51 protein-coding genes and 1 pseudogene (2 of these 52 cut by a window edge) are annotated in these 57671 nt (G+C 58.8%); 23 read left to right on the forward strand and 29 right to left on the reverse strand.

From position 1 onward, the window contains the following. Nucleotides 1–713 carry the 3' portion of a tripartite tricarboxylate transporter substrate binding protein gene (locus ABIE13_RS04175; RefSeq protein ID WP_354441424.1) on the forward strand. 268 nt of this gene lie to the left of the window's left edge, so the window shows 713 of its 981 coding nt (coding positions 269–981); its start codon lies off the left edge, out of view; its stop codon occupies nt 711–713. Between the two features lie 105 nt (nt 714–818). On the opposite strand, the pseudogene ABIE13_RS04180 reads toward ABIE13_RS04175, so the two are convergent. Further along, nucleotides 819–1152 (reverse strand): annotated as a pseudogene (locus tag ABIE13_RS04180) (SMR family transporter). Between the two features lie 158 nt (nt 1153–1310). On the opposite strand from ABIE13_RS04180, the gene ABIE13_RS04185 reads away from it, so the two are divergent. Beyond that, nucleotides 1311–3419, forward strand: a complete 2109-nt coding sequence (locus ABIE13_RS04185) for a midcut-by-XrtH protein (protein WP_354441426.1) — start codon at nt 1311–1313, stop codon at nt 3417–3419. 177 nt (nt 3420–3596) lie between these two features. Here ABIE13_RS04185 and rng read toward each other — a convergent pair whose 3' ends face one another. The 9 genes from rng to ABIE13_RS04230 all read right to left on the reverse strand — a co-directional run bounded on the left by rng (nt 3597) and on the right by ABIE13_RS04230 (nt 12078). Further along, a complete protein-coding gene (rng, locus tag ABIE13_RS04190; protein WP_354441427.1) occupies nt 3597–5090 on the reverse strand; it encodes a ribonuclease G in 1494 nt (497 codons plus the stop codon). Between the two features lie 229 nt (nt 5091–5319). Next, nucleotides 5320–5922 (reverse strand): Maf family protein, encoded by a 603-nt coding sequence (locus tag ABIE13_RS04195; protein ID WP_354441429.1) that lies wholly within the window; start codon nt 5920–5922, stop codon nt 5320–5322. A 6-nt stretch (nt 5923–5928) separates the two neighbouring features. Continuing rightward, nucleotides 5929–6399, reverse strand: coding sequence for a 23S rRNA (pseudouridine(1915)-N(3))-methyltransferase RlmH (rlmH, locus tag ABIE13_RS04200; protein WP_354441431.1), 471 nt, complete (start codon nt 6397–6399; stop codon nt 5929–5931). Nucleotides 6400–6417: 18 nt separating this feature from the next. Then, nucleotides 6418–7116 carry a ribosome silencing factor gene (rsfS, locus tag ABIE13_RS04205; protein WP_354441433.1) on the reverse strand — a complete coding sequence of 233 codons (699 nt, stop codon included), beginning with the start codon at nt 7114–7116 and terminating at the stop codon, nt 6418–6420. After that, nucleotides 7116–7733, reverse strand: coding sequence for a nicotinate-nucleotide adenylyltransferase (nadD, locus tag ABIE13_RS04210; protein WP_354441435.1), 618 nt, complete (start codon nt 7731–7733; stop codon nt 7116–7118). Before nadD ends, rsfS begins: the two co-directional genes overlap by 1 nt. Then, a complete protein-coding gene (gene hemF / locus ABIE13_RS04215; protein ID WP_354441436.1) occupies nt 7730–8650 on the reverse strand; it encodes an oxygen-dependent coproporphyrinogen oxidase in 921 nt (306 codons plus the stop codon). Before hemF ends, nadD begins: the two co-directional genes overlap by 4 nt. A 299-nt stretch (nt 8651–8949) precedes the next feature. After that, nucleotides 8950–10242, reverse strand: a complete 1293-nt coding sequence (purD, locus tag ABIE13_RS04220; protein WP_354441437.1) for a phosphoribosylamine--glycine ligase — start codon at nt 10240–10242, stop codon at nt 8950–8952. A gap of 13 nt (nt 10243–10255) precedes the next feature. Next, nucleotides 10256–10987, reverse strand: a complete 732-nt coding sequence (locus ABIE13_RS04225; RefSeq protein ID WP_354441438.1) for a YebC/PmpR family DNA-binding transcriptional regulator — start codon at nt 10985–10987, stop codon at nt 10256–10258. Nucleotides 10988–11028: 41 nt separating this feature from the next. Further along, nucleotides 11029–12078, reverse strand: coding sequence for a helix-turn-helix domain-containing protein (locus ABIE13_RS04230; protein ID WP_354441439.1), 1050 nt, complete (start codon nt 12076–12078; stop codon nt 11029–11031). Between the two features lie 332 nt (nt 12079–12410). Between ABIE13_RS04230 and ABIE13_RS04235 the strand changes: the two genes are divergently transcribed. The 4 genes from ABIE13_RS04235 (at nt 12411) to upp (ending at nt 18490) form a co-directional block, all read left to right on the forward strand. Further along, complete coding sequence (locus ABIE13_RS04235) at nt 12411–13997, forward strand: hypothetical protein (RefSeq protein ID WP_354441440.1); 1587 nt, start codon at nt 12411–12413, stop codon at nt 13995–13997. A 259-nt stretch (nt 13998–14256) separates the two neighbouring features. After that, nucleotides 14257–16011 (forward strand): hypothetical protein, encoded by a 1755-nt coding sequence (locus ABIE13_RS04240; protein ID WP_354441441.1) that lies wholly within the window; start codon nt 14257–14259, stop codon nt 16009–16011. A gap of 248 nt (nt 16012–16259) precedes the next feature. Then, on the forward strand, nt 16260–17774 hold the full coding sequence (locus ABIE13_RS04245) for a helicase HerA-like C-terminal domain-containing protein (protein ID WP_354441443.1): 1515 nt from the start codon (nt 16260–16262) through the stop codon (nt 17772–17774). An 86-nt stretch (nt 17775–17860) separates the two neighbouring features. Continuing rightward, the gene (gene upp, locus ABIE13_RS04250) at nt 17861–18490 is read left to right on the forward strand and encodes a uracil phosphoribosyltransferase (protein WP_354441445.1); all 630 of its coding nucleotides are present in this window, start codon (nt 17861–17863) and stop codon (nt 18488–18490) included. A gap of 331 nt (nt 18491–18821) precedes the next feature. Here the strand turns inward: upp and msrA are convergent, their stop codons facing one another. Together msrA and ABIE13_RS04260 are read right to left on the reverse strand one after the other, a co-directional pair. Then, a complete protein-coding gene (gene msrA / locus ABIE13_RS04255; protein WP_354441447.1) occupies nt 18822–19388 on the reverse strand; it encodes a peptide-methionine (S)-S-oxide reductase MsrA in 567 nt (188 codons plus the stop codon). A gap of 205 nt (nt 19389–19593) precedes the next feature. Then, nucleotides 19594–20490: a LysR family transcriptional regulator gene (locus tag ABIE13_RS04260; protein ID WP_436278378.1), complete on the reverse strand. Its 897-nt coding sequence runs from the start codon at nt 20488–20490 to the stop codon at nt 19594–19596. A 105-nt stretch (nt 20491–20595) separates the two neighbouring features. Here ABIE13_RS04260 and ABIE13_RS04265 point away from each other — a divergent pair, with 105 nt between their 5' ends. Next, entirely contained in the window at nt 20596–21780 is a 1185-nt protein-coding gene (locus ABIE13_RS04265) for an acyl-CoA dehydrogenase (protein ID WP_354441451.1), read from the forward strand. Nucleotides 21781–22293: 513 nt separating this feature from the next. On the opposite strand, the gene ABIE13_RS04270 is transcribed toward ABIE13_RS04265, so the two are convergent. Continuing rightward, nucleotides 22294–22761, reverse strand: a complete 468-nt coding sequence (locus ABIE13_RS04270) for an EVE domain-containing protein (RefSeq protein ID WP_354441453.1) — start codon at nt 22759–22761, stop codon at nt 22294–22296. Between the two features lie 35 nt (nt 22762–22796). Here ABIE13_RS04270 and ABIE13_RS04275 point away from each other — a divergent pair, with 35 nt between their 5' ends. Beyond that, entirely contained in the window at nt 22797–23828 is a 1032-nt protein-coding gene (locus ABIE13_RS04275; RefSeq protein WP_354441455.1) for a serine/threonine protein kinase, read from the forward strand. 27 nt (nt 23829–23855) lie between these two features. Here ABIE13_RS04275 and ntrC read toward each other — a convergent pair whose 3' ends face one another. The 5 genes from ntrC to ABIE13_RS04300 all read right to left on the reverse strand — a co-directional run bounded on the left by ntrC (nt 23856) and on the right by ABIE13_RS04300 (nt 30005). Beyond that, nucleotides 23856–25400, reverse strand: a complete 1545-nt coding sequence (gene ntrC / locus ABIE13_RS04280; protein ID WP_354441457.1) for a nitrogen regulation protein NR(I) — start codon at nt 25398–25400, stop codon at nt 23856–23858. 33 nt (nt 25401–25433) lie between these two features. Next, nucleotides 25434–26519, reverse strand: coding sequence for a nitrogen regulation protein NR(II) (gene glnL / locus ABIE13_RS04285; protein WP_354441459.1), 1086 nt, complete (start codon nt 26517–26519; stop codon nt 25434–25436). Between the two features lie 169 nt (nt 26520–26688). After that, complete coding sequence (locus tag ABIE13_RS04290) at nt 26689–27213, reverse strand: hypothetical protein (protein WP_354441461.1); 525 nt, start codon at nt 27211–27213, stop codon at nt 26689–26691. 299 nt (nt 27214–27512) lie between these two features. Then, nucleotides 27513–28928, reverse strand: a complete 1416-nt coding sequence (gene glnA / locus ABIE13_RS04295) for a type I glutamate--ammonia ligase (protein WP_354441463.1) — start codon at nt 28926–28928, stop codon at nt 27513–27515. A gap of 258 nt (nt 28929–29186) precedes the next feature. After that, nucleotides 29187–30005: a competence/damage-inducible protein A gene (locus ABIE13_RS04300; RefSeq protein WP_354441465.1), complete on the reverse strand. Its 819-nt coding sequence runs from the start codon at nt 30003–30005 to the stop codon at nt 29187–29189. A gap of 238 nt (nt 30006–30243) precedes the next feature. Here ABIE13_RS04300 and ABIE13_RS04305 point away from each other — a divergent pair, with 238 nt between their 5' ends. Beyond that, nucleotides 30244–31377 carry an efflux RND transporter periplasmic adaptor subunit gene (locus tag ABIE13_RS04305; protein ID WP_354441467.1) on the forward strand — a complete coding sequence of 378 codons (1134 nt, stop codon included), beginning with the start codon at nt 30244–30246 and terminating at the stop codon, nt 31375–31377. A gap of 103 nt (nt 31378–31480) precedes the next feature. Here the strand turns inward: ABIE13_RS04305 and ABIE13_RS04310 are convergent, their stop codons facing one another. After that, entirely contained in the window at nt 31481–31630 is a 150-nt protein-coding gene (locus ABIE13_RS04310) for a hypothetical protein (RefSeq protein WP_354441469.1), read from the reverse strand. Nucleotides 31631–31705: 75 nt separating this feature from the next. On the opposite strand from ABIE13_RS04310, the gene ABIE13_RS04315 reads away from it, so the two are divergent. From ABIE13_RS04315 to ABIE13_RS04345, 7 genes are all read left to right on the forward strand, one after another. Continuing rightward, a complete protein-coding gene (locus tag ABIE13_RS04315; RefSeq protein WP_354441471.1) occupies nt 31706–34891 on the forward strand; it encodes an efflux RND transporter permease subunit in 3186 nt (1061 codons plus the stop codon). A 120-nt stretch (nt 34892–35011) separates the two neighbouring features. Beyond that, entirely contained in the window at nt 35012–35689 is a 678-nt protein-coding gene (locus ABIE13_RS04320) for a protein-L-isoaspartate O-methyltransferase family protein (protein WP_354441473.1), read from the forward strand. Between the two features lie 30 nt (nt 35690–35719). Next, nucleotides 35720–36061: a rhodanese-like domain-containing protein gene (locus tag ABIE13_RS04325; RefSeq protein WP_354441475.1), complete on the forward strand. Its 342-nt coding sequence runs from the start codon at nt 35720–35722 to the stop codon at nt 36059–36061. Between the two features lie 31 nt (nt 36062–36092). Then, a complete protein-coding gene (locus ABIE13_RS04330) occupies nt 36093–37466 on the forward strand; it encodes a TolC family outer membrane protein (RefSeq protein WP_436278373.1) in 1374 nt (457 codons plus the stop codon). A gap of 164 nt (nt 37467–37630) precedes the next feature. Beyond that, nucleotides 37631–38158, forward strand: coding sequence for an Ig-like domain-containing protein (locus ABIE13_RS04335; protein WP_354441477.1), 528 nt, complete (start codon nt 37631–37633; stop codon nt 38156–38158). Between the two features lie 40 nt (nt 38159–38198). Then, nucleotides 38199–39395: a hypothetical protein gene (locus tag ABIE13_RS04340; RefSeq protein WP_354441479.1), complete on the forward strand. Its 1197-nt coding sequence runs from the start codon at nt 38199–38201 to the stop codon at nt 39393–39395. Continuing rightward, on the forward strand, nt 39388–40248 hold the full coding sequence (locus ABIE13_RS04345) for a glycosyltransferase (protein ID WP_354441481.1): 861 nt from the start codon (nt 39388–39390) through the stop codon (nt 40246–40248). The genes ABIE13_RS04340 and ABIE13_RS04345 overlap by 8 nt, the downstream gene beginning before the upstream one ends. On the opposite strand, the gene ABIE13_RS04350 is transcribed toward ABIE13_RS04345, so the two are convergent. Genes ABIE13_RS04350 through ABIE13_RS04360 form a run of 3 tightly spaced genes read right to left on the reverse strand, consistent with a single transcriptional unit; the run spans nt 40245 to nt 43886 of the window. Continuing rightward, the gene (locus tag ABIE13_RS04350; protein WP_354441483.1) at nt 40245–41486 is read right to left on the reverse strand and encodes a dienelactone hydrolase family protein; all 1242 of its coding nucleotides are present in this window, start codon (nt 41484–41486) and stop codon (nt 40245–40247) included. The two genes, ABIE13_RS04345 and ABIE13_RS04350, sit on opposite strands and share 4 nt — an antisense overlap. Nucleotides 41487–41527: 41 nt before the next feature. Further along, on the reverse strand, nt 41528–43072 hold the full coding sequence (locus tag ABIE13_RS04355; RefSeq protein ID WP_354441485.1) for a flavin-containing monooxygenase: 1545 nt from the start codon (nt 43070–43072) through the stop codon (nt 41528–41530). Between the two features lie 13 nt (nt 43073–43085). Then, on the reverse strand, nt 43086–43886 hold the full coding sequence (locus tag ABIE13_RS04360; protein WP_354441487.1) for an SDR family oxidoreductase: 801 nt from the start codon (nt 43884–43886) through the stop codon (nt 43086–43088). Between the two features lie 419 nt (nt 43887–44305). On the opposite strand from ABIE13_RS04360, the gene ABIE13_RS04365 reads away from it, so the two are divergent. Beyond that, on the forward strand, nt 44306–45385 hold the full coding sequence (locus tag ABIE13_RS04365) for an AraC family transcriptional regulator (protein WP_354441489.1): 1080 nt from the start codon (nt 44306–44308) through the stop codon (nt 45383–45385). A 184-nt stretch (nt 45386–45569) separates the two neighbouring features. On the opposite strand, the gene ABIE13_RS04370 is transcribed toward ABIE13_RS04365, so the two are convergent. After that, on the reverse strand, nt 45570–46340 hold the full coding sequence (locus tag ABIE13_RS04370) for a glycosyltransferase family A protein (RefSeq protein ID WP_354441491.1): 771 nt from the start codon (nt 46338–46340) through the stop codon (nt 45570–45572). An 18-nt stretch (nt 46341–46358) separates the two neighbouring features. On the opposite strand from ABIE13_RS04370, the gene ABIE13_RS04375 reads away from it, so the two are divergent. Together ABIE13_RS04375 and ABIE13_RS04380 are read left to right on the forward strand one after the other, a co-directional pair. Continuing rightward, nucleotides 46359–47159, forward strand: a complete 801-nt coding sequence (locus ABIE13_RS04375; RefSeq protein WP_354441493.1) for a glycosyltransferase family 2 protein — start codon at nt 46359–46361, stop codon at nt 47157–47159. Then, nucleotides 47156–47800, forward strand: coding sequence for a hypothetical protein (locus tag ABIE13_RS04380; RefSeq protein WP_354441495.1), 645 nt, complete (start codon nt 47156–47158; stop codon nt 47798–47800). Before ABIE13_RS04375 ends, ABIE13_RS04380 begins: the two co-directional genes overlap by 4 nt. 9 nt (nt 47801–47809) lie before the next feature. Here the strand turns inward: ABIE13_RS04380 and ABIE13_RS04385 are convergent, their stop codons facing one another. Together ABIE13_RS04385 and hpaR are read right to left on the reverse strand one after the other, a co-directional pair. Next, complete coding sequence (locus ABIE13_RS04385; RefSeq protein ID WP_354441497.1) at nt 47810–48595, reverse strand: enoyl-CoA hydratase; 786 nt, start codon at nt 48593–48595, stop codon at nt 47810–47812. Next, entirely contained in the window at nt 48592–49140 is a 549-nt protein-coding gene (gene hpaR / locus ABIE13_RS04390; RefSeq protein ID WP_354441499.1) for a homoprotocatechuate degradation operon regulator HpaR, read from the reverse strand. Before hpaR ends, ABIE13_RS04385 begins: the two co-directional genes overlap by 4 nt. Before the next feature lie 105 nt (nt 49141–49245). Between hpaR and ABIE13_RS04395 the strand changes: the two genes are divergently transcribed. The 4 genes from ABIE13_RS04395 (at nt 49246) to ABIE13_RS04410 (ending at nt 53955) form a co-directional block, all read left to right on the forward strand. After that, complete coding sequence (locus tag ABIE13_RS04395; RefSeq protein ID WP_354441501.1) at nt 49246–50436, forward strand: aromatic ring-hydroxylating dioxygenase subunit alpha; 1191 nt, start codon at nt 49246–49248, stop codon at nt 50434–50436. Between the two features lie 134 nt (nt 50437–50570). Then, nucleotides 50571–51377 (forward strand): PDR/VanB family oxidoreductase, encoded by an 807-nt coding sequence (locus tag ABIE13_RS04400; RefSeq protein ID WP_354441503.1) that lies wholly within the window; start codon nt 50571–50573, stop codon nt 51375–51377. A 23-nt stretch (nt 51378–51400) separates the two neighbouring features. Then, nucleotides 51401–52375 carry a Bug family tripartite tricarboxylate transporter substrate binding protein gene (locus ABIE13_RS04405; protein ID WP_354441505.1) on the forward strand — a complete coding sequence of 325 codons (975 nt, stop codon included), beginning with the start codon at nt 51401–51403 and terminating at the stop codon, nt 52373–52375. Beyond that, nucleotides 52372–53955, forward strand: coding sequence for a class I adenylate-forming enzyme family protein (locus tag ABIE13_RS04410; RefSeq protein ID WP_354441507.1), 1584 nt, complete (start codon nt 52372–52374; stop codon nt 53953–53955). The genes ABIE13_RS04405 and ABIE13_RS04410 overlap by 4 nt, the downstream gene beginning before the upstream one ends. A 150-nt stretch (nt 53956–54105) precedes the next feature. On the opposite strand, the gene ABIE13_RS04415 is transcribed toward ABIE13_RS04410, so the two are convergent. The 4 genes from ABIE13_RS04415 to ABIE13_RS04430 form a co-directional block, all read right to left on the reverse strand. Then, nucleotides 54106–54735, reverse strand: coding sequence for an exosortase H-associated membrane protein (locus tag ABIE13_RS04415; protein ID WP_354441509.1), 630 nt, complete (start codon nt 54733–54735; stop codon nt 54106–54108). Further along, nucleotides 54735–55244 carry an exosortase H gene (gene xrtH / locus ABIE13_RS04420; RefSeq protein ID WP_354441511.1) on the reverse strand — a complete coding sequence of 170 codons (510 nt, stop codon included), beginning with the start codon at nt 55242–55244 and terminating at the stop codon, nt 54735–54737. Before xrtH ends, ABIE13_RS04415 begins: the two co-directional genes overlap by 1 nt. Before the next feature lie 389 nt (nt 55245–55633). Then, nucleotides 55634–56902, reverse strand: a complete 1269-nt coding sequence (locus ABIE13_RS04425) for a 3-deoxy-D-manno-octulosonic acid transferase (RefSeq protein ID WP_354441514.1) — start codon at nt 56900–56902, stop codon at nt 55634–55636. Between the two features lie 85 nt (nt 56903–56987). Beyond that, nucleotides 56988–57671, reverse strand: the 3' portion of a protein-coding gene (locus ABIE13_RS04430) for a phosphomannomutase/phosphoglucomutase (protein WP_354441516.1). It continues 705 nt past the right edge of the window; the window shows 684 of its 1389 coding nt (coding positions 706–1389); its start codon lies off the right edge, out of view; its stop codon occupies nt 56988–56990.

Here is a 57671-nt window from a genome sequence, read left to right on the forward strand (position 1 = left end):
CACCTCCGGACGGTTACAGAGTGGCCATGATCATCGCGGCGTGGGCCATTCTGCCGAGCCTGGGCGAAGCGAATTGGACGGCTAACGACTTCAAGTACGTCGCCCGCATCAACGAAGACCCTGCTGCCATCACCGTGCGCTCAGATGCACCGTGGAAAACTGTAGAAGAGTTTCTTGCGGATGCGAAGAAGCGTCCCGGCCAGATTTCCATCGGCAACGTGGGCGTGGGCTCGATTTATCACTTTGCTGCCGCTGCACTTGAGGACATGACCGGTTTGAAGTTCAGCCATATTCCCTTCCAGGGAGCCAATCCCGCCGTGACGGCACTGCTGGGCGGACACATCAATGCAGTGGCGGTCAGTCCCGCCGAAGTATCTGCACACGTGGCAAGTGGAAAGTTTCGCGTGTTGGCCGTGATGTCCGAGAAACGCGTGAAGGGCTTTGAGAACATCCCTACGCTGACGGAAAAGCAGATTCCTCTGGCGATCGGCACTTGGCGCGGCTTGACCGTGCCAAAGAACACCCCGGACGCGGTGGTGACCGTGCTGCGCGATGCCACACGCAAAGCCATGGCCGATCCGGAGTTTCAGGCCGGGCTGGACAAAGCGAATCTTGGTTTTGCCTACCTGGATGGCCCTGAGTTCCACACCTTTGCAGAAAAGAACTTTCAGTACTTCAAGCAACTTGCCGGCAAGATCGATCTGAAGCCTTGATGTCCAATGTGGAGGCTGGCACTTCACCCTGAGTTGAGCTGGCCACCCCACCCGCCTCTACTACCCTACGCGGTAGTTGGGCGGGTTGAAGCCGTTCATACCTTTTCAGTGCGCAGCACTTTTGGAAAAGAGATTGATGACCAGCACGCCGGAGACAATCAAGCCCATGCCGGCTATAGCGGCAACGTCAAGGCTTTGTTTGCGCACTAACCCAACCTAACAATGCCACGAGCACTATGCCCGCGCCTGCCCAGATCGCGTACGCGGTGCCGGTCGGTATGCTTTTGAGCGTCAAGGACAGAAAGTAAAACGCGGCCATATACCCGGCGGCCACCAAAACGCTTGGCCAGAGACGCGTAAACCCTTCGGACGACTTCATGGCCGTCGTGGCAACAACCTCAGCCACGATTGCAACGGACAGCGGAATATAGGGGGACATTTAGTTCTAGCGGTAAACCAGATCCACTATTCGGGCAGCTTCCCCCCGCGGTGACGAAAAAGCGAACTTTCCACCGACTCTCTTTTTCACAAGCGCGCGCCAAATTGTGATAATTTGCGTCAGCAACTGCACCCATCAACTCCTTGACGATGTGACTGATGACCGTTAAATCTATTAGCACCGGCAAGTTGGCGCTTCTCGCGCTCTGGCTTTCCACCACCGCATCGGCTCAAACGATAACCACCCGTCCGCTGGATGCCGCAGCTCCCGCTGTGACAGCCGTCCCCGTGGACAACCCGCTGGCACTTGCAGGCCTGTTTCTACTGCTTGCGTTCGCTGGATGGTGGTCCCTGCGGCGCAGCCATGTCGCGCAGCGTGTGGCGTCGCTCGTTCTAGTGGGCGCGCTCGCCGGTTTGGCAGGACATAGCTCGGGGCTGATGGCGCAAGTACTCAACGCGTTCACCGATTCTTCGGGAGAGACACTTTCCATTGGCGTCGTCCCCATCACAGCTGGGGGCTTCACGGGTTTTCAGCCGGCGGACTTCAGCAACGCCTCCGGCGTTGCGCTGAAGATTGAAGCGATCGATCCACCCAACCTGGCCGAGTGTTTTGCCACCAACCCAGCCAACACGTTGTTGCCCGCCGGAACACCCGTGCCGTCGCCGCATCCAGCGTGCACTGCGGGGGCCACGCTGGCCAGCAGCGCCGTCTGCCGCATCGATGTGGAAGCCATATGCCGTGCGCTTGCACCTGAACCAGTTGCCACGCTGACGGCTCTCAGCCCGAGTTCGGGCAGCACAGCCGGGGGAACCCTGGTCACGTTGACGGGCACCGGACTGTCTACGACCACTGGCGTCACCTTTGGCGGTATTGCGGCGACATTGGTGACCGTGATCAACCCGACGACCATTACTGCAATCACGCCTGCCCACCCTGCGGGTGTTGTAGATGTTGAGGTGCTCACAGCGAGCGGGCCAGTACAAGCCTTACAAAGCTATACGTTCCTGCCTGCGCTCACGTTAACTCAAGTCAGCCCGAATGTTGGAACCACATCGGGCGGCACCGTGGTCACTCTGACAGGAAGCGGCCTGACCGGTGCGACGGAGGTTACCTTTGGCGGCATACCTGCTTCGCAGTTCTTCGTGAGCAGCGCAACAACCATCTCTGCAGTGACTCCTGCGCACCTGGACGGCCTGGTCGACGTGACGGTGACTACGCCGGGCGGCACAGCGCAACTTTCTTCTGCCTATGCATTCCTGGGCGCCCCCACGGTGACTCAAACTCTCCCGAGTTCCGGACCCACATCGGGCGGCACCTCGGTCACTCTGACGGGAAACGGCCTGACCGGGGCCACGGAAGTTAGGTTTGGTGGAGTAGCTGCGTCCCAGTTCGTCGTGACCAGCGCCACCACTATCACTGCTGTGACTCCTGCACACCTAGCCGGCACGGTGGACGTGACGGTGACCGCGCCGGGCGGCATAGCACATGTTCCTTCTGCCTATACATTTCTGGCCGCCCCCACGTTGACTCAAATTCTTCCGAATTCTGGACCCACATCGGGCGGCACCTCGGTCACTCTGACGGGCTCTGGATTGGCTTCAGCCACCGGCATCACTTTTGGCGGCATAGCTGCCACTGTTTCAACGGTCACCGCGACCACCATCACTTTGATCACGCCTGCGCACGCGGCGGGTGTCGTAGACGTGGTGGTAACTACGCAGGGCGGGACGGCGTCAGCCGTCGAAAGCTTTAACTATCTTCCACCAGCCGTGGGGCAAATCAGAGAGGGCGGCGTGATTGCAGCACTAGGCGGCGGGCTGAATAACTTGATTGCAGCCAATCAAGATATCAGCGCTGGAGTGGCCTGGTTTAGCAGTCTGACGCCCATAGGACCCAGCGCACAAAGCGCAAGCAATGGCGCAGGCAACACCGCTGCCATCGTAGCAGCCCCTGGTGGCTCCATCCCCCAAGCTTCTGCCGCTGGATTGTGCAGCGCATTTGAGGTTGATTCCCTGGGGAACACGCCCTGTCAGCCTGGTAATTCCTGTTATAGCGACTGGTTTCTTCCAGCTAAGAACCAGTTGGCAGCGCTGTATGACAACAGGGCCGCTGTCGGCGGCTTCTCCAGCGACATGTATTGGTCATCCTCGGAGTCGCCGGTGAATCCCAATTATGCCGAAGTGAAGATTTTTTCTAGTGGCTTTATAGCTGACATCTTGAAGATGATGACAGTCAGGGCCAGGTGCGTTCGCCACTTCACACCTTGAAAATCGAGGCGGGGGCGCAGGAGCCTTCGCCTTGAGTGCTCGACCAATGACTTTTTGCTCACAAATTAATAGCAATCCAGAAGCTGGTCGGGGTAGCGATTTTTATACAGTCATTGCGGAATACTTGACGCATGTTGAATGGTGAAGTCTGCCGAAACCGCAATAGCCTTCACGCTCTCAAAGCAAGACAATATCGTACTGATCGGGCCCCATAGCCGACTCTGCTCTGAGCGAGATCGGCTTACCGATGAAGTCAGACAAGCCAGCCAGATGCTGGCTTTCTTCATCCAGTAACATATCCACCACGGCTGAGGCAGCCACCACGCGAAACTCCTTAGGATTGAACTGCCGCGCTTCACGCAGGATCTCGCGCAGGATATCGTAGGCCACGGTACGGGCCGTGCGGACCCGGCCAGCGCCCTGGCATTGCACGCAGGGTTCGCACAGCATCTGGGCCAGGGATTCGCGGGTACGCTTGCGCGTCATCTCCAACAGTCCCAGCGCAGAAAAACCGCCTGTCTGTGTTTTGACGCGGTCACGCGCCAGTTGCTTCTTGAACTCTGCAACCACTGCCTGCTGGTGCTCAGCCAGGGTCATGTCGATGAAGTCCACAATGACAATGCCGCCAAGGTTGCGCAGCCTCAGTTGTCGCGCAATGGCTTGCGCGGCTTCCAGGTTGGTCTTGAACACGGTGTCATCAAAATTGCGTGCACCTACGAATGCACCGGTGTTGACATCTATGGTGGTCAAGGCTTCGGTCTGATCTATGACCAGATAGCCACCTGATTTAAGGTCTACACGTCGGCCCAGCGCCTTGGCGATCTCGTCGTCCACGGAATACAGGTCAAAAATAGGCCGCTCACCTTTGTAGAGCGACAGCCGCTCCGCGGCGGCGGGCATAAATTCCTGGCCAAACGCGGCCAGTTGTTTGAATTGTTCTTGTGAATCCAGCCGGATGGATTGCGTCTCTTCGTTGACCAGATCTCGAAGCACGCGTTGCAGCAGACTGAGGTCTTCATGCAGCAGGCTGGTAGGTGGCAATTTCAATGATGCTTCCCGGATGCGCGTCCAGGTTTTGCGCAAGTACGCTATGTCCTCTGCAAGTTCGGAGTCCGTTGCGTCTTCTGCGTTGGTGCGCAGTATGTAGCCACCTCTGCTCTGCCCGGGGGCACTCTCCCCTGCCAGTGCCTGCACGCGGCTACGCAGTGCGTCCCGCTGACCGGCGGGGATTTTTTGCGAGATTCCAATGTGTTCGTCTTGAGGCAAGAACACCAGCATGCGGCCCGCAATACTGATCTGGGTGGATAAGCGAGCGCCTTTGGTGCCAATGGGGTCCTTGATGACCTGAACCATTAGGGTCTGGCCTTCGAAAACCTGTTTTTCAATCGGTTTGGGCGGCGTGCTGGCCGTGCGGTGGGCGGGCAAGCTCTCACCTGCCATAGGCCGCTGCCACACGTCAGCCACATGAAGAAAGGCCGCGCGCTCCAGGCCTATATCAATGAACGCGGATTGCATGCCAGGAAGCACCCGCGCCACCTTGCCCAAATACACATTGCCGACCAGGCCACGCTCCAGGGCACGCTCCACGTGCAATTCCTGAACCGCGCCATGTTCGACGATAGCCACACGCGTTTCTTGCGGTGACCAGTTGATGAGAATGTCTTGATGCATACTAGTGTGCTGTCCCATAAATACCAGCCAATTAAATCGCGCCTTCGCACCCATGGCGGCGTTGTAAATCCTCGCGATACCAGCCGGTATCACTGCGTTTTACGCCTTGCCCTGCGCACGAACGCATCGATTTCATTTTGGCAGGTATCTATGGGGCAGCACACACCATTCTCACCCCTATTTCGTCCGGCGTTCGGAACACCACACCAAACTTGTTTACCAGCTGCGGCTATGCAGGCAAACCAGCCGAGCGCAAGAGCTGCATGGTTTCATAGAGTGGCAAACCCATGATGCCTGTGTAGCTGCCGCTGATATGCTCTATGTACTCCGCCGCCCGCCCTTGCACGGCGTACGCGCCGGCTTTGCCCATGGGTTCCCCACTGGCGATGTAGCCCTGCAGTTGCGCTTGGGTCATGGCAGAAAAGCGCACGCGTGATTCACTCAGAGCCTGCTTTTCATGGCCTTCATTCCAAAGGCTGACGCAAGTCAGCACGCGGTGAGTGGTGCCGGACAGTTGCCCCAACATACGCGCAGCATCGACATCATCCGCGGGTTTTCCGTAGATGGTGCGCCCGAGGGCGACCGTGGTGTCCGAACACATCACAGGCGCAGGTGGCAACGCGCGAGCCTGGAGGCGCTTGACTGCCGCTTCAAGCTTGAGGGAGGTCACTCGCCGCACATAGGCGCGAGGAGATTCTCCGGGGAGTACGGCCTCCAGGCTCTCCGCATCCTCGTCGTCTCCAGGAAGCAAAAGCGCATGGCGAACACCCATCTGCTCCAGCAATTGGCGGCGACGCGGGCTCTGGGAAGCCAGGTAAATGAAATCAGGCATGCCCGATTATTCCCGGTGATAGGGATGCCCGGCATTGACCGACCATGCGCGGTATAGCTGCTCAATCAGCAGCACGCGCACCATGGCGTGAGGCAAGGTCAGATCAGACAGGCGAATGCGCTGGTGGGCCGCAGCGCGCAACGCAGGGTCAAGGCCATCCGGGCCGCCTATGATGAGTGCGACATCTCCGCCACCCAGTTGCCATTGCTTCAGTTGGTCTGCCAGCGCGGTGGTAGTCAAGGCAGTGCCCCGCTCATCCAGCACCACCATGCGGGTGCCACGCGGAATAGCAGCCTCTATGCGAGTGCGTTCAGCAGCATAGAGTTGCTCCACCGTCTTCCCACCCGCGCGAGGCTCAGTCTTGATAGCCTTGAGTTCAACACGGATTTCAGGCGGAAAGCGCTTGGCGTAGTCATCCCAGGCCTGCTGGGCCCATGCGGGTACCCGCTGACCCACCGCCACGATGATGATTTTCATGAGCCGACGCTCGGCTCTTTAGCCAGCTTTTCTGACCGAAGTGGCTTTCTTGGCAGGGGCTTTCTTGGCAGGAGCCTTCTTGGCCGCAGGCGCCGCCGCCTTGGCTGCTTTTTTGGCAGGTGCGTTCACCACCACTGCTTTGGCAGCGGTTTTGACCGCAGGTGCTTTGGCAGCGGGCGCTTTGGCTGCAGGCGACTTGCCAGCCGCCTTCTTGGCCGGCGCTTTGGCAGCGGCCGATTTAGCAGGCGCGGCCTTGGCTGCAGGGGATTTTGCGGCAGCTCTCTTGGCAGGGGCCGACTTGGCCTCTTGCGCAGGCTCTGCCGCTTTCCTGGCTGCTGCCTTGCCACCTGCGGCAGGACCTTTCAGCCGTACTGGTTTGTCACCCCAGATTTCTTCCAGGTTGTAGTACTGACGGATCGCTGGTTGCAGAACGTGAGCCACAGCAGCACCGCAGTCCACAATGATCCATTCACCGTTTTCTTCGCCCTCAATGCGGGGTTTAGGGAAACCCGCATCGCGCACCTTGTCTCGCACACTTGCCGCAATCGCCTTGGTTTGTCGGTTGGAGGTACCAGTGGCCACCAGCACACGCTCGAACAGCGGCGACAGATGCTCGGTGTTGAACACGCGAATATCTTGTGCTTTGACGTTTTCCAGACCGTCCACAATGGCACGCTGGAGTTTTTGGATATCTTTCTTTTGGGCAGTTTCGCTCATCAAGGGCTCGGAGGCAGCTGGTAAAGGTGATGTTCGGCAATATACCGCGCTACTGCTGGCGGTACCAGATGTTCGATAGGCAGGCCAGCCGCTACGCGGGCCCGGATTTCAGTCGAACTGACGACAATCGGTGGCAAGTTAATAGGCTGGTAGAAGCCCGGCGGCAGGTTGGAAATGTCGGCGGGCGGTGCATCCGATACGGGGCGTGCACGCGCCGCAATGCTCAAAATGGCCAGCCGCGCAATATCTGCGCTGTCCTTCCAAGTATGCAACGTTTCTGCCTGATCTGCGCCAATTATCAGTAAAAGCTGTGCATCTGGCGATTGCTGGCGCAATTCGCGCAGGGTGTCCACAGTGTAAGTGGGACCTGCGCGGTGCACCTCCCGGGTGTCTAGAACGACCCTGGGCACCCCCGCAAAGGCCAGTTCGGACATGGCCACACGCAACGGACCGTCGCTCAGCGCCCGGGCTTTGTGCCACGCGTGACCGGTGGGGAAAATATGCAATTCGTCCAGGCGCAGCTGCTCCACCGCAATGCGGGCCAGTGCCACATGCCCGTTGTGAGGGGGGTCAAATGCCCCGCCAAACATGCCAATGCGACGGCGCGGCGCACTCACAGCCAACTCCTGGGTGCGAGAAAGAACTCTGTCAACCTGGCCTCCGGTGATCCTGGCTCGGGCTCATGCTGGTAGGCCCACCGCACCAAAGGTGGCATGGAGAGCAAGATGGACTCCGTGCGCCCACCCGATTGCAAGCCAAAGTGCGTGCCTCGGTCCCACACCAGGTTGAATTCAACGTAGCGGCCACGGCGATACAACTGATGCTCACGTTCGCGCTCCCCCCAGGGCATGGACTGACGCCTCTCCACGATGGGAAGATAGGCCTTCAGGAATGAATCGCCCACGGAGCGGATCAGCGCAAAGCCGTTGTCGGCGCCGCCCTCAGCAAAATCGTCAAAAAATACGCCACCGATGCCGCGCGGTTCGCCGCGGTGCTTGTTGAAAAAATACTCATCGCACCACTGCTTGAAGCGAGGATATTTGTCTTCACCAAACGGCGCCAGGGCGTCATGGCATACCTGATGGAAGTGCACCGCATCTTCCTCGAAGCCATAGTAGGGCGTGAGGTCCATGCCCCCACCGAACCAGCACACCGGTTCTTGCCCCGGATGGCCGGCCGCAATCATGCGGACGTTCATATGCACCGTGGGCACATAGGGGTTGCGCGGATGAAACACCAAAGATACGCCCATGGCCTCAAACGGCGCGCCGGCAAGTTCCGGCCGGTGCTGAGTGGCCGAAGGCGGCAAGCGCGGGCCTTTGACATGCGAAAAACCGCACCCAGCCCGCTCAAACACCGCCCCACCCTCCAGAATCTGAGTAATTCCGTCGCCCTGCAACGGCTCCCCAGGCTCCTTAGACCAAGCGTCCGTCAGAAACCGCGCCTCGCCATCCACCGCCTCAAGGCTACTGGTAATGCGTTGCTGCAAACCAACAAGGTATTGCCGCACGCTATTGGAATCAATGGATGCCATGTCAGCTATTTATTGCAAGGAGGCATTCCGAGCCCCAAAAAAAGGCCGAATGAAGCCAAAAGCCCACAAGGCTACGCAGCCAGCCAATCGCACGCCACGGTGGAGCTGAATCCCTAGACCGCAGAGGGCACTCCATACGCGTGCACCCACTGACCTAACCAGCAGAGTTACCTCAACGCGCCGCCAGGCGCCAAAAGGCTGCGGAGCAAGCCATCCAAGTGCCACCGCGGAGCTGGCTCCGCCAGGCCGCTGGTGGCGTCCCCCCAGGGGGGAAGGCGCGAAGCGACTCAGGGGGGGGCTCATTTAATAGCGCGAAAACCAATGTCCCGGCGATACTGCATGCCGTCAAAATGAATGCCGCGTGAAACGTCATAGGCCCGGGACTGCGCCTGCTTGACCGAATCAGCCAAAGCGGTGACACACAACACCCGGCCACCTGAAGTGCGCACCTCTTCACCTTCTAGCACTGTGCCGGCGTGAAACACCACGGCGTCGTCCTCAGGCTTGGGCAGACCGGTGATAAGGTCGCCCTTTTTGGGGTTTAGCGGGTACCCGCCGGCAGCCATGACGACGCCCAATGCCGCGCGGCGGTCCCACTGGAGTTCCAGGGTGTCCAGCTTGCCCGACGTGGCGGCCATCATCACGTCCACGAGGTCAGACTTGAGCCTCATCATGATGGGCTGGGTTTCTGGATCGCCCATGCGGCAGTTGAATTCCAGCGTCTTGGGCTTGCCTTCTTCGTCGATCATGAGGCCGGCGTACAGGAAACCTGTGAAGCCTATGCCGTCCTTGTCCATCCCGCGAATGGTGGGCAAGATGATTTCGCGCATGGCGCGGGCATGTACCTGGGGCGTGACCACCGGCGCGGGCGAATATGCGCCCATGCCACCCGTATTCGGGCCTTCATCGTTGTCCTTCAGGCGTTTGTGATCCTGGCTGCTGGCCAGCGCTGTCACGTTCTTGCCGTCGCACATGACGATGAAGCTGGCTTCCTCGCCTTGCAGGAACTCTTCGATCACCACGCGGGGAACCGCTACGCCATCAGATCCGGCATTGTGAGAGACACCGAGTGTGTTGGACTCGAGCATGTCGGCTACTGCGGCGTGTGCTTGCTCCAGGGTCTGAGCCACTACCACGCCCTTGCCGGCGGCGAGGCCGTCCGCCTTCACCACAATGGGCGCGCCAATCTTGTCGATATAGGCATGGGCGGCAGCAGGATCAGTGAAAGTCTCAAAAAGCGCGGTGGGAATTCCGTGGCGCTTCATGAAGTCCTTGCTGAAGGCTTTGGAGCTTTCGAGCTGAGCGGCCGCGGCGGTGGGGCCAAATATGCGCAGGCCATGGGCACGGAAATCGTCCACGACGCCCGCGGCCAGCGGCCCCTCAGGGCCAACCACGGTCAGTGCGATTTTCTCGTTCAAAGCCCATTCGCGCAGCGCCACCAGATCGGTGATGGGAATGTTCTTGAGAGTGGGCGAAAGTGCAGTGCCACCGTTGCCTGGAGCAACAAAGACCTGCTGAACTTTCGGAGATTGCGAAAGCTTCCAAGCCAGGGCGTGCTCGCGGCCGCCTGAACCGATAACCAGAATTTTCAAGGGAGCGCCTTACTTACTCTTGCTCGTTGATCACGGCGTTGTGGAAAACATCCTGCACGTCGTCCAAATCTTCAATCACGTCGAGCAGCTTTTGCATTTTGGCTGCATCGTCTCCCGTGAGGTCGATGGTGTTTTCGGCGCGCATGGTGACTTCGGCAAGCTCAGGCTTCAAGCCTGCAGCTTCCAATGCATTCTTGACCGCTTCAAAGGCGGTGGGATCTGTGAGCACTTCAATAGCGCCTTCGTCATCGGTGATGACGTCATCAGCGCCCGCTTCGAGTGCGACTTCCATGATCTTGTCTTCACTGGTACCAGGTGCGAAAACCAGTTGGCCCACGTGTTTGAACTGGAAAGACACGGAGCCTTCCGTGCCCATGTTGCCGCCGTACTTGCTGAAAGCATGGCGAACTTCCGCCACCGTACGCACTCGGTTGTCGGTCATGGTGTCGACAATGATGGCCGCTCCGCCGATGCCGTAGCCTTCGTAGCGGATTTCCTCGTAGGTCACGCCTTCGAGGTTTCCGGTGGCTTTATCGATATTGCGCTTGACGGTGTCAGCCGGCATATTGGCCGCTTTGGCCTTTTCAATGGCCAGGCGCAGGCGGGGATTGGCGGTGGGATCGCCGCCTCCGGTGCGTGCAGCGACCATGATCTCCCGCACGACGCGGGTCCAGATGCGCTGGCGTTTCTCATCCTGCCTGCCTTTGCGGTGCTGGATGTTTGCCCATTTACTATGGCCGGCCAAAGGTATTCCCCTAGAAAATAATGAATGCGTAGATCGGGATTTTACGTTTCGGCTGGATAGAGGGGGAATGCAGGGTCACTGGAGAGGATCAACCGACCGTTTGCGGCATCACGCGGCGTCCCGCCAAACCGCTGTCTGAAGAGCTTGCCGAAGACCGATGGATCGGAAAATCCGCAGGCATTGGCTACCGCCCCGACATTGATGCCAGAGCCTGCCCGACTCAGCATTTCCCGGCTTTTCTGCAGTCGCATTTCACGCAGGGCCGCCTTGACACTGAGAGGCTCATCCTCAAACAGGCGATAGAGCTGAGTGCGAGAGCAATTGAGCGCCTGCGCGATGGTCTCGGCCGTCAATTCAGGGCTGTGCGCATGTTGGCGCATGTACTGATAGACCGCTCGCCGCTTGTCGTCCCTGGAAGTGATCCCGTCCTGGCCCACTCCAAAATGATCGGATAGCAAGCGCAGCGAGAGTTCTACCGCTGCCTGCAATGCAGTAGGAAGCGCCGAAGCCGACAGCGCCGCCCCATGCGTGGCAAATACCCGCATCTGAGCTGCCAGAAAGGGCGCCAGCGCGTTGCTGGACAAGCGCGACAGCACGCCCGAGAAGGCTGAGGGGTCCCGCCCCAACCGCTGCCGAACCATGCTGCGCGGCAAGCGCAGATAGCTTGTCACGGAATCGCTCCAGCGTGCCGCCATAGGGCGCCCGCAGTCGAACATGAAGAGATCACCAGCAGCCATGCGCGCTTGCGTGCCATCAGGCTCCTGGACATCGAAGCTGCCTTTGAGCATCAGGCAGATGGCGATGTGTTCATCAGAGAGTTGAGCCCTCAATCGCTGCGCTGTCATGCGCGTGGACACTGCCGAACTCTCGCAGAGCACGATCTGGCCGGAGTCGATATGCCCGCCTACGCTTACCTGCCCACGGATGTCAGCATCTCGGTCCATATGGGCCTCTACTGCCCGATAAGCGTGCGCCATCCAGTAATCGCGTCTGTGCCAGGGGGGAACGTCGTCCGTGCTGAAGGTCGTGATCAGTCCTAAACCCCCGCCGAGTGGAGGGAATTGAGGCTCTCGGTGACGAGTAGAGGGCATCGGCAACAACTGCGTTTGTTCAGTACAAAACCTTTTGATCGTCTGCACCCCGCTGCGACGAAACATCCAAAAGGCGAGACAAACCGACTACTGAGGCTTTAGTGCGCTGCATAAACTGAGTTCAGGTTTTTGCATCAAGGTACTGTGATTATGTGATTGTTTACGCAGACTTGTCGCTAAGTGTTTAGACGATTTGTGCCCCAAAAAAGTGCATCCACAGCCTCACGCTCGGCAGCTCAACCTCCATAGCAGTCGAAGCAGCAGCTTCCGCGATGCGCACATCAAGGGCTACGCCGCACTCTTTTTGTATTTATTGACTGAAGACCCATCCCATGGTTGTCCCCGCCCCTCAGCCCACGCCGGCTTACCGTCGGCGGCAATTTCTGGGTTCTGCCGTAGCGTTCTCGTGGGTGCCGGCCTCCGCTTTGCTCGCGGGTTGCGGCGGCCAGGGAGAAGATTCGACATCCGCTCCGCAAGAGCCTGTGCCCTACACGCCGCCGACCACCGGCCACACCTCCTATAACCGCAGCATCACCATCGAACTGACCAATGCGGTGCCAGGTGTCTCTTTGGAATTGGGCGACGCCCACGCCGAAAGTGGCTCGCCGCCCCAGGTCGAGCCTGCCGGGAGCGCAACTGCGATCGCGCCCTATGCAAAGCGCTCAGTCATCTCGCGCAACAACAACGGAAGCTGCACGGGCTCGTTCAATCTCAATGACGGTGGGCAAACACTTTTTGCGGTGAAGTACTCCCACCCGTATGGACCTGGGTCCACTACGGTCACAGTTCATCCTGCTGCTGGCTATCTGGCCGGTGCCAACGCGAAGACGTTTCCGGGGCATTACTCACAAGCCAGGATCAATCTCTACCGAGGCGTGAAGACCAGCAGCGGCGCCTGGGTGGTGCCGCTGGGTTTGCTGGAGGACCCCAGCCAGAACAACTCGCAGGACTTCGTCAACAGCCTGTATGAGCAAGGGGTGCGAGACGCTTCTGTGGTGCACGCTGCTTACGGCGACAGCGATGCCACCACCGGCCTTGCCCCCATAGCGGACTTCACGGGTGGCCAAGTGCCGCGCATGGCAGAGCTGTGGTTGTCCGATTGGATGTCTGCCCCCTCTGCAGAAAACAGCCCGCTGCCTTCAGATGACGCCAAGATTTTGCGTCTACTCAAGCAATACACCGCCACCGCTGCCAACAATGGCCCCCTCGTCCTGTGGATACCTCAGCTTCGGTACCGGCCAGGGACCGAACCGGCGGCCTACGAATTGCTGGATTACAGAGCCTTCCCCCTGATGCACAACGGCGACTGGGTGCGCGAGTCAGTGAGCGCGTTTCTGCTCATGCTGGCATCGGGCGCACACCTTGTTGCCATCTGCGCGCAACGCGATCTGCCTGCTGGCGTCACGCTTCAGGCGTTCGACAAAGTTTTAAACGACAGCGGACTGCCTGCGCGGGACCATCCCGGTAATTCGCACTACGCAGGTCTGGTCAATACAACCGGTCGGTATTACCTGCACTCCAATGCAGATTTCGCGGCCGAAGAATGCGGCCTGCTGCTGGCGTTGGTCACCGGCCGAACAGTCAACAGCACGCTGATTGGCCCTGGTGCCTACAACTGTTTCATACAGCTTGAAGGCTGGCAGGCCATCTCAAGCAGGCATAACGCTGATTTCTCGAGCCACGAGAAAACACTGTGGAACGTGTCCACCTTCGGCGCCAGCGTGCACAGCGAAAAGCGCGGAACGTCGGCATTCCTGGCACCAGCGGGCTGGACTCCACGGCCCTACCAGACGACCTGCATGATGCCCTATCTAGGCGCCTACGGCACCTCAGCTACCCGTGCGCAGAGTTGGTTGCGCGCCGACCTTATCTCAGTGCCCGCAGACGCACCCGCCTTGCCACTTCAGTTTATCGCTTGACCCCTTCAGACGCCCTCATCAACAAGAATTTTCAAGGAGCACGTATGACATCGGTTGATTCACGATTCGCAGCTTTTCACACTCATACAGAAAGAGCCGCTGTACTTGGTTCGCCCCACTCAGCAGGAAAAAAGGAATGATCATGATGCACCCGTCTCTGTACACCACGCGCCCCTGCTGGAAGATAGCGAGCATCGCGCTCGCATGCGCCTCGATGTTCAGCCTCCTCGCCTCCTGCGGGGGAAGCGAGGAGAGCGTTATGGCTGATGATGACGACCCAAGTGTTCTATCGGCAGGCCTGCCACCGCTGAGTTTGCCTTCAATTTCTGACAACGCACCCAATGCCAAATTAGGTCGTCTGGTTGTGGGCTCCTTCTCAACCACTGGCAAGGATGCACTCGCCAAAGTGAGCGAGCTTTTCGTACAGCAGGTGCCTTACACCGACACCAATGCGCTCCAGCCGGGTGACGTCCTCGTTTTGGATGGATCAAGCGTCACACCGGATGACCTGGCAGGATCTAACAAATTGGCAGCGCGTGCGCACGCCGCTCAGGTGCCCATACTTATTCTTGGTTTTGACGACGCACTGGAAGAAGCCGCCAACAAGCTGATACCTACAGTCAACGTCACGGGGTTCAGTAGCATGTCCTTGTTGCTGCCAGCACTTCCCGGTGAGGACGTCAGTGCGGCCTCCGTCTTGCTGACTTTGCCTCAGGAAGATAGGCAAGTCATCATGACCGAATCCATGCTCTCCAGCATCTCAAGCGAACTGCTGGCTTTCCATGCACGACGCGAATCCAATCCCAAGCTTGTGGCAAAGGCCGATCCCCCTCCTGGAAACAGCGACTGCACTTCCAATGATCCGACTCATTGCGAGTACGTGCAAAAACGCGTCTTGGGAAACAAGAAGGTCATTGACATCAATTCTGATTCGAGAAAAGCAAATTTCAACTGCCTGAGCCGTGACTGGACACCCTACGCTAGTGGCGGAGGTCGTCACTATGTTGGATACAGCAACCGAGCCCATAGCACTTACGTGCAAGCGCAATGCCCCTCGCAGCAATGGAATTTTGCTCCGGTTCTCTACCTGACCTACCGGGTAGACGACACGACCGGACTGCTCGCCGACCCAAGCCGCGTGGTTTACGTCGAGATGTCTGCCAGCCTTGATCCACGCACCGCCGACAAGAACGGCGATCAATACGCCTGGTACCAGACTCGCCACCAGTTTGACCTCAGGCCCGACGATTCCAAGCTGGTGGTGGGCGACGACTCCTCCGCCAGCCCTCCCAAACATGGCTTTTCCTGGTTGGCCAACGCCCCAACCACCCAAAACGGTTCCACCACGAAAACAGACGGCGTGACCTGGGGCCTCAACGTTTCGCTCGCGTTCACCGGTGGAACGCAAGGCGGAAAGGGATCCGCTTACGGAACGGGCACCCTGGGCGGAAGCGTCTCGGTCACGCACAGCACCACAAACACCATCCCCGATTGGAAAATCCTGGACAACACTGACTCTGTCAACGGCGTCTGGAGCTTCGACACCCAGCAGGCCATGCCGTATGCAGTAAACGGCGCAACCGGCGCCGATTGTGCTGCCATGGGCAATTTTCTTTTCCAATGGTCCGGCACCCATTGCAGCGCTTTACCGCAGCACGTGAGAACTGACACGATCAAGGACCTCTCCTACAACACGATGACCTTGAATGGGCTTTCCGCGTGGGATCTGGGATCAGATAACAACAAACTCAACTCGGTCAACCTGAAGTTCACCTCAACTTCCTGGTTTGACGCGGCCGGCTGCGCCCGCCTGACCAAACAAAGCAAGGGTGGCACTTTGGGAGTCGACCAGCTCGATCCCAAGTATGTGAAAAGCGCCAACTGCGCCAGCAACCAGTCCTTGCCGCCGGGTAAAGGCACCTGGTACGTACGCGCCGAACGCCAGACGGTCATACCTTTGACACTGCCTCTGACCAGCCTCGAGATTCCGAAGCCGACAAGCCCGCCCGCTTAGTGCAAAAATAGGAAGCAGGCGGCCAATATCGCAAAAAGAGATGACTGCGATGTTCATGCGAACAGCCTCCATTCTGGCGATCCAAGGGAGGCTGCTGGCTGTTTAAGAGCTCAGCGCTGAGAAATAAGCACGTGAACGCGTGCTTATGACGTGCTCATGTGAGATGCGATAGATATACTCGTTTCGCCACGAAACTGGCCGCCGTGTTCGTCACGGCGGCTTTTCATTGCTCCTCACATAAAGCCCCCATGTCCGCCCTACCCTTGCTGATCGCCCAACACGGCGAAATTGAGTGCGCCCTCCTGCCCGGCCTGGCCAACCGCCATGGCCTGATCACCGGTGCGACCGGTACGGGTAAGACCGTCACACTGCAGAAAATGGCCGAATCTTTCTCACAAATCGGCGTGCCAGTGTTCATGAGCGACGTGAAAGGCGATCTGTCCGGTATCAGCCAGAAAGGCCAGATAGGCGAAAAAATGGCGGGTATCCTGAAAGAACGGGGGCTGCCGCTGCCGGAATCAGCTTCGTGCCCCGTTACTTTCTGGGATGTCTTTGGGCAGCAAGGCCATCCAGTGCGCGCCACCATTTCGGACATGGGTCCGCTGCTGCTTGGCCGCATGCTCGATCTGAATGAAACCCAGTCCGGCGTGCTGAACCTCGTGTTCAAGATTGCAGACGACAACGGCATGTTGCTGCTGGACCTGAAAGATCTGAGGGCCATGCTGCAGTACGTGGGTGAGAACGCCAAGGAATTCACCACCCAGTACGGCAACATCAGCGCCGCCAGCGTCGGCGCCATTCAGCGCGGGCTGATGCAGATCGAAAGCCAGGGTGGAGATCAGTTCTTTGGTGAGCCCATGCTCAACATCCAGGACATGATGCAGACTTCGGGCGGCAAGGGCGTGATCAACGTCCTGGCCGCAGACAAGCTGCTCACGGCCCCGCGGCTGTATGCCACATTTTTGCTGTGGATGCTCTCCGAACTGTTCGAGCAATTGCCCGAGATTGGCGACCCCGAAAAACCCAAGATGGTTTTCTTCTTCGACGAAGCTCACCTGCTCTTCAATGACGCGCCCAAGGTACTTCTTGAGCGCATCGAACTGGTCGTTCGGCTGGTTCGCTCCAAGGGTGTCGGCGTCTATTTTGTCACGCAAAACCCTATCGACGTGCCTGACACTGTGCTGGCTCAATTGGGCAACCGGGTGCAACACGCATTGCGCGCATTCACGCCTCGCGATCAGAAAGCCGTCAAAGCGACCGCACAGACCATGCGCGGCAATCCCAAGCTGGATATAGAAACCGCCATCACCGAACTCGGCACCGGAGAGGCCCTCATCAGCTTCCTGGACGAAAAAGGCCGCCCCAGTGTGACCGAGCGCGTGTTCGTCATTCCACCGGCTAGCCAGATTGGGCCCATTACCGACGCCCAGCGCCAAAGCCTGATTTCCAGCTCATTGGTGGCAGGCGTCTACGAAAAGGCGGTGGATCGCGAGTCCGCCTACGAAACGCTTCAGGCACGAGCACAGGCCACCAAGGGCGAAGGCGCGAGTGCAGGCTCTGGCGGGGCGGCCAATGCGGCTGAATCGGGTGGCGCCATGGATATAGCCAAGGAAATCCTGTTTGGCAGCACGGGCCCCCGTGGCGGCAAACGCGATGGCCTGGTGCAGACTATGGCCAAGTCCGCAGTGCGCACCATGGGCACCAACGCAGGAAAGCAAATCCTCAGGGGAGTGTTGGGCAGCCTATTCGGCGGCAAGCGCTGAGGGCCAATACCCTTCGCACATCCACCCATGGAACCCGGTGTGCAGTCCCACCGGTTCCGAACTTTCAAGACAAACACGCAACTCCAATGCCTCAAGTCCATCACGTTACCCACCCGCTCGTGCAGCACAAGCTCACGCTGATGCGCATGAAAGATTCCAGCAGCAACAGCTTTCGTACGCTTTTGAATGAGTTGGCAGCCTTGATGGCGTATGAGGTTACGCGCGATATGCCGGTGGTCGACGTCGAGATTGAAACGCCGATGGAGACCATGATGAGTCCCATGATCGACGGCAAGAAGCTGACCTTCGCATCCATCTTGCGCGCTGGCAACGGCATGCTGGACGGCCTGCTCTCCGTGGTGCCTAACGCACGCGTCGGCCATGTGGGCCTGTACCGCGACCCTGACACCCTGCAGGCGGTGGAGTATTACTTCAAGATGCCCACCGGCATGGAAGGCCGGGACGTCATAGTGGTCGATCCCATGCTCGCCACTGGCAACTCAGCCGCAGCGGCCATCACCAAGATCAAGTCAGCGAAGCCGCGCTCCATCAAGTTCCTGTGCCTGCTTGCTGCCCCGGAGGGCATCAGCACCTTGCACGCGGCTCACCCTGAGGTACCGATTTTTACCGCGGCCATTGACCGTGGCCTGAATGACCATGGCTACATCGTGCCAGGTCTGGGCGACGCGGGCGACCGGATTTTTGGCACGAGGTAATGGCCCCCTGAGTCGCCTTCGGCGCCTTCCCCCAAGGGGGACGCACCCAGCGGCCTGGCAAAGCCAGCTCCGCGGGTGCACTTGTTTGGCCTGCTCCCCGGCCGTGGGGTCTGAGCGTGCATTCATCGCTATGGGGCGTTGAAAGGCGTGGGGGTCAAGCAGCTATGGTCTGACCCTTTTGGGGACGTCGATACCCAAAAACCGTCCGGATTCAGCCCCACAACCGTTCGGGCTGAGCCTGTCCAAGCCTTGCGCGGCGCTTCCGCCCCTTTCACAAGCCCAGGACAGGTTGAGTCGAGAGAAGCGAAGTCCAATCTGCGATCTCTCGCTCTCAGGTCTTGGCCAGCTCCCGGAACGTCTTGCGGAATTTACCGACCTTGGGCGCCGCCACCGCCATGCAGTAACCCTGCGTGGGATTGTTTTCAAAAAAGTCCTGGTGGTAGTCCTCCGCCGGCCAATAATCAAGTAGAGGAAGCACCTCAGTGACGATGGGGCCGCTGAACAAACCATCACGCGTAGCCTCTGCGATCAGATCCTTGGCAATCTTCTCCTGCTCTGGCGTGGAGAAGTAGATCCCGCTACGGTACTGCGTTCCGACATCGTTGCCCTGGCGGTTGAGTTGCGTGGGGTCATGCACCACGAAGAATATCTCCAGGATTTGCCGAGTGCTGATGACGGCAGGGTCGTATTCCAGTTTGACGACTTCAACCGTACCTGTGCGGCCAGTGCAAACCTGTTCATAGGTCGGCCTGGCTGACTGGCCATTGCTATAGCCTGACTCTACATCCGTCACGCCACGCACTTCCTTGAAAACCGCTTCTGTGCACCAGAAGCAGCCGCCGCCCAGCGTGATGGTCTCCAGCGCCGTTGGTTTGCCCGAATTAGAAACTGCATCCATACATTTGGTCCTTTAGGTCTTGCATCCGGCATGGCATGGCCGGAGTGACGACCTGTCCTGCTGAGACAGGTTACAACCGCATCCTACCGCCGGAAGGAAAACCATGTTGCTCGCCCTACCCCGCAAGCTTGCACTCTCCGACCCAATCAATGCGGTCCGGTGCATGGGGAAGAAAGCGGACCCCCGCCAAAAAGCGATGCAACCGCTATCGGTTGGCTGCTACTTCGCCCACTGCAGATAAAAACAGGCCGAGCGCAGGTTGGTCTCGCCCGGCCTTCCAAAGGCAGTGCGTTTCATAGCGCAACCAGTCCCGGCGTGTGCCCTTGACCGGCAGGAACGCCACACCTGCCATGCCCGCCTGCTGCATGGCGGCCGGCACCAGGGCCACTGCCAGACCTTGCCCCACCAGCGACACCACGCTGAGCCAATGCTGAAGCTCATGCGCAGGCTCCGGGGTAAAGCCTGCTGCACCGCAGAGCATCAAAATGCGTGAGTGGTAGTCAGGGGACACGGCACGAGCCACCAGCGCGAAGGGCTGCCCCGCAAGCGCCTCCAGGGGCACAGTCCGCTGTCGCGCCAGGGTGTGGTTGCCTGGAACGCATGCCACGAAGGGTTGGCTGGACACCAGGATTTGCGACAAGCCTGAAGGAACCTGGGTGGTGTGGGCAAATCCCGCGTCCAGCCGGTCGTGCTGCAGTTCCAGCAATTGCTCGCTGGAGCTGAGTTCTCGCAGCGAAATCTTCAAACGCGGGTGCTCGGCCTGAAAGCGCTGAAGCATCAGCGGCAGGCCCCGGTACAGCATGGTGCCGGCAAACCCAATTCTGAGACTGCCCGCCTCACCAACAGCCACATCACGCGCTTCTACCAGAGCTTGCGCCGCACGATCCAGCACGGCTTGCGCGGCGGGCACGAACGCCTCCCCGGCGGCTGTGAGCTGCACGCCACGGCTGCTGCGAATGAAAAGCGGCGCGCCTACGGCTGCTTCAAGTTGCTGCACCGCAACGGAAAGCGGCGGCTGGCTCAATCCCAGTCGCTGCGCCGCACGGCCGAAATGCAGCTCTTCGGACAAGGCCAGGAAATAGCGAAGGTGGCGCAGTTCCATTGATACGTCAAACCTATTCATGCATCGGTATCCGATATTAGACAGCTATTCATATCAACGGCAAAATAGAGCCATCAACACATTACTCTTTCCGGAGACTCGCGCATGGCTAGCAGCAAAAATACCTTCAACTGGCAAGACCCGTTCAATCTGACGGATCAGTTGACTGACGACGAACGTCAGGTGCAGGAAGCCGCTCATGCCTATTGCCAGGAAAAGCTGCTGCCGCGCGTGCAGTTGGCGTTCCGCAATGAGCAGACCGACGCATCCATCTTCCGTGAAATGGGTGAGCTGGGCCTGCTGGGCGCCACTATTCCAGAAGCGTACGGCGGCGCCGGCCTCAACTATGTCTGCTACGGCCTGGTGGCGCGCGAAGTAGAGCGCGTGGACTCTGGCTACCGAAGCATGATGAGCGTGCAGAGCTCCCTGGTCATGGTGCCTATCAACGAATTTGGTACGGAAGCTCAGAAAAAGAAGTATCTACCCAAGTTGGCTGCCGGTGAATGGATTGGCTGCTTTGGTCTGACTGAGCCCAACCATGGGTCCGATCCTGGCAGCATGATCACCCGCGCCAAGAAAGTGGATGGCGGCTACTCGCTGAGCGGCGCCAAGATGTGGATTACCAACTCCCCCATCGCTGACGTCTTCGTGGTCTGGGCCAAGGACGATGGCGGCCAGATTCGAGGCTTCATTCTTGAAAAAGGCTGGAAAGGCCTGTCTGCGCCAGCCGTGCATGGCAAAGTGGGCTTGCGCGCCAGCATTACCGGCGAAATCGTGATGGATGAGGTTTTCGTCCCTGAAGAAAACGCTTTCCCTGAAGTACGTGGCCTCAAAGGCCCCTTCACCTGCCTGAACAGCGCGCGCTATGGCATTGCATGGGGTGCCCTGGGTGCCGCCGAAGACTGCTACCTGCGTGCACGCCAATACACCATGGACCGCAACCAGTTCGGACGCCCGTTGGCAGCCAACCAGCTCATTCAGAAGAAGTTGGCAGACATGCTGACCGATATCAGCCTGGGCCTGCAAGGGTGCTTGCGTTTGGGTCGCATGAAGGACGAAGGCACGGCCTCCGTCGAGCTGACTTCTATCCTGAAGCGCAACAGCTGCGGCAAAGCGCTGGATATTGCGCGCATGGCGCGCGACATGATGGGCGGCAACGGCATCAGTGATGAATACGGCGTGGCTCGCCACTTGGTGAACCTGGAAGTGGTGAACACCTATGAGGGTACGCACGATGTGCATGCGCTGATTTTGGGCCGCGCGATTACGGGGATTGCTGCGTTTAGTTAATGGGCGAGTAGGATCCTCGCGCCAGCGACTATCTATTCGAGGGCCGAGCAAAGCAATGGCCCGAATCAGGTTCCCCACCCCTCTGGACGTGCTGAGCAGCGCAGGGCGAGGGGCGGGCAAGAGCACTGCAAGATGCTCTTGCTTCGTGAACTAGCTTGTCGCAGTTGTTTGACCGAAGTGAGCGAAGTGAACGCAGGGAGTTTCTGCGACACCGCCCCTCGCACGAGCAGCGCAGGTTGCCCGAAGCGCAGCGAAGGGACACGGCAAGTGGGGCCGCCTTTTCTTGCGCCAGGTTCTTTTGGCGGAGCAAAAGAAGGTGGCTGCGCTGCCGGGCGCACTCCCCGGCCTTCGACCTCAAGAGAACAGCCGGAGGTAATTAGCAACCGGACCGCTTGATCTACGGCCGTATGCCCTCACCGGTTGGCCGGCCCCGCTCCACTCTCTCCCAAAAGTGAGAGGGAGTAGAACCCGGCGTTTGCGATCTTGCAGAAAAAGCGATCGACCTAGCCAGCGCTAAGCGAGTTGCGCCACAACCGCATCCCACTCCCCTTTCGTCACCGGAGTGATAGACAAGCGATTCCCACGCTGCAAAACCCGCATCTCTTCCAGTGCAGGCATCTCCCTCATTTCAGCCAAACCCAGAACCCGCGTCTTACGCAGCGCCTGTACATCCAGCAGGAGCCACCGCGGCGCCTCCTTCTTGGAAGCCTTATCAAAATAAGCAGACTTCGGATCAAACTGCGTAGGGTCGGTACGCGTGGCAGATGCCACTCGAGCAATGCCTGCAATGCCGGGCTCCGGGCAGCTGGAGTGGTAGAACAGCACACCGTCTCCTACACGCATGGCATCACGCATGAAATTACGCGCCTGGTAGTTGCGCACGCCAGTCCAGGGCACCGTTTGCTCCGGTGCAGCGAGCGCATCGTCGATGGAGCAATCATCGGGCTCGGACTTCATCAGCCAATATTGGGGTGTGGTCATAAAGCCAATTTTGCCTCTGCGTCGACAATAGGGGAATGCCCCACGCAACCCATCCCTTCGCCACGCTCACGCCTGACTTCGTACTCGACGCCCTCGCCTCTTTAGGATTGGTTGGAGATGGCCGCCTGATGACGCTCAATTCCTATGAAAACCGCGTCTATCTCGCACACCTGGAGTCCGGGACGCCATATGCCGATGAGCACCGGGCCGTGGTGCTCAAGTTCTACCGGCCCGGCCGCTGGAGTGTGGCCCAGATCCAGGAAGAGCACGGGTTCACACTGGAATTGATCGAAGCCGAAGTGCCCGTAGTGGGCCCCCTCACCGTGGAAGGTCGCACTCTTCACGAATATGATGGCTTCCATTTCAGCGTCAGTCCCCGGCGGGGCGGGCGATCACCCGAGCTGAGTGACGGTGAAACACTGGAGTGGATTGGCCGCTTTCTGGCGCGGCTCCACCAGGTAGGCTCCCGCGCCCCTTTTGCACACCGCCCGGCGGTGGATTTGGCAAGTTACGGCACGCAGCCTCGCGAATGGCTGCTGGCCAACAACCACCTGCCGCTGGAAGTAGAGCGCGAGTGGGCGAATGTCAGCCAGCAAGCGCTCGATGCGGTGGCGCGTTTTGATGGGCTGACTGGCGCCAAAAAAGGCCAGTTGAGATCTCTGCGGCTGCACGCCGATTGCCATGCGGGGAACATTCTCTGGACCCCTGCAGAGGAGCCAGGTGGCGGCCCGCACTTCGTCGATATGGATGACTGCCGCAGTGGCCCTGCCGTTCAAGACCTATGGATGCTGCTGAGCGGCGAGCGAGCCGAACGCCAGCAACAACTCGGCGCCCTGATCGACGGGTACGAACAAATGCGGGAGTTCGACCGCCGCGAACTGGCGCTGATCGAGCCCCTGCGTACCTTGCGGATGATTCATTACAGCGCCTGGGTAGCGCGGCGCTGGGAAGACCCCGCCTTCCCTGTCGCTTTCAGTGGCTTTGGCACGCCGGACTACTGGCGCGGACAGATTCACACCCTGACCGAACAGATCGAGGCCATGGAAGAGCCGCCTCTGGTGGCTTGATCCCGTCAAGCCACCAGCCACCAAGCATCAACCCAGACCGAGATCCTGAATTTTCCGCGTAATGGTGTTGCGGCCAATGCCGAGCTTTTGCGCCGCCTCTATGCGGCGGCCACGTGTATCCGCCAAAGCTGCCTTGATCAGCGAGATCTCCGCGCGGCCAATCAATTTGTCCCACACGTTTTCCTGACCTGACGCCAGCAGCGCAGAGGCTTCGCTTTGAAGGCCGCGCTCCCACTCCGTGGGAAGGCCGGTGGGCTCCAGTGCCAGCACAGGAACCAGTGAGTCCGTCGGTGCAATGACTTCTGCACGAGCGAAAGAATCAAAGCCTTCAGCCTCGTGTTTGGAAATGGGTGAAGCCGCAGCGACCCCCACCTGGGCAGGGGCTACCCCTGAGGTCGCCTCAAGCACCTCAGGCGGCAAATCTTTCGCTTCTATAACCTGCGCGGGAGCCATCACGGTCAGCCAATGGCAAATGTTCTCCAGCTGCCGCACGTTACCGGGGAAGCTGAATTCCGTGAGGCGTGCCAGCGCGGCCTCGGATATGCGTTTGGGCTCCACACCCAACTGCCGCGCCCCCACCACCAGAAAATGCCGGGTGAGCGCGGGAATATCTTCCCTGCGCTCTCTCAGAGCAGGCAGGCGCAAGCGGATCACGTTCAGGCGGTGGAAAAGATCTTCCCGAAATCCGCCTTCATGCACTCGCCGCTCCAGATCCTGGTGAGTGGCAGCCACCACGCGCACGTTGGATTTGACCGCGCTATGGCCGCCCACGCGATAGAAATGTCCATCTGACAGCACACGCAACAGCCGCGTTTGCAGGTCGAAGGGCATGTCACCAATTTCGTCCAGAAACAAGGTGCCACCGTCAGCTTGCTCAAAGCGGCCTCGCCGTGAGGTCTGTGCTCCGGTAAAGGCTCCGCGCTCGTGGCCGAACAACTCGCTCTCGAGCAGGTCCTTGGGAATGGCAGCGGTGTTGATCGCTACAAATGGCCCATTGGCACGAGGCGAGTGTTTGTGCAGCGCCCGCGCCACCAGTTCTTTGCCGCTACCAGATTCACCTGTGATGAGCACGGTGACATTGCTTTGCGACAGACGGCCAATGGCGCGAAACACGTCCTGCATTGCCGGGGCCTGGCCCAGCATTTCAGGTGCCTGAGCATGCTGGAGCTCGGCCACCTCTTCCCTTACGCTTTCTTCCACGGCACGGCGGATCAGTTCCACCGCCTTGGGCACATCGAAAGGCTTGGGCAGGTATTCAAAGGCTCTGCCCTGAAAGGCAGACACCGCGCTGTCCAGATCCGAAAACGCAGTCATGATGATGACGGGCAAGCCAGGCTGGCGTTCCTTCACCTTCTCCAGCAGTTCCAGGCCGGAGCCGCCAGGCATGCGGATATCGCTGACCAACACCTGCGGGCCCTCGGAGCCATCGCCTGTGCCTGAACTGCTGTCCATGGCGGCCAGCACATCACGCGCGTTGGTGAAAGATCTCGTTGGCAAGTCCTCGCGCGCAAGCGCTTTTTCCAGCACGAAGCGGATAGAGGGGTCATCATCAACGATCCAGATCGGCTTCATACATCGGTTCCTCAAATTCATGCACTCGGTCTACTACAACGGAATCAATATCTTGAAATCCGTGCGGCCCGGAACGCTTTCCAATTCGATCAACCCATGGTGCTGCTGCACGAAAGTCTGTGCAAGTGTCAGCCCCAGACCACTGCCTCCGTCGCGTCCGGTCACCAGAGGAAGGAACACACGGTCTTTGATCGAATCGGGTACACCCGGTCCGTTGTCTATGACATGCAATTCCAGTGCCAACCGATAGCGTTGCTTGCCCACCGTGACCTGACGAGCCACCCGCGTGCGCAAAATGATCTGGGCATCACCGCTGCTGGCCGTACGCTCAGAGAGCACCTGAGCAGCATTGTGGGCGATGTTGAGCAGCGCCTGAATCAATTGCTCCCTGTCCCCCCGAAGGTTGGGGATGGAGGTGTCGTAGTCGCGCACAACCTTCAAGCCAACCGGAAATTCGGCCACGATGAGTGAACGTACACGCTCGCAGACCTCGTGGATATTGACGTCTCCCACCACCTGCGGGTGGCGGTGCGGGGCCAGCAATCTGTCGACCAGCGTCTGGAGCCTGTCCGCTTCATGGATGATGACCTGGGTGTACTCATTCAATTCAGGGGCAGCCATCTCCATTTCCAGCAGCTGGGCCGCGCCCCGAATGCCTCCCAATGGGTTCTTGATCTCATGCGCCAGGTTGCGGAAAAGCTCCTTGTTCGCGCGCACCTGGTCAGCCTGTCGCTCTTCCCGCTCTTGCCTGGCCTGAAGCTCCTGAGGCAGCATCTGAGCAATCAGCTCACCTGTGCGCTCCGTCTGCGCGACGATCATGTGGACAGGGAGCATGTCCGTACTGGCTTTGCCGTGGCGTTTGAGTTGCGCGTCGTAGCGCAAGGCGGCGAAAGCGTTTTCCCGCGAACCTTCCAGCGCGTGCTGCAATGCAGCCGGCTCTGCAAAATAGTCCTGAAAGTACGAGCCTTCAATACTTCGCCAAGACAGGCCTATTGCATCTTCAAGGGCCGCATTGGCAAATATCACCTGCCCATCGTCTGCCAATACCGCCACGAGAATTGCGAGTTGGTCAAACGCCTGAAAGCGCGCAGGATGAGGTCTGTGAGAGGGAAGCGTCATGGTCTTGCTGGATCTGGATTAGGCGCACACAGGTTGCCGAGAGCCCGGTAAGCGGCCTGCCTTTTAGCTAACGTTTGGCAAGAAAGAGCGCCAATACCTGTCGAGCCCCCCTTCCTGGACAGTGAATACTTTCCAAGAAGGTCTGAGTCAATCACACTCTGTGCGTGCTCTACTTGAGTCGGCCGAGCTCACGCTTGAGGCCGTCGATGTCGCTTTGGTTTCTATCGATCGAGGCTTTCATCTCTGCCACGCGATCCAGATACTTCTGGTAGTTACGAGCCTCGCCCCCGATTTTGTCGGGCTCGCCGTTGTTGTACTCTTTGATCAACTCCGCCTGGCGCGCTTCCGTGTTGCGCAGCTCCTGAGCCAAAATGGCTTTGGCATCAGCGTCTCGGGCCCTCTGTTCGGGCGAATCGCCCCGCGGTGCTGACGGTGGCGCACTGACCACACGTGGCGTGCCGCCCGAAGCTGCTGGCGCCGTCGAAGTCCGTGGTGGGGGCGCTGCCGCAGGCGCCGTGCCTTGAACAATGGTGACATTGCCGCCCTCGACCACCTTGCAGTCCTTACGGTTGCCGATGCGGTTGGTGTATTCATTTCCGCATCTGTAGATGCGTTCTTGCGCCGCGGCGGGCACCGACACCAGCCAGCTGGAGGTAAAAACCACGGAAGACGCCAGAAGCCAAGCAATTTTCATTTCAGGTTTCCTGAGCATTCTGCATTCCAGCCTGGCAAAACGGCCGGCCAGCCAGAAAGCAGCGGCCAGAGACCGGGCGTTCAATAACAACAGAAAGCAGTGCACGAGGGGCAGTGAGTGACACGCAAAGTACCGAACAGAGCAGAAATATGGGAGGGAAATTCTCAACCGAAGCTTCGAATTCACCAGGATGCATACACAAGTATCTACCAATAGAGTCGGTTGACAAAGCGATGTTCCCGTTCCGAAAAAAAAGGTGGCCTGAGCCACCTTTTTTTACATGAGCTGTGACGAGTCGATTACAGCGAATAATACATGTCGTATTCAACTGGGTTCACATTGGTACGAACACGGGTGACTTCCGTCATTTTCAGTTCGATGTAGGCGTCCAGCATGGCGTCAGTGAATACGCCACCTTTGGTCAGGAAGGCGCGGTCCTTGTCCAGCTCTTCCAGAGCCTGATCCAGGCTGTGGCAGACGGTTGGAACCAGCTTGTCTTCCTCTGGAGGCAGATGGTAGAGATCCTTGGTGGCGGCTTCGCCTGGGTGGATCTTGTTCTCGATGCCGTCCAGACCAGCCATCAGCAGTGCGGAGAAGCACAGGTAAGGGTTGGCCATTGGATCGGGGAAGCGAGCCTCAATACGGCGGGCCTTGTCGCTCATCACGTGTGGAATGCGGATGGAAGCAGAGCGGTTGCGGCTGGAGTAGGCCAGTTTGACCGGAGCTTCGAAGTGAGGCACCAGGCGCTTGTAGCTGTTGGTCGAAGGGTTGGTGATGGCGTTCAGTGCACGGGCGTGCTTGATGATGCCGCCAATGTAGTGAAGCGCAGTGTCGGACAAGCCGGCGTAGCCCTTACCTGCGAACAGGTTTTTGCCGCCTTTCCAGATCGACTGGTGAACGTGCATGCCGCTGCCGTTGTCGCCGTGATAAGGCTTGGGCATGAATGTGGCGGTTTTGCCGTATGAATCGGCAACGTTCCAGACGACGTACTTCAGAACTTGCGTCCAGTCAGCGCGTTGCACCAGGGTAGAGAACTTGGTGCCCAGCTCCATCTGGCCTGCGCCAGCCACTTCGTGGTGGAACACCTCAACAGGGATGCCCAGGGATTCCAGCACCAGAGACATTTCAGCGCGCATGTCGTGCGTGCTGTCCACTGGTGGCACAGGGAAGTAGCCGCCCTTGGTGGTGGGACGGTGGCCGCGGTTGCCGCCTTCGAGTTCGCTGCCTGAGTTCCAGGGTGCTTCGTACTCATCGATCTTGTAGAAGCTATGGCCGGATTCTGTGCTCCAACGCACGCCGTCAAAAACGAAGAACTCAGGCTCAGGACCGAAGTAGGCTGTGTCGCCCACGCCGGAAGCCTTCAGGTAGGCTTCTGCGCGCTTGGCAATGGAGCGAGGATCGCGGTCATAGGCCTTGCCGTCACCTGGCTCCAGAACATCACAGGTCAGGAACAGGGTCGGTTCTTCAAAGAACGGGTCGATATTGGCGGTATTGGGATCGGGCATGAGCAGCATGTCCGAAGCCTCAATGCCTTTCCAGCCGGCGATGGAGGAGCCGTCGAAAGCATGGCCATCGCTGAATTTGTCTTCGTCGAAATGTGAAACCGGCACCGTGACGTGCTGTTCCTTGCCACGTGTATCTGTAAAACGGAAGTCCACGAACTTGACTTCGTTTTCCTTCACCAATTTCATGACGTCTGCGACGGTCTTGGCCATCAGGCTCTCCTAGTTGGGCTAGTGGTTGTAAAAAAGCTGAGCACAGGGAACGCAGGTTCCATGCCAGTGCACCGAATAAACCGACGATGCACTAGATAAAGGCAGCATTGTGCCTTTGCAAAGGGGAAGGTTGACCTGTTTCCCCTGCAAATTTGAAATAAAGGGCAGGAATGCTCACGACTCAAAATGGGGCATCAATGCCGCATCAAAGCACCATTTTGGTGCAAACCTGGAAATGCACGTTTTTGGTGCAGGCCTTTATCTCACAATCTCCGGGCCGTACCGCAGGCCAAAGGGCACCAGCCACTCCCTGAGATCCGCATAGGCCGAAGCAACCGCATCGACAGGGCCTTTCACACCCAGATCAATGTGCTGGCCAAACTGAGGGTGATCGACACTGGGCAAACTGAACACCTTCACTTTCGGATGTGATGCCTCTACGCGCTCCATGATCGGCGTGAGGCTGGCTTCCATGGCGCCGAAGATGATGACGGATTTTTCCTGCCAGCCGCCCTGGTGAAACCAATCTGAATAGTATGTATCCAGGGCCCAGGCCATCATGGGCCAGGCCATCACGGGAAAACCTGGCGTGAAATGAATGGTGCCGCCGCCGGGACCGTCGCAGCTGAAGCCGGGAATCTTGTTGTAGGGATTCGGAATGATGCGGGCGCCTTCCGGGAACACGCCCATATTGAGCCGGTGAATGTTGTCGTCTCGATCAGGCTCGTAGGGCAGGCCTTTTTCAAGCGCCGTATCTCGCATGCGCTCCTGAATCAGGGCCTTGGCCTCCGGGTGCAATTGCAGCGGCACCTCTAGCGCGGCGGCAGCACATTGGCGCGTGTGGTCATCCGGCGTAGCGCCAATACCGCCGGTACTGAACACGATGTCACTAGATGAGAACGCTCGCTTCAAAGCCGAAGTGATGCGCTCACGCTGATCGCCCACATATTCGGCCCATTCCAAATGCAACCCCCTCTCGCCGAGAACTTCAATCAGCTTGGGAAGGTGCTTGTCTATGCGTTTGCCGGAAAGGATTTCGTCACCGATGACGATAAGGCCAATGTTGCGTGGAGTCATAGGATGCATTATCGAAGTATGGCGTGACCAGGGACTGTGTCCCTTGGAGGGATTCATAATCGCGGCTATTGTGGCGTTTGCGCCTTTCGGACCACCCGACCTTGTACACCACTCAGATTTCAATCACTACCGCTCCCGCCCAGCTCACCCATCGCCTGCAATACCTGTTGTGGATTTTCGGCGCTGGTTGTGGACTGGACTGCAAGGCGATCCTTGCAGCTCACGGTAGGCGGGCGGCATGAGCCGTCGCGCGCGCTGGATGTGGGTGGCGGCCTTGATGGCACTCCTTTTGATGGCCGCACTGGGCTGGCGCGGGTGGGCCGCAAGGCAGGCAGCCAAACAGCAAGCGCAAGCTGCGGTGGTCAAAGAGCCTGTGATTGAACTAGCAGCTGTCGATATAGCCAAGGCACGCAGTCTGGAGATCAACACAGGCGTACCCGTTTCCGGCAGCCTCAAGGCAGTCAGCAGTGCGTTGGTCAAAGCCCGCGTTCCGGGTGAACTGCAGGGACTGACCGTACGGGAGGGCGACACCGTCACGGCCGGTCAGGTCATTGCACGGGTGGAGCCTGGCGAATACAACCAAAGAGTGCTCCAGGCCGAGCAGCAGGCTGATGCGGCGCGAGCTCAGGTGGACATTGCTCAGCGCCAATATGACAACAATGCTGCCCTGGTGAACCAGGGTTTTATCTCCCGGACGGCTTTGGACACTTCGCAGGCCAACTTGAACGCAGCCAAGGCCAGCCATCGCGCCACCCAGGCAGCCGCCGAGATAGCTCGCAAATCTGTGGCCGACACCATACTGCGTGCGCCCATCAGCGGGCAGATATCTCAACGCCTGGCGCAGCCGGGTGAACGGGTTGCCCCCGAGGCACGCATCGTGGAGATCGTCGATGTAAGCCGGCTTGAACTGGAAGCCGCCTTGAGTCCCGCCGACTCTGTCGCTGTGCGCGTGGGGCAGGGCGCAAGCCTGACGGTAGAAGGAGTACCTCAGCCGGTCAAGGCCACCGTGGCGCGCATCAACCCTTCGACACAAGCCGGTAGCCGCAGCGTGCTGGTCTATTTGCAAGTGCAGCCCATGCCCGGCTTGCGCCAGGGCCTCTTCGCACAAGGCCAGTTGGCCACTGAAAAGCAAACCGTTCTGGCAGTTCCGCTTTCGGCTGTGCGCACAGACAAACCGCTGCCTTACGTGCAAGCGGTTGAGAATGGCCGCATAGCGCACCGCGCGGTGGAAACCGGTGCGCGCGGGGCGGTGGATGGTGAAACGGTGGTCGCAGTCCAAGGTGTGGCCGAAGGTGCTTGGGTACTGCGCGGCGCAGCGGGGTCGCTGCGCGAAGGCACGGCTGTGCGCTTGCCGACAGGCGTGCAGCCATGACCATGATCCAAGGTTTCAGACGCCGTTTTCCCTCACCCCTGCCCTCTCCCGCAAGCGGGAGAGGGGGAGAGACAGGCGACGTTCTTTCGCCACCCATCGGCGGCTATTCCCTCTCCCTCTCTGGCTCCCTCTCAAGCTCCCTTCCAGACTCCCTCTCAAGCTCCCTTCCAGGCTCCCTCTCAAGCTCCCTTCCAGGCTCCCTCTCAAGCTCCCTCTCCCGCTTGCGGGAGAGGGCGGGGGTGAGGGTCGGCACGGCATCCAACGGGCAAGCCGTTTGCTCTCGGAAAAGAACCGAGTTTGGCCACGCTCGCCAAGCCTGAGTTAAATCATGTGGTTCACCAAAGTCAGCCTCAAGAACCCGGTGTTCGCCACCATGGTCATGCTGGCGTTCGTAGTGCTGGGCCTGTTTTCCTTGCAGCGCCTGCAAGTCGATCAGTTTCCAAACATAGATTTTCCGGTGGTCGTCATAACGACCGAGTACCCAGGCGCTTCACCTGCCATCATTGAAAGCGAAGTCACCAAGAAAATCGAAGAAAGCGTCAACTCCATCGCCGGCATCAACGCCCTCACCTCACGCAGCTACGAAGGGCTGTCGGTGGTGATCATGGAGTTTCAGCTGCATATGGAGGGGCGAAAGGCCGCTGACGATGTGCGAGAGAAGATCGGCCAGGTCCGGCCGCTGCTTCGCGATGATGTCAAAGAGCCTCGTGTGCTTCGATTCGACCCCGCAGCCCGGGCGGTCTGGTCGCTTGCCGTACTCCCCGAGGCCGTGCAGGGCCAGCGTGCACCCTCGCCTGTCGAGCTGACCAATTGGGCCGACCAGGTACTGAAAAAGCGCCTGGAGAACGTGCGCGGCGTCGGTGCGGTGAGCATCGTCGGCGGCTCCAAGCGAGAGATCAACATCTACTTGAATCCGCGGGCGATGGAGTCCTTGGGCGTCACTGCCGACCAAGTCAGCGCTGCGGTGCGCGGCGAGAATCAGGATCTGCCGCTGGGTGCACTGAGATCGTCCGCCCAGGAAATCACGGTGCAACTGGACGGGCGCATGGAGCGGCCAGAAGACTTTGGCCGCATCATCGTGGCACGCCGCGGCGGCGCAGCGGGGCAAACCGGCGGTGGCTCCCCGGTTTTTCTTCATCAAGTGGCCACCGTACACGACGGGGCACAGGAGCGCGAGACCCTGGCGCTCTATAACGGCCAGCCCACCTTGCTGATGTCCGTGCAGAAAGCCCAGGACGAAAACACCATTCGAGTGGTCGATGGCCTCTACCAGGCCGTAGCGGCCATGAAGGCAGAAGTACCACCTGGCGTTCGGCTGGAACCCATCAGTGACACATCTCGCCCTATCAGGGTGGCGGTGGAAAACGTGCGCCAGACCCTGATTGAAGGCGCTGTACTCACCGTACTGATCGTCTTTCTGTTCCTCAATTCCTGGCGCTCCACGGTGATCACAGGGTTGACGCTGCCAATCTCCATCATCGGCACCTTCTTCTTCATGCAGGTGTTCGGGTTCACCTTGAACATGATCACGCTCATGGCGCTCAGCCTCTGTGTGGGGCTGCTCATAGACGATGCCATTGTGGTGCGCGAGAACATCGTGCGGCACGTACAGATGGGCAAGAACTCTTACGCGGCGGCCATGGAAGGCACGCAGGAAATCGGTCTGGCGGTGCTGGCCACCACGTTATCGATCGTGGCGGTCTTCCTGCCCATCGGTTTCATGGGAGGGATCATCGGCAAGTTCTTCCACGAATTCGGCCTGACGATTGTGGCGGCCGTGCTGATTTCCATGTTCGTGAGCTTCACGCTCGACCCTATGCTCTCCAGCGTCTGGGAGGACCCCAGCATTCATGGCCACGGACAGCCCAAAGGGCGGCCGGTGACCTTCTACGACAAGACCATCGGCCGTGTGACGGGCTGGTTCGACAGAGCAACCGAGCACATGGTGGAGCTCTACCAACATATCTTGCGATGGTCGCTAAGCCACAAGCTGACGACCCTGCTGCTAGGTGCCGGAATCTTTGCGGGCAGCGTGGTACTGGTGCCCATGCTGGGAACTGAATTCGTGCCCAAAGCCGATTTTTCCGAAACCACAGTCGCGTTCCATACACCCCAGGGGTCTTCGCTGGAGGCGACCGAAGTCAAAACCAGGCAAGTGGTCGAGATCATCCAGAGCTTTCCAGAGGTGCGCTACACACTCGCCACCCTGAACACGGGCGCAGCCCAGGGAAAGACCAATGCCAGCGTGTATGTTCGTCTGACTAATCGCGATCAGCGCGAGCGCAGTGCCGAGCAGATTGCAGCCGCCCTGCGTGAACGCCTGCGCCAGATACCCGGCATCACGGTGACGCAAGCGGGCTTGCTGGAACCAGTTGGCGGACAAAAACAGATCGAGTTCTCGCTCCAAGGTCCAGACCAGGCCGAACTGGAGCGACTGGCCGGCCCTGTGCTGGCCAAGCTGCGTGGCATTCCTGGCCTGGTGGACCTGGACTCCAGCGTCAAACCGAACCGGCCCACGGTGGACGTACAACTCCGGCGCGAAGCCGCTTCCGAACTGGGTGTCAGCGTGGCGCAACTGTCCGGCCCGCTTCGCACGCTGGTGGCAGGGCAGACCGTCGGCAACTGGCGGGCTCCGGATGACCAGACCTACGACGTCAACGTGCGCTTGGCCCCTGAAGCCCGAACCACCCCGCAGGACCTGGAGCGCATGCCGCTGACCATTGGCATGAACGCCGATGGGACTGCCCGCGTCGTAAGACTCAATCAGGTGGCTGACCTGCGCGAGGGCACCAGCACGAACCAGATCAACCGGCGCGACATGATGCGGGAAGTGCAGATCACCGCCAACGTGTATGGCCGGTCGGCCGGTGAAGTATCTGGAGATATCCGCACGGTGCTGGATGCCACGGCGTTCACTCCCGGCTACCGATATCAGTTCGGCGGCTCCACCAAGAACATGCAGGAATCGTTCAGCTACGCGGTCCAGGCCCTCGCGATGGCAATCATCTTCATCTACATGATCCTGGCCAGCCAGTTCAAAAGCTTCATTCAGCCAGTAGCGCTGATGACCGCGCTGCCCATGACATTGATTGGCGTCGTGCTCGCGTTGATGCTGTTCGGCTCCACGATGTCCATGTTCTCCATCATCGGCATCGTCATGCTGATGGGCCTGGTGACCAAGAACGCTATCTTGCTGGTGGATTTTGCTATCCGTGCCCGTGCTGGCGAAGTTGGTGAAGCCAGCGATCTCGTTGAGCCGCTGCCACGCAATGAAGCGCTGCTCATGGCTGCCCGAGTCCGCCTGCGCCCTATCCTGATGACCACCCTGGCGATGGTGTTCGGCATGCTGCCACTCGCCTTTGCTGCCAGTGAAGGTGCTGAGCAGCGAGCACCCATGGGACAGGCGGTGATCGGCGGGGTCATTACCTCTTCGCTCCTGACACTGGTGGTTGTGCCTGTGATGTACTGCTATCTGGATGATCTCGTTGAGTGGGCAAGACGCAAATTCAGATAGTGGCCCCCGCCCTCCCCCGGTTCACGTTCCCTGGGGTCGCGGCGAAAAATGAGGGTATACGTCAGGCAGAATGCCAGCACCGGTAAAATCGGCTGTTTGCCCCTTATTTTTGGAACCGCGATGAATCTGGAACAGGCCCGCTTCAACATGATTGAGCAGCAGATACGTCCATGGGACGTGCTCGACGCCCATGTGCTGGATCTGCTGTCTGTGGTGAAACGCGAAGATTTCGTGCCAGCGGTACACCGCGCACTGGCCTTCGCAGACATGGAAATTCCGCTCAGGGATGAGGAAAAGGCGATCGCCCTGGGTCAAGTCATGCTCGCGCCCCGGGTGGAGGCGCGCATGCTTCAAGACCTCAACGTGCAAAAGCACGAGAAGGTGCTGGAAATCGGCACGGGTTCTGGCTTCATGGCTGCGCTGCTGGGACACCGTGCCCAGCGCGTGCTCACGCTGGAGATTGACTCCGAGCTGGCCGCCACAGCCCACGCCAACCTGCAGCGCGCAGGTGTCATGAATGCGGAGGTTCGGGTCGCCGACGGCGCCAGCACCAATTTTTCAGCCGACGGTCCATTTGACGTCATCGTGCTTTCCGGCTCGGTTGCCCAGTTGCCCAGTGCGCTGCTCGAGCTGCTCAAGCCCGGCGGTCGCTTGATGACCATCGTGGGCGACGAACCGATGATGCGGGCCACGCTGGTTCGTCGCGCCGAAGGCGGGAACCTGATCACCACCCAGCCTTGGGACGTCATTGCACCGCGTTTGCTCCATTTTCCTGAGCCAAGCCGTTTCAGCTTCTAACACCCTCCCCACAGCGTATTGCCCAACACCATGATCGAGCAAGTCAATCCGGACCAATTGCCCACCTGGTTTGAAGCCGTCCGGGTTCACGGCGAGCCCGTGCTGCTTGACGTGCGCGAACCTGCGGAGTGGAATGCGGCCAGCGTCAAGCCAACGGGCGCGGACCTTGTCTTGATGTCCATGCAGACCATTCCCTCCCGATTGGCTGAACTCGACCCCGAGCGGCCCGTCGCGGTGTTGTGCCACCACGGTGCTCGCAGCATGAACGTGGCGGTATTCCTGGAACGCCAAGGCTTTTCACATGTCGTGAACGTAGCTGGTGGCATTGACGCCTGGTCGCTGCGCTTCGACCCTTCCGTGCCCCGCTACTGATTTTCGGCGCATCGCCCGAAAGCACTATTGGATGCGCGTGTCCTCTCGCCGCCCCTCATGTCGCGGCCCCTTCAGTCTCTGGCTGGCATGCGCGCTGTTCACATCGGTCTTGGCAAGTCCTGCAGCGTGGGGGCAGTCGCTCCTGGAGCTTTATACGTCGGCGTCCGGCTTTGACGCCGCACTTCAATCCGCCCGATCGCAGGCGCAGGCGAGTTCAGCGCGAGCGGACCAGGCGCAAGCCGGCCTGTTGCCTCAATTGGGCCTGCAAGCGGGTGCCAACCGAAACTGGACCAAAACTGAGGTCGGCCCCAATACCGTCCAACAAGCCTCGGACGTCTTCAACGGATCCCTGGTGGGTTCCCAGCCGCTTTACCGCCCCGCCAACCGCATTACCTGGTATCAGGGCAAAAAACAGGCAGAAATGGCACGCCAGCAGCTTGACGCTGCTGGCCAAGACTTGATCATTCGCCTGAGCCAGGCTTATTTCGATGTGCTTGGTGCCCAGGACTCGCTTACTTTCGTGCGGGCACTCAAGGCGTCGGTCGTAGAACAGCTCGAATCCGCCAAGCGAAATTTCGAGGTCGGCAATGCCACCATCACTGACAGCCGCGAAGCGCAAGCACGCTTCGATCTCACTCGCGCGCAGGAAATTGCCGCCGAGAACGACATGCATGTCAAACAGCTCGCTCTCGAACAATTGGTAGGTCGCGTCGGCGTGACACCGCGAGCCCTGGCCCAACCCATTCAACTGCCGCCGCTGAATCCCGCCGACGTCAACGCCTGGGTAACTCAAGCCACTGAACAGCACCCCGCCGTCATGCAGGCCAGGTTGGCTCTGGACGTAGCCAGACTGGAAACATCCAAAGCCAAGACGGGGCATCTGCCGACGGTTGATCTACAAGCCAATGTGGGCCTGACCCACTATCCCAACGGCAATCCCTCGATAGCTGCGGCACCCTCCAGCGACTATCGCAACCGGGTGGCAGGCGTTGGCGTCGTGCTGAATTGGCCACTTTTTTCAGGTTTTTCAGTACAAAACCGTATTCGCGAAACCCTGGCGCTCGAAGACAAGGCGCGTGCAGATCTAGAAAATGCACAGCGAGCCTGGGCGCAGGCCACGCGGGCAGCATTCTTTGGTGTTCAATCGGGCGCCGGACAGGTCCAGGCGCTCGAAGCCGCAGAAAGATCTAGTCAGACGGCTTTGGAAGCCAACCTTCTTGGCTACCAAGTAGGAGTGCGCATCAATATTGACGTTTTGAATGCGCAAAGCCAGCTCTACCAGACCAAGCGCGATCTGGCCAAGGCGCGCTATGACGTTCTCGTAGGAATCTTGCGACTGAAGCAAGCGAGCGGAGCGCTCACACCAGACGATCTGGTTCCAATCAATCAAATGCTGGTCCGTTGATATGCAGGCGTTGGTAGACAACCCTTCACCGCGAAACGTGATCGGACTGTTGAAATACCAGTGAGCCACGTTGGACTGTGGTGATCGGCGCTGCTGTTTCCCCCACTTGCGCAACCGCGACCCAACACATACCATGTGAGTAATTGCGAGCAATGGGAGTGAACATGGAAAAGACTGACAAGAATCTGCTGAACAGTGGAAACACCAAGCCGATTCAGCATACAACCGGAGGTTTGCGCGTCGTCAATCCGGCGGTTCTTGTAGGACTTGGGATGCTTGCTGCAGGGACCGCTGCTCCAGTCCAGGCTGGTCCTGCCGCGGATGACTCCTACACGACGTCAATCAATACACCCGTCACAGGTGTCAATGTCACAACCAACGACTCCATCGAGGGCAACACCTACTCGGTGATGATCGTTACACCTCCGGCACCGGCATCCGGCACAGCCACCCTGACCCCAGAAGGCCTGCTGACTTTTACGCCTGCCCCGGGTTTTAGTGGCACTGCCACCCTGTTGTACGCTCTGGGCGAAGAGTTTCCAGACTCCAACTCTGCTGCTACTGTAACTATTACCGTCGCAGCGCCGGCGCCAGTGACTGCTGTGCCTGCCTTGGCCCCGCTTGCTGTAGGAGGCTTGGGCGCACTCGTTGCATTGCTCGGGGCCCGCCGGCGAGTCAAAAAAGAAGATTGATTCGCCTTAGAAAAGCGTGGCCCGGGTCGGCTATCTACGAATGAGTGGTGGCGTCAAGTTTTACTCCTATTGCGATTCCTCTGGATACGGAAGTTCAGGGCTAGCGTATTTGAGAGGGCTGCTGAATGCAGGGTGGTCAGTTCAGTGGGTTCCGCTCGTCTACAACGGCAAGAATTTCGTTCCGTTGCAGCCCACAGAAAACCCGCCCCTGTTGAGTCTGGCGCAGGGCGATGCGTCTCTTCAGGATCTGGCCGCCATCCGGGCTGCCACATCTCGTCCGGTTGAATACTCAACGGTTTTCGCTCAAACCGGGCCTGATCAATGGCCCCAATTTTTTGAGTCCGGCAAGAAAAACGTGGGCTACACCACCTGGGAAGCTGATGCCCTCCCCCCGCACTGGAAGCCCTGGCTTGATCTGGCCGATGCCATTTGCGTGCCCTGCCAACTCAACCTGCGGACATTCGAAAAAGCGCATCTCCGCCCCTCAATACACGTCATTCCACATATCCGCCGCCACGCCTGGAACGACTTCACCATCGCGGAACTGGAGGCGATGCGCGCATCGCTAGGCATTCCACCAGATCATTTCATTTTCTATTCGATCAATACCTGGGACCCGCGAAAAAACAATATAGGCTTGCTGCAAAGCTACATGCAAGCATTCTCGGCGGAATCTCCCGTGACCCTGATTCTGAAGACAAGCAAGGAGGGGTATGGAGAGGCCCCTTTTTACTCATGGCAGGCGACCTCAGACATCGTCAGTAGCGCCATGGCAAATATCACATCTGTCACCGGCGGTACCCCAGCCCAGATTTGCCTGCTGCCTTTCGAATTATCAGGTCGCGGAATAGATATGTTGCACGCCCTGGGAGATTGCTATGTCTCAGCCTCGCGCGGTGAAGGTTGGGGCATGGGAATGTTCGACGCTGCCACACGTGCCACTCCTGTGCTCGCTACAGGATGGGGTGGCCAGCTTGACTACCTCGGCTCCGATTGGCCCGGCGCCATCCCGTTCAACATGCACACGGTGCCTGTCTGGCCTCCTTCCGCGCCTTTGTTCTGGCCTCCTCAGCGATGGGCTGAGCCCGATTCTGAAGGCATGGTCAAGGCATGGAAAAACGCCTTGGCCGACGCTAAATACCACCGAGCCGCGGCGCAAACCATCGCAGCAGAGATTGCCAACCGCTTTGCCGAGCCTGTGATCACCGCGCAATTAGGTGCTGTCCTATATGCCTGAAAAGCTGCCCACAGAGTCGTCAGCGTTTCATTTTGTTTTCGGTCTGAAGCCGCAGAATGAGCCATTGCACTTGATGCACTACTTGTGCCTGCGTTCATGCCGCCATGTGCATCCAGGCAGCAAGATACATCTGCATTACCGGCACTTGCCGCACGGCCCCTGGTGGGATCGCATTGCCGCAGAGTTGATCTTGCATCAGGTAGATGAGCAAACCCCAGGTTTTGATCCAACGCGCTATCAGGATACGAGGGAAGGCCGCTTCATCGCGAGTGCAGGGCTTGACTACGCGCATGAAGCAGACTTCATACGCTTGCGCGCATTGGTAGATCACGGCGGCATTTATGCCGACATGGACACTTTTTTCGTGCGTCCCTATCCCCGTACGCTGTATCAACATGATTGTGTCCTGGGCGAAGAATCTCCCATGCGTGATCCACAAACTGGCATCCAGCGACCATCGCTATGCAATGCCGTGATCATTGCCCGGCCGGGCGCTAAATTCCTGTCTGACTGGTTGTCCAACGCGATCGATACCTTTGACGGCACGTGGAGCCGGCACTCCTGTCAGGCCGCCAGTCTCCTGTGGTCCAGGACGCCAGCCAGTCTGCACGTGGTTCCCTGGTGGTGGTTCTACGGTTTTCCGGCTAATAGGCAAGGCATCACGCAGCTTTTTGAGGAAGACGCGCCCTTGCCTGAAGGCTTGTGCAGCATCCACTTATGGGCCCATCTCTGGTGGCGCGCCGACCGAACCGATTTCAGCGCGTTTCATGAAGGCTTGTTGAATGAAACGCATATCAGAAGTGCCAAAACCACCTATGCCAAGCTCGCCTCGCAGTTTCTAGAACCCAGCTAGTGGCGTGGGTTGGAATCGCTACGGTCGATCAACTCATTGGAAGGAAGCGTCTCATCGAGCAGCTTTCGCCCGGTCTCCGCCCCAGCCACGGGCAAGCCCTTGGGATCCAGCAAGCCCACCTGCACCAGCACACTGGCCTGGTCCCAATAGATATGCTCGTGGTAGAGCTTGTCGCCGCGGAACTTGATTACCGCCAGCAACGGAATCTCCACGCGCCGGCCGGTGGGCGCAACGCCCGGCAGCATCCATGGGATCTCGGTGGTGTGGGTAAAGCAGAACAGCATCTCGTCGACCACCTGCGTGGCGCCCACCGTGCGCGAAATAGGGGTCAGGCTGGTGTCGGGTGGGTTGCTGTTGACGAAGTGGCGCGTGTAGAAATCATGCAAGTGGCGATAGCCCACTCCACCCGTCATGGTGGGGATGTGATTCACGTACGGCTCGGCGACCATGGTGGACATGGTGGCGTCCACATCGCGGGTGCCGAACTCATATTCGCAGTGCTTGTCCCATAAGGCCGACAAGTCGTAGTGGGGCCCCATGGCGCGCCGCAGCGCCGTCACACTGCGCTGATGCGCCATCAGGGCAGAGGGCTTATGGAAATGGTCGCCGCCCGCGCGCGCAAACGCATGATCGACGCCAGGGTATACATGGAGTTCCACGTTCTCGCGCCCCGACAGTGCCTGCACTATGGCCTCACGCGCCGGTGGCGGGCAAAAACCATCGAGCTCCGCAATGTGCAGCACCAAAGAACACCGGATATTCGATGCCTCGGCCAGAGCCGCCTCGATGCCTACGCCGTAATAACCCACGACTACATCGGCGTCCGTGCGGCAGGCCGAAAGGTACGCCAGCTTGCCGCCCAGGCAGAACCCCAGCACCCCCACCTTGCCGCCGTGCCCTTGCACTTCAGGTCGCCCACGAAGAGAGGTAATGGCGGTCTGCAGATCCTCCATGCCCTTGGCCTCATCAAAGCCCTGGTAGAGGGCAAAGGCGCGCGGCATTTCGGTAGCAGCGTCCAGCTCGACCCCGGGCTCCTGGCGCCAGAACAGATCGGGTGCCAGGACGGTGTAACCCTCTTGCGCGTAGTAGTCGGCCACGTCGCGCATGGTCTGGTTGACGCCGAAGATTTCCTGCGCCAGCACCAGGCCGGGGCCACCGCCTGCCGCCGGAGTGGCGAGGTAAGCGCGAAAGCTGCCACTGCCGTCCGCAGCTTCCAGCTTGATCCATTGTCCTGGCATCTTGAGTTCCTTATCGTGTGGGAAAACCAATAATCAAATACTTAAAGACCGTGGTGCGCAGCGGCCTGCGGCACCTTTGGAACAGCCGCCGATGCACCCGCGTGGCGCGCCAGCAACTGCCGGGTGACCACCGCGTAATCCTCGGGGTTCACCGGCCCCAGCCACTGTCTGAAGCGCGTGAATGCACCCAGCGGCAGCTTCATATCTTGCAGCAATTCGTCGATGTTGTGTACCGAGAACGGGATAATGTTAGTGCCTTTGGAGTGCTTGCCATCCGTGCGCGCCTCCATCCAGGCCAAACGCCGGTCGATGTAGGCATTCATCGCACCCTCTTCAGGCAACTGCAGCCCGCCGCGCAGATAGTTGGCCAACCAGAGCGCACCGATCTCGCAGTTGAGCTGGCTGAAAAACGAGGAGTTATAGCCATTGAACGCCAGGCGCGGCACGTTTGTGGGCATGATGGAGCGGTAGAGGCGGAAATTACCCTGCGCGTCAGTCACGCGCTGCAGCAGGTTGGCATCGAAGAAAGGCACCTGCTGGTTCCAGCCAGTGCCGCAAACCACGATATCGGCCGGTACGGTCTCCCCATTGCTCAGCAATGCCTGGCCAGGCTGAAGCGCGGTGATGCTCACACCTTTGCGCACACCCAGAGTGCCTGCGGCGATCTTCTCGTAAAAGCCATCGGTCACCAGACTTACCGTGCTACGGGCAATGGTTTCGAGCGGCGTGCCTGGGTGAAGGCCGATCTCGCGCAGCTTCAACTGGCGCGTCACCACGGACTCCACGCTGCCCAGCATGGAGTTACGAATCGGCAGGCCCGCGCCATGCAGGAATTTTTCGAAACCCTTGGGTTCGATGTACTTGAACAGCGCCTCGCCCATGCGAGTGAGCAGCAGGAATTTGAAGTTCAGCACATTCATGAACTTCTTGGGGATTTTCCAGATCAGGTGGCGCGCCAGCACCGTGGTGCTGGCACTGTCTGCCGCGATGGCGTTGGCCACGTCGCAGGAAGATTTACCATACCCCACCACCAGTACATGCTTGCCACGCGCATCGCCCGCGTCGTTGAACTGGCTGGTGTGGCACACGCGCCCGCCCGCCGACACAAAGCTCTCCGCGCCCGGATACTGCGGCACGGCTGGCTCGCTGAAGATGCCGTTGCACACCACCAGGTAGTCGAAGCGGTGCACCTCGACCGACGAGGCGCCGCCCTGCTCCGCCGTGGCCCGGCGCGCCTTCACGGTCCATACGCCATCCGCCTCATCCAGCACCGCGCTCTCCACGGTGGTGGACATGCGCAAATGCGGCACCAGGCCAAAGTGTTCGGCATACGACTTCAGGTAGGCCTGGACCTGTTGGCCAGAAGGCCATTCAGGGTAGTGCGTCGGCATCGGAAAGTCCGATAGCGCATAGGTCGTACGCGGGTTTTGCGTGGTCAGGCCCGGGTAGCGGCGCGAGGCGGCCCATACCCCACCCACATCGGGCTCCTTCTCGAACACCGTCACTTCGAAGCCAAAGGCGCGCAACACCTTGGCCGTGGAAAGCCCGGCAAAGCCGGCGCCGATGATGCCTACTGTTCTGATCATGACACCGGCTCCTTCAGGACATGAGTTTTGGAATGGCTGGCTCGTACGACTCAGGTCCCATAGCCGAGTAACCGCCGTCGCACGCATAGTCGGCACCGGTCACGAAGCTGGCCAGATCCGAGCACAGAAAGAGCACCACGTTGGCCACCTCAGCCGGATTGCCCACGCGGCGCAACAGGTGAAAAGGGGCGGCCACCTGGTCGGTTTTGGCGCGGTCGCCACCGGTAAGCTGATCCATGATGGCCGACCATGTCCAGCCCGGGGACACGCTATTCACGCGCACACCCTCGCCCGCCAGATCCATGGCCATGCTGCGCGTGAGTTGCACCATAGCCGCCTTGCTCACAGGGTAGAGCCAGCGCCCCGTCTGAGCCACGCCCGAGGAAATACTGGTGAAGTTAACCACCGCCCCGCCGCCCGCCTTCTGAAAGTGCGGGCGCACGGCTTTGAGCATCATCACCGCACTGACCAGGTTCACATTGAGCGATGTCAACCAATCCTCGCGCGGCGAGGCAATGCCGTCGTCCAGATAGGAGCAGGCCAGGTTCACCAGATAGTTCACCCCGCCATGGCGCTCGGCGGCTTCGGCGGCGCAGGCAGCCACCTCGGCATCGTCGGTGATGTCGGTACGGCGAAACACTACGCCGGCTCCCAACTCATCGGCCAGTGCCTGCCCTCCCTCGGCATTGATGTCGGCCACCATGACCTTCACCCCCGCCTGGTGCAGTGCGCGCACCACTCCGGCGCCGATGAGGGTGGCACCCCCCGTCACGATCGCGCTTTTGCCGCGCATTCCTTCGAATCCCTGGGTCATGCTGTCTCCTGTTAGTTATGGGCTTGGCGGCGCGCCAGCGCGCCTTGCTGCACCGCAGCAACAACAATGCGCCGTCACAGTCACACCATGCTCCGGGGATAACGCTCTTGCGCATCGCTCGGCGCATGCGCAAGAATAGGAAGGCAGGCCGTGCATCCGCATCCCGAATGCGCACGGTCTATCCCGTAAACGCATTTTTTCGCGCTCTAGGAGGCTGTCAGACTTAGAAATCGCCGGCTGCGAAATGGCCGCAGCGGTCCATTTTTCAAGGTTTTCTTGACCCATAGCTTGGCTATGGGCCTGCAAATCCCTTGAAAACTGTCCTCGCTGGGGCCTTTTCTCGCTATCGGCGCTCCAAGTCCAACAGCCTCCTAGCCGGGCAGCGATTTCATGCATGACCACCCGAACAGGCACCGCCCATGGACATGGCCCTACAGAACAACGCGCAGCAGCTCCCGCTGGAGCGCTTTCGCCTGTTCGACAGCAACGACCTGGATGAAACACGCGAGTTCGTGGGCCGCGTGTTCTGCCCGCATGTTCTAGCCACGCTGCGCCCAGGCGCGGAGCTTGATGCCTGCCACCACAGCGTACCCCTGCATCGCGATGCCAGCCTGAACTACGTGCAGTACGGGCCGGCCGTGCGTATCGAGCCGGGTCATTTGGGTAGCTTCTACCTGCTGCAGATACCGCTGCGCGGTGGCGCCACGGTGCGTTGCGGCAGCCAGACGGTAGATTCGCACGCGCTCATGGCTTCCCTGCCCTCGCCGACCGAGCCGCTATCGATGCACTGGCACGAGGACAGCCCGCAGTTCATCGTCAAGATCGAGAGCGAACCCCTGCACAACCGCCTGTCGGCCCTCCTGCAGGCCCCAGTGCAGCAACCTTTGGTGTTCGACCTGGGGGTGGACCTGACTCACCCCGTCCTCATGGGCATGGCCAGCTTCATCGCCTACCTGCGCTCTGTGGCGGAGACCAACACTGTTCTTCTGGGCCACCCAGTGTTGGCAGAGCAGGCCGAGAACCATCTGCTCACCACCCTGCTGCTGTCTGCCCGGCACAACTACTCAGCGGCCCTTACGGGAAAGGCGCCCACCCCCGGTACGGCTTCCATGATTCTGCCGCGCGTGGTCAAACGCGCGCAGGAGTTCATGCATGGGCGGTTGGAGCAGCCCATCACTCTGGTCGAGGTATGCGCGCATGTGGGTGTCAGCGCCCGCTCGCTGCAGCAGAGCTTCGCGCAGTGCACAGGCAAGAGCCCTATGACCTTCCTGCGTGACCTGCGGCTAGATGCTGTGCGCGCGACACTGCAACAACCCACCGCGTCGGAGCGCGCGCCGCAGGTGTCGGATGTTGCAGCGCGCTATGGTTTTTTTCACTTGGGACATCTCGCCGAGAGCTACCGAAGGCGCTTTGGAGAAACGCCTTCTGAGACTCGGCAGAGGCAGTGCAAGGAGCACTTGGCTCCGCTCAAAGTTGTGAGTACTTTGCAATCAAATTGATAGAAAAATAGGCGCGTTGGCGCACTTCAAAGCGATGCTTTTCTCGGACACCGCACCACATGGAAAAGATAACGCCTGCCAGGACCGTATGACCCGAATGACACCGAAGCGCTGATCAGACCAGGCGACGCGCTTCGTGGTGGATGGCATTCAGGCGCATTGAAAACGCCTTTATCACCTTATCCTAGCGAATAGGAAATGCCATGCTGCCCGAGCGATCCTTCAATGCCGTTGCCTCAATGGGCGGAACATATTCAGCCAGGCGCTCGCGCGCAACTCCCAACCGAGCCATGAGCCTGGCTGCCGAAAGCGCGTGACCTTGCGAAATGGCTCTGTGATGCGTGTCAGGCCAGACATTGTTGCCGTGCTGCACATACACATAACACCAACCGTGGTCTCGCAGTCTGCAGATTTTATGGCCCGCTCTGAGAATATCGAGGCAAGCCCCTGTATCTTCGCCGCGTGCGATGCCAGGATAGACGGGCATCTTCTCGCGACGCCCCATAAGGGTGCCCTGGATGAAATTGAGCGGATAGGGCTGAGCATCCCAATCATCCCAGAACAACTCCCCCGCGTCACGGTAGAGGTGCAATTGGTCGCTCAGAAAACAGAAGTCCGCACCCTCGCGCACCAACGCGTCTTTCTGGACCTGAAGCCTCTGAGGATGAAACCGGTCATCGTCATCCCATTGACAAACGAGCTCGCCTTGCGCCAGTGCACCTGCGGTATTGCGCAGCGCGCCCAGCGGCATGGTGGCCACCGCATGCACACTGATAGGGCCGGCACCCCCGTACTGCACCGCGATTTTCCGAACTTCCTGATCGAATGCTGAATCGCCATCGTGCAAGATGATCAACTCTCGCGCCTCATACGTTTGCCGGGCAAAATCGCCCACAGACTCACGCAACAGATGCAGCCGGCCTGGCTGGGTGATGGTGATGCAGGAAATAATCATGCTTAGCAAAAATTCTCTATGTCAGCAAACATCATTTTGACCTATCGAGGCGAGCCCAGCGGCATTCGCCATGCCAATCTGCTCGCAGTGGTGACTTTCCTGGCAGAAACGCCAGAATGGCCCGTGGTGATCGTCGAGCAGGATGGCTTACCCAGCCTGACAACGCCTCTTCCTCATCCCAATTGCTCCGTCATATTCGCCTACAACGCTGGAGCATTCAATAAAGCCTGGGGACTGAATGTCGGCGCACGGCACTGCAATGGCACAGTCATCGTGTTCACTGATGCTGACCTGCTGATACCTGGGATGTTGCCGCGCTCGGTCGAGCACTGCCTGAGGAACACCCAAATGGTCAAGCCCTATCGCCAGGTTCTCGATCTCTCTCCAGAAACAACGGCGCTTTTACGCGCCGGCGATTCAACTGCCTTGCAGCAAATGCCCGCCACTGCAAGCACTCGCCAGATGCAAGGGGAATCTGCGCCCTTGTGTGGAGGCGCATTTGCCATCCGCCGAGATGCTTTTCTGAAGTTGGGAGGCTGGGACGAGCGCTTCGTCGGCTGGGGAGGAGAGGACGACGCGTTCTCCTACAAAGTGCAGCGCGCCAGACTTTCGACACTTGAGTTCGACGATGCGGCGGCGCTGCACCTGCATCATCCCAGATCGCGAGACCGGGAAACCAACGCTGCCCAGTACGCCTCCAACCTCGCACTGCTGAAGCGCTATTACCACTACGATCAATCGCAACTTGAACGTCTGCAGGAAGTCCAGTCGCAAGTCATAGGCAGAACCGAAAAATACCGCCCCAGGAGCGTCTCATGAGCCAAGCACACATCATGATTGGAACGCCCGCCTACGCAGGCATGGTTCATATGGATTTCGTGCACTCTCTGCTGGACTATCAAAGAGCAGGAATCCGCTTTACGCTAGCCAGCTTGGGAAACGAAAGCCTGATCACACGCGCCCGAAACACCTTGGTGTCCATGTTCCATCACCAGACAGACATGACACATCTTCTTTTCCTGGATGCTGATGTCTCACTTTCCGCCGCCAGTCTGCAGATGATGCTGTCGGAGCAACGCGACGTCATTGGCGCCCCCGTGGCCTTGAAGGGACGAAATGCTGACGGCTCCCGCATTTTCAACATTGGGCGGGTCGTAGGCGAGAGTGGCCCGATGCTGTTGGTTGATCGCATTGGCACCGCAGCATTGATGTTTTCGCGCCAGGCTGTGGCAGCCTTGGTGGAAGATGCCATTGCACAGGGCCGGGTCTATCAGCGCATGAAGACCCTTCACGGCGATGGAGGCCCAGCCATTCACTACGATGTGTTCGGCGTGGGCGTACACGAAGGCGAATACCTTTCAGAAGACTTCTGGGCCTGCATGACGCTGCGGCGTTTGGGCTTCGACATCTGCGTGCTGCCGGACGTTGTCACTCGCCACCACGGCACGATGGCGGCGTAAGTTACTGAGTCAGCCGAACCGCGGAGCACGCTTCTCGACAAATGCCGCCACGGCCTCCCTGTGGTCTGCTGTCGACATACACCTGATGTGGTGAGCTGGCTCCGCATCGAACGACGCCTCCAAATTGCCTTTCATGGCAACATTTAGATTGGACTTCATCGCTGCGATCGCACTGGAAGGCCCTTGAGCCAGACTGCGTGCCAAAGCAGCAACCTGTGCGTCCAAATCCTTGGCGTTCACCACGCGATTAACCAGGCCAATCCGCTCAGCTTGTTCAGCGTCCAGTATCGTCGAAAGGAAATACAGCTCTCTCGCCTTGGCAGTTCCCACCAAGCTTGTCAGGAAGTAACTGCCGCCGTAATCACCGGACAGCGCAACGCTTCCGAATGCGGTCGACAACTTGGCGCCCACTGACGCAATCCGCAGATCGCATGCCATGGCTAGCGACAAGCCGGCGCCGGCGGCAGATCCGCGGATTTTGGCGATCGTAGGAATGCTGATCGTGTGCAGAAGCTTAGCCACGTGCATACGACGCTTCAGAGCCTCTACCTTCGCATCCTCGCTAAGGTTTTGGTTCGCAGGGCTGGCCATTGCTTTCACGTCGCCGCCTGAGCAGAAGGCGTCACCTGCCCCCGTCAGCACAATGGCACGGACCTGCGAGTTGGACGTGGTCGATTGAAGCTGAGCCTCCAGCATTTGGCACATTTCAGGGCTTAGCGCATTACGGCGCTCGGGCCGATTCATCGTGAGTGTCAAAACTCCTTCATCGAGCTCGAAAAGAAGTTGTGATGTCATCTTTCGCTGCTCTTCTCTGTGGCCGAACCCGGGGATTTGCCGTCCATGACACTGGGCACCCCGGGTTCAAGCGCATCGCGCAACTTCTCAATTGCCTCGACGGCATTGCTCAAGACCTGCCGCCCGACTACCTTCTCAATCAATGCGTACTGTTGTTCGATGAGTGGAGAAACCTCTAGCGCGACCTTAAGAGACGCGGGCGTCAAGCTAATGCGCTGCTTACGCAAATCAACGCCAGATCGAGCACGTTGGATAAGACCGTTCTTTTCCATTCCAGCCAGGATCTGCGAGAGGCTGGGCGCAAGAATCTGGCATTGATCAGCAATTTGATTAGGTTCGAGACCGTCTTTCGAATCGTGGAGTGCTCGGATGACGCGCCACTGCTGACCTGTCAAACCATGCGCCTTGAGGATAGGCCGAAACGGCTTCAAAGCAGCCTCACGGGCGACCATCAGGAGGTGCGCGATGTTGGTGTAGCGACGAGATCTCATCTGTTGGTAAGAGGTTTTCTTGAAATATATCTTGATGATCTTAACAACTTTCATCGAACAGAGGCTTCTTGCTCATCGGTAAAAACACCTATTTTTTAATGAATATCTTCATAGTTAAGATCGACACATTCTCAACGCAATCCAAGCACAGGAACACAAATGGAAGTCGAATCGAAACCGGTATTCATGGGCTCTCTGTACGGGAAAAAGCCGGGCAAACACATTCCCGAAATTACCGAGGTCTCCCAAGGAACGCCCATGGGCGAGCTTCTGCGCCGGTACTGGCAGCCAGTCGCCTTGGCAAAGGAGGCAACTACGACGCCAAAGCTCATTCAAGTGTTCGGCGAAGAACTCATCCTCTTCCGAGATAAATCCGGACGCCCTGGTCTCGTCCATCCTCGATGCGCGCACAGGGGGACCTCACTTATCTACGGAAAGGTCGAAGAGCGAGGTATACGTTGCTGCTACCACGGATGGCTGTTCGATGTTGAAGGCAAATGCGTCGAGCAGCCCTGCGAGCCCAACAACGGAGAGCATCGGAGCAAGGTGCGGCAGCCCTGGTACCCGGTGCAAGACGCCTACGATTTGGTATTCGCCTATATGGGCCCTCCTGAGAAAATGCCGATTCTCCCGCGCGTGGAAGCGCTGGAGGGTATCAACGCCGATCAGAAGATTCTTGGTGAACAAAAGGCTTTTGCGTCTGGAGGTCCTGCCATTGCTGACTGCAACTGGCTTCAATACTTCGAAAACGCCCTGGACACATTCCACGTTTCAGTCCTACATAGCAACTTCAGCGGCCTCCAATTCATTCCGGAAATGGCCGTGATGCCGAACGTGGAGTGGTCGTTAACCAAGCTTGGTGTCAAAGCCACACAGAAACGGGTGCTGCCGGATGGTAGGCTTTTCCTGCGCGTCACCGAAGCGCTTGCGCCCAATGTGCGCAGCGTTCCTGATGCCTTTGGTAAGAACGGTCCGGTAGACCGTATCGAGTGGACAATCCCCGTGGACGACACACACTTCACTACGTTCACCGCGGGCGTGGTGCATCAAGACGCGACCGTCATACGCGAACGGCGCGTGCTGCATGACGGCAAGCTCTGGGAGGACATGACCGAGGAAGAGCACCGCGCATTTCCCGATGACCGGGAAGCGCAGGTCGGTCAGGGTCCGATCACCTGGCATACAGACGAGCATCTGGTCACGTCGGACGTCGGGCTGGTGATGTTCCGGCGGTTGCTCCAGCGACAATTGGCAGTGGTCGCGGCGGGCAACGACCCGCTCGGCGTCTGGAGAAACAAAGAGGAAGCTGTGATCCAGCTTGAGGCTGGCAACTTCTTTGATGCTCAATGAGAGATATCCATCGAATGCGGCTGTTCCGCATTGAACACGCTGCTGAGCGGTGCAAGCTGTTCGAATTCAGGTCTGAGACTGGATGGGTGCCTCCCGCTAGTGCGGGATCCCACATCCAGGTTCATCTCCCGTCGATGGCAGCTCGCTCCTACTCAATCATCAACCCCGACGATGTCCTGCCGCGCTATGTCATTGCAGTGAAGGATGCTGTGGACTCGACCGGTGGATCGCGCTGGTTGAACTCAGAGGCTAGGGTCGGCATGAGCTTCGACGTTAGTGCTCCTAAAAATCACTTTGAGTTGGAACGTAGCGCACCCCATACAGCGCTATTCGCCGGGGGAATAGGCATCACGCCCCTCTGGAGCATGATCCAGTCACTGGAGAAGTCAGGCCGGTCCTGGTCATTGCACTACGGGGCACGGAGCAAATCCGAACTTCTGTTTTGCCAGGAGCTCCTTCGTCATGGAGATCAAGTTCGCTTCGTCACAGACGACGAGGAATCGCCCAGGCACATCAATTTTCAGTCGTGCATTGCTGCGTCACCAGCGGGAACTCATTTTTACTGTTGTGGCCCCAAGCCGATGATGGAAGCGTTCCTCGTTGCAACAGCCGAACTACCCACTGAGCAAATTCACGTCGAGTACTTCAGTCCTAAAGAAGAGGCCTCGTTAAAGGGAGGCTTCTCCGTCCGCTTGGCAAGATCTAACGTAGAGGTCCATGTAGCACCTGGCACCTCCATCCTTGACAATCTGCGGGACAAAGGAATTGACGTGCCGCACGCATGCGGCCAAGGGATTTGTGGCACCTGTGAAATGCGCGTAATTCAGGGGACACCGGATCACCGCGATTCAGTTTTGACCCAGCCAGAACGTGACTCAAACCAGACCATGATGATCTGCTGCTCGGGTAGCAAGACAAATCAGCTGGTCCTCGACTATTAAAAACCCCACTTTGGAGACGAGACATGTCCTATCGCAATGCTTCGCTGATGATCGCGTTCTTCCTTGCATCGGGGCAGATCGCCGCCCAGGGAACAGCTGAAGTGTGGCCAACAAGGGCTGTCAAGTTTGTGGTCGGGGTGCAGGCCGGCGGAACCAACGATGCGATCGCACGCATATTCGCCAAATCGATTAGCGAAAGCACCGGCCAGCCTATGCTGGTAGAGAACCGACCAGGCGCAAGCGGCAATATCGGTGCCGAGTTCGTCATGCGGTCCGAAGCCGACGGCTCCACCTTATATGTCCCGACTTCCTCAATCGCAATACGTCCAGCTTTGTACAAGGACATGACTTTCAGTTTCACCAAAGACTTCAAAGCGATCGCGTTATTGGCTAAGGTCCCCAATGTTCTTTCGGTGAATCCGTTGCTTCCAGTGAACAATCTGAAAGAACTCGTCGAGTACTCCAAAAAACATCCTGGAGCGATCACCTACGGCTCAGGAAGCGCCGGCTCCTCAGGACATATCACCGGTGAAAGTATCAGGATAGCTACCGGTGCCAATTTTCTGCATGTGGCGTACAAGGGTAGCGCGGGAGCCCTCAATGATGCCAGTGCCGGCCACATCAACGCCATCGTCGACAACCTTCCATCTTCGCTGCATCTGATCCGCTCGGGCAGGTTGAAGCCGATTGCTGTCACTAGTGCAGTACGCTCACCATTACTGCCGGATGTACCAACGGTTGCAGAGTCAGGAATCCCGAACTTCGAGATGGTCGCCTGGTTCGGGCTAATCGCCCCAAAAGCCACCCCAAAAGCTGTGGTGGACCGCGTGAACGCTGAAGTGAGAAAGGCTTTGTCGAGCAAGGATATCCGAGCGTACCTAGAAAAGGACGGCGCGCAATCAGCCCCAATGTCCCCAGATCAGTTTCAGGATTTCATCATGTCGGAAACAACCAAGTGGGGTGACATCGTCCGCAAAGCTCAAATCACCCTTGAATGACGCATGTGAACACCGAGCGCATCGTGAAATACTCCGTTGATGACGAATTTGCTCTGCTGGCCGACCTGATTCGCCAACATGCGGTGACAACGCCACTAAAGCTGGCCATTACTGATGACACGGAGGTACCTCACGAGCTCACGTACGCCGATCTGGACGCGCAAATGGATCGCGTCGCTTCTCGTCTAACTACGGCCGGATTGCAGGCAGGCTCGACAATCGCAATCTGTGCAAAATCCTCCAGCGCGTATGCAAGCATATTCTTAGGTGCCTTGCGTGCAGGAATCGCGGTGGCACCGCTTCCGCCGAGTGCGACCACATCGACACTAACGAAAATGCTTGTCGACTCTGAAGCAAAGCTGGTGTTTCTCGATAGTGATGGAAATGCTGCTCTGCCGCAGCAAGCTCCCGGTCATCCGATGCGCGTTGCCCTTGACGCTTGCCCGGGATTGCTGACGATGGAAGCCTGGCTTCACAGCGCCGCTAGCGGAATCGCTTTAGGCCGTACGGTAGACGCCGACTCCGCCTTCAACATCATCTACTCATCCGGTACCACCGGAGAGCCCAAGGGGGTTGTGCAATCACATAGGATGCGATGGGCTCACATCCAACGTGCGCGCCGCTACAAGTATTCCGCAACCAGCGTCACGCTGTTGTCTACGCCGCTCTATTCGAATACTACGCTCGTCGCGTTTTTCCCAGCGCTGGCTTTCGGCGGGACTGTCGTCCTCATGTCGAAATTTGATACGGGAAAATATCTGGCTCTGTGCGAGGCCCATCGCGCCACCCACACGATGCTGGTCCCGGTTCAGTACCTCAGACTGATGCAGCACGAAGGCTTCGGACAGCATAACTTGTCGACTTTCGTGATGAAGCTCTGCAGCAGCGCGCCATTTCCTGCAGCACTAAAGTCAGAAGTTCTCGCCCGCTGGCCAGGTGGCTTAACGGAAATCTACGGTATGACAGAAGGCGGAGGAAGCTGCTTGCTTGAAGCGGATGTATATCCGGGCAAACTTCACACTGTCGGCCGACCTGCGCCTGGCAGCGAGTTTCGCGTGATCAGCGAGGGTGGCACCGAGGTACCCGAAGGTAGTTTGGGCGAAATCGTCGGGCGATCCAAAGGCATGATGACCGGATACCACGGGAGACCCGGCCTTACGTCTGAGTCAGAGTGGTTCGATCAGGAAGGACGCCGCTACATACGAACTGGCGACCTAGGAAGATTCGATGAAGACGGCTTTCTAATCTTGGTAGACAGGATCAAGGACTTACTCATTTCTGGCGGATTCAACGTCTACCCTCGGGACTTAGAAGACATCCTTCACCAACATACTGACATCAGCGAAGCGGCCGTTACGGGCATTCCTTCAGAAGAATGGGGAGAATCCCCCGCTGCGTTTGTAGTACTCAAGCCATTCGGAAACGCTACGCCAGCCGATCTGATGCGCTGGGTCAATAATCAGGTCGGCAAAACCCAGCGACTGGTATCCGTCACTTTGCTCAAGGAGCTCCCACGCAATGCGATTGGAAAAGTTTTGAAGCGCGAGTTGCGTCAGCTTGCCAGGCTCGAACGTCCATGACGAAACGGACGTGAGGTCACCGTTGTTGAGGCGCTCGCCTGGTACATCAACATAAACGGTTTCAGAACAAAAAAAGAACTACGAATACAGCCGTTCCCTGCGGCTGCACCGCAGTTCATTCCTTCCAGGAAAGTGCCTAGAAGTTTAAGCTCAGTCCATCCGCGCCGTTTGACGAGCAGGTTCGGGCTTGTCTGATAAGGCGGCCTCTAGCCACAAGGCGGCCACGAATCGCTTATCGAACAGCAGCCAAAGCACAATGGGCGCGACAGGGGACAGCATGAGAAATCCGAACTGATATCCGTAGACGACCACTTCGTTGACCCATGAAGGGTAGTTCAGGTAGGCCGCTCCGGAAGGTCCGGAGTAAATCACCACGTCGCGCAGCCACTGAAAGCAAATGCAGAAAGCCTGCAGGGGAATTAGAACCAAGCTGCCGATCAGGCCCTTGAGCCACCACCTTGGGGGGTGGGATGCGATCAACATGGCCCACAGAAGTACCAACCCATATCCATAGGTGGGGTAACTTACTTCGGGGGTCAATTCACCCAGTACGTCGCCTTGGGGACCCTTCATGCGCACCTGCACCAAGGTATGCAGCACTGCCATGACGCCCTTCTGATCAAAACTCTCTGCCCAGGGAAAGAGCAGCTTCATCACAGTGCCGGCAAGCCAGATCGGAGGCGTGGCCAGCCAGGGCGACGCCCAATACCAAAGCGGCAACAACACCATCAGGCCAAGAATGGCCAATAGAAGAAACCGCCCAATCAGCGTGGCTCTCATCACGCAGCCACCGGTTTGGCGGCGCCCCGGTCTTGCCGCGCAACCACTCGCATCCAAAGCAGCCAGACCACCAATACGTCAAGCATGATCAGAGCCTGCCACATATACAAGTGAGCGAACTCGAATACTTCCAGATTCCACTGGCCAATGAAGAACAGGCTCACTACCCGCAGCAGATTCACGAACTGCACGGCAATGAAACCCAGGCCGATGCCCCAAGCCTTCATTTTCCAGCTGGATGGAAAGGCCAGCATGGCCGCCACGAGCACGATGGTTGCTTCTACCCCGTTGCAACCGGGTTCAATGGAAACACCAAAGCCGGTCTGAGCACTTTGCAACACACGCCCGTATGAAATGACCGACGGGTCAAACAAATGAACCACGATGGCACTGGCTTTGGCGACGATACCGGTCCAGGGATCCACTATGGCCTGCTGCACAGGCTGCAGCATCTCGACGCCAAACAATGTGGCTTGAACAGCGAGAAAAATCAGAAAAAAACGAAACACAGTGCCATCCCGTTAGGTTAGTGGGCAAAACGTGTCCTGTCAGGCTCTTTAACCAAAAATGATCGTCGCGATGCCGCGCTTTCCACTCTGGAGCATTCCTGCAAGGAAATGTACATGCAGATGATATAGAGCTTCCAGGACTTTGGATCTATTTTCCCCTGTTCAAAGGGGGAAACTCCCTAGAGAAACCCCTCCAACCCCATTCCCCGAACATGCTACACGAGCGCCATTACCTTCTTGCCGGGAACTCCGCGGCACCGCGGCTGTTCAGAAAATGACGCCCCCTGGGAGCGCCAAGCTCCAGCTTGGCATCTTCGCCGCCTCCGCAATCGCTGCAGTGCCAAGCTGGAGCTTGGCGCTCCCAGGAAATACTTCCATCGCAGGGGAATCTAGGACTTGAGACTACCTTGAAGCAACTTCACCACCGATTCAGCCGTGCGGTCCGCTGCACCCCGGTGTTCAGCAGCGAAGGCGAGCCCAGCTTCTCGCATGGCCGTGTGCACGGCCACATCTTGAACCAGTTGATTGGCGGCACGAACGGCCTCTGAAAAATCAGCAACACGCCCTGCTGCCCCAGCGCTTTCAGCCAAATTCGCGGCTTCATGGAAATTGAAAGTGTGGGGCCCCATCAACACAGGGCACCCACAGGCCGCCGCTTCGATCAGGTTCTGCCCACCCAAACGCGCAAAGCTGCCTCCGAGCAAAGCGACATCTGCCATGGCGTAGTACGCTGCCATCTCGCCCAGACTGTCACCAAGCCAGACATCTGCAGGAGAAGGCGTGCCGTCCTCGCACCAGGAAGACCGGCGGCTCAGGCTCAAGCCCTGGCTTTGTACCAATTCAGCCACTTCATCAAAACGTTGTGGATGACGCGGCACGATGAGCCACTGGATGGTAGACCTATCGATTTGCCTTAGAAGTTCGGCCTCCTCCCCCTCTCGAGAACTGGCCAACATGACCACCGGCTTCGTATTTGAAGCACGCCAATTGCGACCTCGCGCCAGGAGTGCGGGGTCAGGGTCGGCATCGAACTTCAGATTTCCCAGCACACTGACCGAAGGGGCTCCGATGGCGCGTAATCGTGCCGCATCCGCTTCAGTCTGCGCCCAGACAGCAGTCAGCGCAGCATAGGCCGGACGCATCAACCAGGCCCCGCGTTCTGCCCCACGCAGCGACTTTTCAGAAAGCCGCGCGTTGGCCAACGCCATGGGGATGCCGCGCGCAGCACTTTCCAACAAGAGGTTAGGCCAGATTTCGGTTTCCATAAGGATGCCCACGTCTGGCCGAAAATGGTCAAGAAAACGCCTGACGGCGCCACGCTCATCCCAGGGCTGCCAAACCTGCATATCGCCTGTTTGCAGAAGTTTTTCCCCTTCCGCGCGTCCTGTGGCCGTGCCACTGGTCAACAAAAGACGCATGCCGGGAAGCTGTTTGCGAAGCGCCGCCAGCAAAATAGCAGCGGCCCGCGTTTCTCCGAGTGACACCGCATGGATCCAGACCCAGAGCCCCCCGCCCTCTGGCCGAGCCACGTCATAACGCCCGAAGCGCTCTTCTACATGCTCGCCGTAACCCGGCTCTGCCACCGCACGCCGCGCCAACTTGCGACGAAGCAGCGGCTGAGCCAGCCAGGCAACAAGGTTATAGGCAGCAAGAAGCATCCGGCTTGTAGTTGGGATTCGTTTTATTGATGCTCGCAAGGCTACGCACGCTGCCGGGCTGACTGCCTGGATTGATTTCGGCCTTTCAGTGCGCCGACACCCCGACTTGCGCGCCAGGCTTGACTTGCTGCAGCAAGGCCAGCATTTCCCCCTCGATGCGAGTCAAAGCCTGCGAGGTCTGGCCTTCAAAACGGAGCACCAGCATGGGGGTGGTATTGCTGGCACGGATCAGCCCAAACCCATCTGGCCAGTCCACCCGCAAGCCGTCAATGGTGCTCACGATGGCGGGCTCTGCAAATGCACCTGCTGCCAGCGCTTGCAATTGCGCAGCGAGGACATGCGGCTCACCTTCTGCGCAAGCCACATTGAGTTCGGGCGTGGAAAAGCTGGTGGGCAAACCATTCAGCACAGCACTGGGGTCCGCATGGCGGCTCAGAATTTCCAGCAGGCGGCCGCCCGCATAGGTACCGTCGTCAAAGCCAAACCAGCGCTCCTTGAAGAAGATATGGCCGCTCATCTCCCCACCCAGTGGGGCGTCCACTTCCTTCATCTTCGCTTTGATGAGTGAGTGACCGGTACGGAACATCATGGGCACCCCGCCCGCCGCCGCAATCGCTGGGCCCAGCCGCTGCGTGCATTTGACGTCGAACAAGATGGTGCCGCCGGGCACACGCGAAAGCACGTCTTCTGCAAAGAGCATCATCTGACGATCCGGAAATATGTTCTGGCCATCCTTGGTCACAATGCCCAGGCGGTCACCGTCGCCGTC

Origin of the sequence: Ottowia thiooxydans, assembly GCF_040548795.1 — a bacterium.
Lineage (GTDB): Bacteria > Pseudomonadota > Gammaproteobacteria > Burkholderiales > Burkholderiaceae_C > Ottowia > Ottowia thiooxydans_A.

Bases quoted from the DNA above. Each gene is read 5' to 3' on its own strand.
- ABIE13_RS04305 (WP_354441467.1), top strand. From the start codon at position 30,244: ATGAGCCGTCGCGCGCGCTGGATGTGGGTGGCGGCCTTGATGGCACTC.
- ABIE13_RS04240 (WP_354441441.1), top strand. From the start codon at position 14,257: ATGGCTGATGATGACGACCCAAGTGTTCTATCGGCAGGCCTGCCACCG.
- ABIE13_RS04300 (WP_354441465.1), bottom strand. From the start codon at position 30,005: ATGACTCCACGCAACATTGGCCTTATCGTCATCGGTGACGAAATCCTT.
- ABIE13_RS04245 (WP_354441443.1), top strand. From the start codon at position 16,260: ATGTCCGCCCTACCCTTGCTGATCGCCCAACACGGCGAAATTGAGTGC.
- msrA (WP_354441447.1), bottom strand. From the start codon at position 19,388: ATGGATGCAGTTTCTAATTCGGGCAAACCAACGGCGCTGGAGACCATC.
- ABIE13_RS04370 (WP_354441491.1), bottom strand. From the start codon at position 46,340: ATGATTATTTCCTGCATCACCATCACCCAGCCAGGCCGGCTGCATCTG.
- ABIE13_RS04195 (WP_354441429.1), bottom strand. From the start codon at position 5,922: ATGCCTGATTTCATTTACCTGGCTTCCCAGAGCCCGCGTCGCCGCCAA.
- ABIE13_RS04425 (WP_354441514.1), bottom strand. From the start codon at position 56,902: ATGCTTCTTGCTGCCTATAACCTTGTTGCCTGGCTGGCTCAGCCGCTG.
- ABIE13_RS04400 (WP_354441503.1), top strand. From the start codon at position 50,571: ATGGCAGCTCGCTCCTACTCAATCATCAACCCCGACGATGTCCTGCCG.
- ABIE13_RS04275 (WP_354441455.1), top strand. From the start codon at position 22,797: ATGCCCCACGCAACCCATCCCTTCGCCACGCTCACGCCTGACTTCGTA.
- ABIE13_RS04330 (WP_436278373.1), top strand. From the start codon at position 36,093: ATGCGCGTGTCCTCTCGCCGCCCCTCATGTCGCGGCCCCTTCAGTCTC.
- ABIE13_RS04350 (WP_354441483.1), bottom strand. From the start codon at position 41,486: ATGCCAGGACAATGGATCAAGCTGGAAGCTGCGGACGGCAGTGGCAGC.
- hemF (WP_354441436.1), bottom strand. From the start codon at position 8,650: ATGGCATCCATTGATTCCAATAGCGTGCGGCAATACCTTGTTGGTTTG.
- ABIE13_RS04345 (WP_354441481.1), top strand. From the start codon at position 39,388: ATGCCTGAAAAGCTGCCCACAGAGTCGTCAGCGTTTCATTTTGTTTTC.
- ABIE13_RS04230 (WP_354441439.1), bottom strand. From the start codon at position 12,078: ATGCCCTCTACTCGTCACCGAGAGCCTCAATTCCCTCCACTCGGCGGG.
- rsfS (WP_354441433.1), bottom strand. From the start codon at position 7,116: ATGAGCGAAACTGCCCAAAAGAAAGATATCCAAAAACTCCAGCGTGCC.
- ABIE13_RS04340 (WP_354441479.1), top strand. From the start codon at position 38,199: ATGAGTGGTGGCGTCAAGTTTTACTCCTATTGCGATTCCTCTGGATAC.
- glnL (WP_354441459.1), bottom strand. From the start codon at position 26,519: ATGACGCTTCCCTCTCACAGACCTCATCCTGCGCGCTTTCAGGCGTTT.
- ABIE13_RS04365 (WP_354441489.1), top strand. From the start codon at position 44,306: ATGGACATGGCCCTACAGAACAACGCGCAGCAGCTCCCGCTGGAGCGC.
- ABIE13_RS04260 (WP_436278378.1), bottom strand. From the start codon at position 20,490: ATGGAACTGCGCCACCTTCGCTATTTCCTGGCCTTGTCCGAAGAGCTG.
- ntrC (WP_354441457.1), bottom strand. From the start codon at position 25,400: ATGAAGCCGATCTGGATCGTTGATGATGACCCCTCTATCCGCTTCGTG.
- ABIE13_RS04360 (WP_354441487.1), bottom strand. From the start codon at position 43,886: ATGACCCAGGGATTCGAAGGAATGCGCGGCAAAAGCGCGATCGTGACG.
- ABIE13_RS04410 (WP_354441507.1), top strand. From the start codon at position 52,372: ATGACGCATGTGAACACCGAGCGCATCGTGAAATACTCCGTTGATGAC.
- ABIE13_RS04315 (WP_354441471.1), top strand. From the start codon at position 31,706: ATGTGGTTCACCAAAGTCAGCCTCAAGAACCCGGTGTTCGCCACCATG.
- ABIE13_RS04405 (WP_354441505.1), top strand. From the start codon at position 51,401: ATGTCCTATCGCAATGCTTCGCTGATGATCGCGTTCTTCCTTGCATCG.
- upp (WP_354441445.1), top strand. From the start codon at position 17,861: ATGCCTCAAGTCCATCACGTTACCCACCCGCTCGTGCAGCACAAGCTC.
- ABIE13_RS04395 (WP_354441501.1), top strand. From the start codon at position 49,246: ATGGAAGTCGAATCGAAACCGGTATTCATGGGCTCTCTGTACGGGAAA.
- rlmH (WP_354441431.1), bottom strand. From the start codon at position 6,399: ATGAAAATCATCATCGTGGCGGTGGGTCAGCGGGTACCCGCATGGGCC.
- ABIE13_RS04185 (WP_354441426.1), top strand. From the start codon at position 1,311: ATGACCGTTAAATCTATTAGCACCGGCAAGTTGGCGCTTCTCGCGCTC.
- ABIE13_RS04380 (WP_354441495.1), top strand. From the start codon at position 47,156: ATGAGCCAAGCACACATCATGATTGGAACGCCCGCCTACGCAGGCATG.
- ABIE13_RS04235 (WP_354441440.1), top strand. From the start codon at position 12,411: ATGGTTGTCCCCGCCCCTCAGCCCACGCCGGCTTACCGTCGGCGGCAA.
- ABIE13_RS04265 (WP_354441451.1), top strand. From the start codon at position 20,596: ATGGCTAGCAGCAAAAATACCTTCAACTGGCAAGACCCGTTCAATCTG.
- glnA (WP_354441463.1), bottom strand. From the start codon at position 28,928: ATGGCCAAGACCGTCGCAGACGTCATGAAATTGGTGAAGGAAAACGAA.
- ABIE13_RS04335 (WP_354441477.1), top strand. From the start codon at position 37,631: ATGGAAAAGACTGACAAGAATCTGCTGAACAGTGGAAACACCAAGCCG.
- ABIE13_RS04270 (WP_354441453.1), bottom strand. From the start codon at position 22,761: ATGACCACACCCCAATATTGGCTGATGAAGTCCGAGCCCGATGATTGC.
- ABIE13_RS04325 (WP_354441475.1), top strand. From the start codon at position 35,720: ATGATCGAGCAAGTCAATCCGGACCAATTGCCCACCTGGTTTGAAGCC.
- rng (WP_354441427.1), bottom strand. From the start codon at position 5,090: ATGCATCAAGACATTCTCATCAACTGGTCACCGCAAGAAACGCGTGTG.
- ABIE13_RS04355 (WP_354441485.1), bottom strand. From the start codon at position 43,072: ATGATCAGAACAGTAGGCATCATCGGCGCCGGCTTTGCCGGGCTTTCC.
- ABIE13_RS04385 (WP_354441497.1), bottom strand. From the start codon at position 48,595: ATGACATCACAACTTCTTTTCGAGCTCGATGAAGGAGTTTTGACACTC.
- ABIE13_RS04290 (WP_354441461.1), bottom strand. From the start codon at position 27,213: ATGAAAATTGCTTGGCTTCTGGCGTCTTCCGTGGTTTTTACCTCCAGC.
- ABIE13_RS04375 (WP_354441493.1), top strand. From the start codon at position 46,359: ATGTCAGCAAACATCATTTTGACCTATCGAGGCGAGCCCAGCGGCATT.
- hpaR (WP_354441499.1), bottom strand. From the start codon at position 49,140: ATGAAAGTTGTTAAGATCATCAAGATATATTTCAAGAAAACCTCTTAC.
- ABIE13_RS04320 (WP_354441473.1), top strand. From the start codon at position 35,012: ATGAATCTGGAACAGGCCCGCTTCAACATGATTGAGCAGCAGATACGT.
- ABIE13_RS04415 (WP_354441509.1), bottom strand. From the start codon at position 54,735: ATGAGAGCCACGCTGATTGGGCGGTTTCTTCTATTGGCCATTCTTGGC.